This window comes from Liquorilactobacillus satsumensis (assembly GCF_964065465.1).
In the GTDB taxonomy this organism is placed as follows: Bacteria; Bacillota; Bacilli; order Lactobacillales; family Lactobacillaceae; genus Liquorilactobacillus; species Liquorilactobacillus satsumensis.
Genome location: NZ_OZ061606.1, coordinates 2191519 through 2249189, shown reverse-complemented (window position 1 = coordinate 2249189; position 57671 = coordinate 2191519). Strand labels below are relative to the sequence as shown.

The following is a 57671-nucleotide window of genomic DNA, read 5'->3' as shown; positions in this document are numbered from 1 at the left end:
TGGCTGCTCATCTGGGGGCGTAAGCCCTAAATTGTAGTATCTTTTTACCGTTCGTGGATCAACACCGTATCGCCGACCAATTTCAGCGAAGTTGGGCTTTATTTTGTTCATAATATATTGCTGGACACACTGCTCAACATCTAAACGCATTTCAGTTCCTCCAAATTTGAGATGCGTTTATTTTACCGTAAAAAAATGTTGGAAAACCGACATTTTCTAATCGGTATTTTCCAACATTTTACAACCGTTGCTGACAATAATTAACAATTCTTATTTTTATAGGGGGTTTGCTATGCAAAAAACATGTGCTCTTTGCAATGAAAAAATATCTCTATTTAGTCCTAAGATTTCCTTTAAAGATGGAGCTATCTGCAAAAAATGTTTTTCAAAAACTAGTTTAACTGGTTCTTACTCAGATCTTTTATGGGCACGAAGTAAGACTATTAATGGTTTTAAGAATCTTATGCAATCCGGAGAACAAATTGATACAAAAGCTGAAATAAAATCTAAAAAAGCTGCTGAAGATGCTAAACACAAAGAAGCTAAAGAGTTTGTTCGTAACCTCCCTGATAATACAAAAACAATCGGTGGTGTGGCAATCAACGCTGAACAGAGCAAAAAACGTGTTCGCAAACCTTTTGGTGCTTTGGTATGCCCACACTGCAAGTCAGCAAATATTCAAATATTGGAAAAAGAAACAAATACAAAGACCAAGCGCACTACTTCGATTGATTTGAACCCACTCCACCCTTTAACAGCTTTTGATCATCACGAAAAGAAAATAAAAAAGAAAAAATTATCTGGAAAAAAAGCCTTGCTTGCTGTGTCAACTGGTGGAACATCTGCAATGGTTCCAGGAGTTGGTCTAAGAACTAAAAACAAACAAACGCAATACCAATGTAGAGAATGCGGAAAAGTTTGGACAGGAAAATAATCATTTAAAATAAATATTTAGGTTACAAAACAGTCCAAAAACTGATGACTTTAAAAGCTGAAATCTAGGGGGAAACAAAAATGTCAAAGAAAATTACTGGGGAAGACGGAAAAACTTATAAGGTCAAAAAGCCATTCTACAAACGAGTATGGTTTTGGATTTTAGTTGTAATTGTAGTAGCTATAGGTGGACAGATGGAGAATGCAAAGAATTCATCAAGTAAATCTGCTTCAAGTGAAAAAACAAGCAGCTCAGCAAGTCCTTCTTCTAAAGGACCTTCAAGTTCAGTTGCAAAAGATACAAGTGGATTAACAGAAGCTAATTTCAATAAAATAACTCTCTCGGAATCAAACGGAACTTCTGTTGCAGATGTTCAAAAAATGTTTGGCAAAAAAGCTGATTCTACGGCAGAACAAACAATTCAAAATGTTAAATCTGAAATGTACACTTGGAGTAACGTTTCGGGTGCAAGTTTTGGGTCAAGTATAGTTGTTGGTTTTGCCAATGATCATGCAATCTCTAAAGCAGTCGAAGGTTTAAAAGTAAATCGAAACAATAAAATAACCCTAGCAGATTTTAATGGTATTTCAAATGGGGTTTCTAAAGAAGATGTACAAAGTAAGTTTGGAAAACCTAACGGAAACAGTATGACCAACATTGCTGGTCAGTCAAATGAAATATGGACTTATTCTTCTGGAATAAACGGCAATCTGGGTGCTAATTTTGAAATTACATTTACTAATAATGTTGTTTCGGGTAAAACTCAAACAAGTATGAAATAATAAAAAAACACATCCCCCACTCGCCTAAGCTAAGGATGTGCTATCAAATTACTATAGAGCTTTTACACCCTTTTGTAATTATAAAGGAAGTGATGTTTAACAACAAGTTCTCTCTAAAAATAAGTCACTTGTTGCCAGCAAACTTATAAAGGAGAGATCAAGATGGCTTCATATACAAAATATCAAACAAGTAAAGGTAAATTTTGGTGTTTCCAAGTGATAAATTAACGTTTAAGGACGTCTTCGACTTATGGTTTGAGAACTATCAGCTAACGACTAAAGAGTCCACTTGGACCACAACAAAGAGTAATTTTGATAACCACATTTTACCGTTGCTTGGTAACCGCAGAATAATAGATATCACACCGGCTGTTTATCAGCAAAATCGTTAATGCGTGGTTTACCAAACCACTGAAGAACTATAAGCGATTTTTAAATAAACGGAATGTGTAAAGGCGAAGCTCTCGCCCTTACCTGGCCTGATATCAACTTTCAGACTAAGCAACTGACACTACCTAAACAGCTCGTATTTGCATCGCAAAAGAATCAGATGCACAATCCAACAAACCAAGTGTGTGGGCCACTAGGATTACAAAGAGATACGATTTAAAACACACCCCTGTTCATGGGTTTAGACATACTTACGCCACACTAGCAATACAAGGTGGAATGCAGCCTAAAGAACTGCAGATTCAACTTGGCCACAGTGACATTTAAACTACTTTGGATATCTACACCGCGGTCACTGATCAGCAGAAGTCCAAAACGCCGGATAAGTTTACAGCCTTTGTCGCTTTTTAATTCTATGCAACATAAACACGTAAAACTATACTAAACTCTACGAAAATAGAAAAATAAAAAAGCCGGTAAATCAACGTTTTACGAAGATTTACCAACTTTTACGACTAACGAATTGGGCATACTGGACTCGAACCAGTACATTGCGGATTCAGAGTCCGCTGCCTTACCAATTTGGCGAATGCCCAAAAATAAAAAATCAACTATTTAATAGTAGTACCTTTTCAACAAGTTGTCAATGAAAAATTAACGCTATGACTTGTTGTAGGCGCTGTTTCATCTCTTTTCAAAATAAAAGTCCACCTACAAATACGATGGACATTCTCATGAAAAAGATGATATCACCCGTACGGGGATCGAACCCGTAACTCCGCCTTGAGAGGGCGACGTCTTAACCAATTTGACCAACGGGCAAGTACTCTTACTATTATACAGAGGTCCTGGTTATTGTCAAGATAAAATTAACGATTTAACTGCAGATAGACGCAAATTCCAAAAAGCAGCAAACAATAACCCACACACCCGATGATAACCAGATTGAGTAAAGGAATTATTACGAGGCTGCGTGCGCCTATGAAAAACAAGGTCGTAACACTCCATTTTAATAGTTTAATGTACATCGCTCTTAACTTAGGATCCATTTTCTCACCAGCTGTTATTTAGTTACGCTTGAAAGTAAAAGCAAGCTCTGGAATCGCTTTGAAGGTTCGTGCGTAAAACTGCAGTTTAAATACCTCAGGAGTGACCTCAAGCACAGCATACGTTCCACCTATGGAGCTGTATTCTCCGCGCTGAAAGCTGATGCTTCCTGGATTAAGAAACAGACATTTTTTCCGATACTCAGCGCCTAAAAGATGTGTATGTCCAAATAAGACAATTGTAGCCTGTTTGGACGCCGCCAAGAACCCTAAACGCTCCATGCCGTTATTCACACCATATAAATGACCATGTGTCAGCAAGACCCGCTCTGAGCCATATTCCGTCAGGATAAGTTCTTTGAATCGTGGATCATAGTCGCAATTTCCCATCACAACCTGAAAATCTGTGAAAAGCTCATCATCCGGCGCAAGTTCTGAATCTCCACAATGAAACATGCCGTCAACTTTCCCTTGATATTTAGCGCGTAGCTTTTCCAGAATCTCCCGGTCTCCGTGACTATCGCTGACAACTAGAAATCTAATCTTCTTGTTCTTCATTATCTTTTCCACCAATCATCAAATTTTGCATTCAATGCTGCAATTGCTCGTCCACGATGACTGATTTTATTTTTCTCAGCTGGTGTAAGCTGTGCAAAGGTTTTACCAAGCTGTGGCAAATAGAAAAGCGGATCATATCCAAAGCCGTCTTCTCCACGCGGAGCTGTCAGAATTGTGCCTGTAACCTCTCCTGCGACCTTTAATGGTTCCTTATTCACACTTGTGACTACGAGTGAAGAATGAAAGCGTGCTGTCCGCTTCTCTTGAGGCGTATCACGAAGTTCTCTAAGCAACTTAGCATTATTGGCAGCATCATCATGATCACCCGCATAACGTGCGGAATAAATCCCTGGTGCCCCATCAAGCTCATCCACCAGCAGTCCCGAATCATCAGCGAGGACTGTTTCATGCAGCACAGCTGTCAAGGTGCTCGCTTTAAGATACGCATTTTCAGCGAAAGTTTTTCCATTTTCTACAATATTTGGCTTTTCTGTCAAATCATTAAGTGTTTTGACCACAAAACCACGCGGTTCAAAAAAAGATCTAAATTCTCTGGCTTTTCCCTCATTTTTTGTCGCAATTATTATTTTCTGCATCTTTTTCATCCTTTCGCACTGCTGTTAGTTTTAATTATAGCTAGCAAGCCAACTCCTTAGCAACTTTCTTAAGTTTACAAATAACTGTTCGCTTTTTGCAAGTTCAAGGTATAATTAATGTTAGATTGAGGTGAAGGAGAGTCTTCATGGACGCAAATTTTTATCAACAACTAATACAAGACAAAGATACAACCCCTGCTTTTGGATATGAGGTTTTACGTGATGTTCTGCTTCCTGAACTAACAGAAAGCAACCCAACAATTCTCTACTGGGCAGGGAAACGGCTAGCGCGCGAAATCTTTCTTGCGGAAGCCGAAGATCTACCCCTCTTCTTTGAGAAAGCTGGTTGGGGTACGTTGAAGTTGGTTAGTACAAAAAGAGATCAGCAATTATTCGAACTCAGCGGAGCAGTTGTTAAGCTACGTCAGCAAAATGTCCCGCAAGCCGATTTTCTTCTAGAGGCTGGTTTCTTAGCGGAAACGCTGCAGAATCAGATTGGTTTTACAACAGAAGCAATTATAAAGAGCACCGATCAACGCAATGGCATTATTTCGTTTTTAGTCCAACGAGATTCAAAGGATCCTCTCGACCCAGCGATCTTACCCGAAAAAGAACCCTTAAAACTAACCACTGCAGTTGAAAAGTAATCAAATCAGCTTTACACATATAATTTAAATTAGGTTTCATTCAAAAATTGTGCAATTCATTTTTGGGTGAAACCTAATTTGTGCTTATGACATAAGTCAGGCTCTAAGTTTTTACCCAGTCCCATTTGAGTTACCCGCTTCTACTAAAAATAGCGGCCTTTTCCACCATGGAATCAGGTCGCTATTTTTAGTGATTAGATTATTTCAGCTATTTCTAGAAACATGGTATGCGCTTTGTCACACTAACTTTGGTAAAGATTATTCACAAATCGCTACTTTTGCTGCCAAGTTTTTGAATAGAAATAGTTATTAATTTTATATTTTGGAGTTGGCTGTGCTTTAGTTAAAAATGGATTGATATACTGATCAGCAGCTAGCCAGCCACGCCACCCAAGATGAATTGTATCTTGCATGAAATAAGCTTTACCGCCATCTTTAGTCAAATCAACTACATTATGAAAGCCCTGCGAGTTTAATTGATACTTAATTTTTTTCACAAATTGCCGCAACATCGGCATTGAAAGTCCAGTATATTCAGACCAACGCTTATTAACCGGTGGAATTATGAAAAGGACCTTCATATTTTGCTTGGCAAACTGATTCAGCACTAACTGAAAATCTGAAAATTCAACTGAACGCAAATAACTATAATTTGCCTGTTTACCAGCTAACTTCTTATAACTACGCTTTAACCGCTTATTCCAAAAAGTATTGTCGACACCAAAGCTATTATTAGTCGTATGTGTCCTGCCTAAATAATAAGCTGTTTCATCCAATTGCTTAAAGTTATAGGTTGCAGGTAAAATTTTCTCGCTCTTAATAACTGCACTTTCACGATTATTCAAAGTAATCGTTGAAAAGAGCTGGTCTTCACGATCAAGTGCATTCGCCTTCAAGCCCAGATAAATACGTTCAAATTTTGTCAGTGACTGCCCGGCAGCAATTCGAATTGTTGCATTATTTTCAATGCTAGAACGATCTCGCGATAATGCCAATAACCTTTCAGCCGCATATCTATCCATGCTGTTATTTTTGGCCTGCAACAACCATTTAACAATTGCAGGTTTAGGATAATAATAATTAAACATGTCGGGATTGATTCCGCCTTGCACAAACCACTGCGGTGAAATTATGAAAACTGCCTTTTTACCTTCCAGTTTATCATCAATTCCCTGCATCCCCCAGTAATGGACCAATGATTGTGTCCCCGGAGCACCCAGCAAGAAAGGACGATAACTTCTTTTATATTTTTGGGCAAGAACTGATGGATGCAGCGAATCCATCCGCGATAATTCAGATGAACCAAAGAATGGAACATAATTCTTGGAAAAAGCTGCCTTTTTGACTGCCATTCCCCGAAAAACTTTAGGCGATTGCGATAGTGCTGCCCGTTGAATGGTTCCTCGCGAAATATCTTGTACATTGACTGGTGTTAAAAAAAGTGCAACTAGCAGCACTGCAGCCAAAATCACCGGCCCAAAAATCAAGAATAGTTTCTTTGACATCTTCATGTTACATACTTTCTACTTTCGCAATAATTTTATTAGGTGTATCCCATTCGCTGCGCTCAAATTCAGAAACTGGAACTTCAACCCCACATTGGGACTGCAACTCTAACAAGAGTTGTACGGTTGCCATTGAATCTAGCAAGCCTTCATCAAATAAGTTGATATCCAAGTTATCTGCAAGATCTGAACTGCCTGTTAAATCCTCTAAAATTTCAATTACCTTTTCTTTCATGATTAAAACTCCCCTTATCTTAATATAATATTATGGAATAATAGTTTGTCCAAAAAACCTGAAAAAATCAAAAAGCTAAAGCAAACCACGTTAAATGTAATAAAAATTGCTAGTAGCTTCGTGAATCGATTACTTGGAAACTTGTCTTTGTGCTTCTTCTTATAACGTAGCCAGACATCACACAAAATTATCGCTAGAGCATGATACAGGCCATAAACAATGTAGTACCACGTCAAGCCATGCCAAAAACCCATGATCAGAAACAGCGTCAAGTAACCAACATTTGCAATTGCAATTCTATTTTTCATCAGCTTCTTCTTCATTATGAAGAAAACAAGACGCATATAGATGTAATCACGGAACCAAAATGAAAGCGTCATGTGCCAACGATTCCAGAATTCTTTGATATTCACCGCACTGAAAGGACGGTTAAAGTTCATTGGAGTCTCAATTCCCATCAAATAACTAATTCCCACAGCAAAAAGACTGTAGCCGGCAAAATCAAAGAAAAGATCCATCGAATAAACGTACATGTAAGCTACTAACCACCACGAGATTCCCCCGTAGGAAAGTGCCATTTTGCTGACATAAGGCAACATTAAGGTTCCAAAAACATAAGCTAGTAAAAATTTGTACAAAAAGCCTAAGAAAATGTACCACACTGCCTTATCAAGCAACTGCAAATATTTTTGCGGGTTAGGAACTCGTTCGTAATCTGCTTTAAATCTACGATAACGATCGATTGGCCCCGAAGAAATCGTTGGGAAAAAGAGCAAGAATTGTAGTGTCAACCAAGGATCAAACTCTTTAATCGCTCCATCACGGATCTCCATCACCATCTGGACAGCTTTAAAAGTCAAGTAACTAATTCCTAAAAAGCCGATCAAAGATGGATGTCCATAAACAGCTGGTGTCACTTTCACAATCACTAACGGAATGATTGCGAGGATAACAGCACTACAAAAAATCCAAGTCTGATTCTCTCTTTGCCGATAATGAAAATAAGCACCCACTAAAACAACTTCAAAAATAATATAGCCAATGAGCGCAATGCCTTCATGCCACTTAACTCCGCCAAAGGCCAAGAGTAAAAAGGCAAAAGATACGATTGTCTGATACCAATGAAGCTGTTTACCACGCAGCATCGCAATCATGATCGGTAATAATGCAATAACTAGGTAAACAAAATACATTGGATTTTCATAAGGTTGTAAATTAATCATTAATGATTGACCTCGCTAAAGAGGTGCTTCCGATCAACTTTTCCATTTGTTGTAAGCGGTAGTGAATCCACATAAACAAACCGCTGTGGAATCATGTATGGCATTGATAAAGTTGCTAATTGCTCTTTGATAGCTTTGGTTAATTCAAGGTTATTTTTGAATTCATTATGCTTAGCAACTACGAAAGCTACTAATTGAGAGACCTTGTGATCCATTCCGTATTTTGGAACACAAGCAGCCTGCTCTACTAACCCAACTTTGCCAAGATGATAGTCAACCTCTTCTAATTCAATTCTGAAGCCGTGGAGCTTAACTTGAAAGTCAAGACGCCCCTTATAAAGCAGTTGCCCGGCTTCATCAAACTCACCTAAATCACCCGTCCGATAAGCATTTTGCTCGTTAAACTTCACAAAAGCCTGCTTTGTTTTGGCAGGATTATTGAGATATCCCTGAGAAACACTTGGACCATAGATTAAAATTTCACCGGCTGTCCCGGCTGCAACTTCTTGCAAGTTTTCATCAACAACTACAACCTTAGTATCTGCTTTAGGTTTACCGATTGGCAAACGTTCATATTTAGCAAGCAAATCTGCCGTAATTTGAACTTGTGTAACAGCTACGGTTGTCTCTGTAGGTCCATACGTGTTATAAATTGCTGCATGCGGAAAACGCTGCAAAAGTTGTTGTGCAGTCTTATGAGTAAGTTCTTCACCACAAAACAGAAAATGCTGCAATTGCGGATAATGTTCCTCGTCGAAACTTTTTTCCAGCAAACAAATATCCATAAATGATGGTGTCGAAACCCAAACATTGAGCTTAAGCTGCGGCAAGACAGAAAAAAGCTGCCTAAAATCTTCTGTAACTTTCTTAGGAATCACGCTGAGTGTGCCTCCACGTGTCAATGCCGGATATAAATCCATGACAGAAAGGTCAAAGGAATACGGCGGTTGCGACAGAAAAGTACTTTCGTCTTTGATTCCAAAATCGCTTTCCATCCAGGCCAAAAAGCTTTCCAAATTCTGTGCACTAATTTGGACCCCCTTAGGAACACCGGTTGTTCCTGAGGTGAAGATAATATAAAAAACATCTGATCCCTTAACCTGATTTGCAGCAGAAAAACTTACTCTTTCAGAAAAAAGCTGCTTCAACTTTGCTGGGGTTACAACAGGTAAACCAGCAAGTTCAACCGGAAGCTCCTCAACTGCGATACATGCGACAGGCTGCGCAATACGATTAATGGTAACTAAGCGTTCACTTGGCGAATCGCTGTCGATCGGTATGTAAGCATGCCCTGTCTTAACGATTCCCAGAAAAACCGCGATCATTTCAAATTCTTGACCGCCATACACAATAATGGGTGCCTTGTCCGGCAAATCCATGTTAGTGATTGCTGCGGCAACGCTGTCTGAGTAATTTTTTAACTCAAGATACGTATTTTCTTTTCCAAGATAGTTATAAGCTACTCGCTGCGGGTCCCGTTGTGCCCAGCTATCTATTCTTTGAATTACATTCATTTAAGTTGTTCTCTCCCCGATTAAAACTCGTTATAGATAAAGTGCGGTCCATTGATACCACTGTAACTATACAAATAAACCAATATCAGCATGACCACAAAATAAAAAATAGTTTTCAAAACAAATTTGGTTACCTCACTATGTAACAAGCGTGAGCGCCATTGCCCCATCTCTTCACCCCCACGACAATCTAAAACTGAAAACAGCGATCTGCAACAAATGAATCTTTAACATTAAGCAATTAAAACAGTAAATGTAACTACACTAATGTTACACCACAGTAAACCAGTTTTCTGTAAAATTTTTCAAAGATTACTTAAGATTTCATTAAATTGATTCCTTTTGAAGCTATACAACTATTCTATTATAGCAAAAAAGAGGACCTGCAACAGCCCCCAATTAAATGTGTGCCATTTAGTGCTACTTGTCTTTAAATTCGCCTTCAATGATGTCATCATCGTCATTGCGACCGTTGCCGTCTGTTGCTTCCGGCATGACACTTGCCGCGATAAAGTAAACAATTATCCCAATGATCAGTTGTCCTGGGAAAAAGATTAAAATCGCACCAATGATCCGAACAATCGCTTTATCCCATTCAAAATACTCTGCAATTCCTCCGAAAACGCCTGAAACAACTTTATCTTTTGACTTTGTTAACTGCTTTTTTCTTTTCATGAAAATCCTTCCTTTCATTGATCCCTTACTTAACTTCATTATCACCGGAATCGGTGCGTAAAATCAACATATTTGAGTTATTTTGACCTTGTTGCAAGGTACCGCCCTCACTAGTCTTTGAAAAAAGTTGGTTGGTCCCAGCGTTGGTTTCCACACGGATACCCTTTACCTGTGTATCTGCTACTTCATTATCCCCATTCTTATTTTCAATAGTGTAAACCCCAGAAAATTTGTTATGGTTTGCTTCCAGATCACCACTGCTCAATGACAAATTACCTTTAATAAATTGTGAATCAGTGAAAGTCACGTCTCCATCAGTATTGTGGATAATAACATTAGTTAACTGTGAGTCTTTCAGCGTTAAATCACCATTCGTTTGCTGCAGCCTCCCGCTTCCAAATGAAACGTTCTTAAGCACTGCATCTCCATTATTCAAGTAAATCGCTGCCCTTTTAGCCTTAACATTTGCAAGATAAGCGTCTCCCGTGTCGGTAAATGCATTTAGCTGATCCACTGATTGCCCGGAAATTCTAAGATCTCCTGTTTTAGAATTAACGGTCACGTTCCGTAATTGTCTTCCATTAGGGACAGTAATCACAACTTTTTCGTTACGCGCTACTCCAAAATAAAAACCTGAAAAATCACTTGCCTTTGTTTGCCGAACATTTAAAACCCCATTTGTAACCTTCACCGTGGGGGTATTTTTGCTGTCAGCAGTATACATAACACTTGCCTCACTGCCACTTCTAACTTCAACATCCGCTGTGCGCGTTTCCACATAGATCTGTTTAAACTCAACATTTCGTTTAACTACTTTGCCGCTAAACTTAGTGCGGGCACTGACCGGCTGCCACCCCTGAAAAGCAATTATCTGAGCTCCGTGAAACAGATAACCAGCTGCCATCAAAAGCAGTCCCAAACCTAAAATTACCATACCAGAAAGCAATGTCTTTTTCATCCTAATTTGCCCTCCTTCTTTCGTTGAATTTACGATAAAGATAACGAGCAAAATTAGCAACTGCTTGGATTAGAACACGCCCAAACCAAAAGAGACATGGCACGATTAGCAATAAAAGACCTAAACAGGCCATCCCACAGCCTAAATAAAAAATGCCAACATTAAATTCCTGAAATAGTAACACTACTCCACTGTAAAGGAAAAAAGCTGTTAAAAGCAAAATCGCCAACAAAAGACCTGCTCCAACCATAAAAAAAGCTAAAATTAAGAAAATTACAGCTATCAGCACGCCGCCGCCAACACCCACTGCTCCTAATGCAAACGGTGCTGATAATAAGGCAAGTATTATCAACCAGATCATTCTTGAATTAGCGTGCGCTGATTTCACTTTGCTGCCAGTGGTATGCTCATCGTCCCTAATTGAATAATCGGCCATTATTTTACGTGCTAACTGACGAGGAGTCCCCAGCTTCTCTTCAATTGCGGCCCGCTGCTCTAACTGTGCATCACTAAGATATTCAGCATAAAATGCAACTGCATCTTTAACTTCTGCTACTGTTAAGCCTTGCAAGCATGCTTTCAATTCATCTAAATACCTGTCTCTATCCATAGTGTTTTCCCTTTGCCTCCCCCAACAGAATATTATCCAAACTCACTTTATAGTTAACCCACATTTTGCGAATCTGTTCCAAGTGCTGTGTCCCGGCAGGAGCAATCCGGTAATACCGCCGATTCCTCCCTTGAAAGGGTTGGTCATAGGTCGTCAGATAATTATTCTTTTGCAAACGTCTCAAAACAGGATACATAGTAGACTCTGAAATTTCAATTACCGCTTGCATATCTTGTGTTAGTGCGTACCCGTAGTAATCCTTTCTCTCCAGTAAAGCGAGCACCAGTCCGTCCAACAGATCTGCAGAAATTTTGATTTTCATTTTTTTGCCTCCATTGGCTTTTCCTTAAACAATATTATACGTTATATAGTATTATATTGCAATTAATTAACTGCAAAAACTGCTATCATCAACTCACCAATGCTTAAACAGCAAAGTTGGTGACAATCGTATGCCAATGAAAAAGTGCACACAAAAAGAGGATCAGGGCAACCCGCAAGTCTGCTCTGATCCTCTTTAATTAATATTACACTTAGCGTTTTCGCCAACTGTTGCTTACTTCGCAGTTGACTGTTGCAAAGATTCTTTTAAAGATACTGCTTTAATTTAGTTTCAATCTGTTCCTTAGGATGGTAGCCCACCAAAGTATCAACTACCTGCCCATCTTTTTTGATCAACAGTGTTGGAATACTCATAATTCCAAACTCACTTGCAACTTGTTTATTCTCGTCAACATCAACTTTGCTGAAAGAAACAGTATCGCCCATTTCCTCATCAAGTTGCTCAACTACAGGTGATTGCATCCGACATGGACCACACCAAGTTGCCCAAAAGTCTGTCAATGTCACTCCATTACTTGTTTCTGCTGCAAAAGTTGCATCTGTTAATTCTTTAACCACTATTAACGCCCCCTACTTTGCTTTTGTAAGTAAAGCATACCAGAATATTCAAAAAAATCAATCTTCTTGCTTACTTGAAGTATACCACTGTTGCCCCATTACCACCTGCACTCGGTGGAGCAAAGTTAAAACTTTTAACGCTGGAACTTTGTGCTAAATAATCAGTAATGCCCTTTCTAAGAGCACCCGTCCCCTTGCCATGAATAATTGTCACGCTAGGATAGCCAGCAAGAATTGCAGCATCCAAATAACGATCGACCTCTACTAACGCTTCTTCATACCGCTTGCCACGCAGATCAAGCGACGTTGAAACATGTGCTTGAGAACCAGATGACAGTGTAGTTCTAATCTTCTTATTCTTTTCAGGCGCGACCTTAATCTTTTCAAGATCAGTATCATTGACACGCATTTTTAGGATTCCAATCTGGACATCCCATTCATGCTCGGTTGCTTTGCGAATTAAGACACCACGCTGTCCATAGGATTTAACTAAAACATCGTCATTGGGACGAAGCTGTTGTTGTGCTTTGGCATGGCGTAAAACCCGATTTTGCTTTAAATTGGTAGGTTGCCGCAATTGATTCATTCGGGTTTTAGCGTCGATTAATTGATTTTCCTTAACTGATGAGCTAGCATGCAAGCGTAATTGGCGCAACTCTGCGATCAATTCGTCAGATTTGCGAGTTGCTTGCGCTACAATTTCATTTGCCTGTTGCCGTGCTTGCTCCAGTTGCGTATTTTTTTGCTGTAAGAAAGTCTCGTACTTTGCTTCAAGTTCTTGATGCAATTGTTGTGCTTTTGTCAATTCATGGTGCAAGCCCACGGTCTCTTCTTCCGCTTGGTGGCGCTTTTCAACTAAATCTTGAATCATATCATTCAGATCTTGATTTTGTCCTGCAGTTAATTGCCGCGCCTGTGCAATAATTTGAGGCTGTAGCCCCAAGCGCTGCGAAATCTCAAGTGCATTACTCCGCCCAGGAATTCCAATTAGCAACCGATAAGTCGGCCGTAAAGTTTCACTGTCAAATTCCATGCTTGCATTGATTGTCTGCGGACGCTCATAGCCGTATGCCTTAAGTTCTGGATAATGCGTTGTTGCAACCACATAACTGCTTTGAGCTCCAACGTAATCTAAAATTGCGATTGCAAGTGCAGCTCCTTCTTGCGGATCTGTTCCGGCCCCCAATTCGTCAAAGAGAACTAATGAATGTTCATCAATCCTGTCTAAAATCGAGACAATGTTTGTCATATGCGCAGAAAAAGTACTCAGACTCTGTTCAATCGACTGTTCATCACCAATATCAGCAAAGATTTCAGTAAAGATTCCAATCCGACTTTCTTCAAACGCTGGAATGAATAATCCCGACTGTCCCATCAACTGTACCAACCCAAGAGTCTTCAAGGTGATTGTCTTCCCACCTGTATTAGGCCCCGTCACCACAATTGCCTTGTAATCTCGTCCAAGCATAATATCATTTTTAACAGCCTGCTTTTGTAGCAGCAACGGATGCCATACATGTCTGAGATAAACATCATTTTCCGCAGATAACAGCGGCTCCGTAGCATTGAGTGTGCTCGCATACTTAGCTTTGGCGTTAACAAAATCAAAAACTCCCAGAATTCCTGCATTATCTTCAAGCTCTGGTGTATATGGTGCAACCAACTCAGACAATTCCTGCAAAATTCGGGCAATCTCATCTTTTTCACTCAATTGCTGCTGCTTTAATCGATTATTGAGTTCTACAATTTCCCGAGGTTCAATGAACAGTGTCTGCCCGGAAGCACTTTGATCGTGTACAACTCCTCCAAAACGAGTGCGGTACTCCTGCTTGACTGGAATCACATACCGATCATTTCTAATCGTGATAACTGCATCACTCAAATACTTAGCCGAATTGCCATGAATCAGTGTATTTAATTTAGCACGTAACTGATTTTCTGTCGTTGAGATCGCCCGTCGCAGACTCGCTAATAAAGTCGAAGCTTCGTCAGTTACATAACCATCTGCTTCAATCGCACTTAAAAGGCGCTTGTTGACTTCTGGCAAAACTTGCAAACGCGCAGCTACTTCATACAAAGATGCCAGCTTGAGCTCTTCATCATCTAATTTCATAAAGAAAAGACGGACTTCATTTGTAGCACGCAACACTCTGCCGATTGCCGCGAGCTCTTTACCATTGAGCGTTGCCCCAATGTCCAAGCGTTTTAAATACTGTTTAATTTCTAACAGCTTTGGAATTGGAATCTCTCCTTTAAGCCGCAAGATATCTGCACCATCTTTAGTCTGTGCAAGTAAGTTGGCAACATCCGCTCTTTGTGTTTGCGGTTCCATTTTGGTAACTTGCCGCTCCCCCATCGGAGTGGTTACGAATTGGCGCAAATTATTTTTTATCTTATCATACTCTAGAGTCAGCATTGATTTACTGTTCACTGCTCTACCTCCTAAAGGCTGTGTTCTTGTTCCAGTTTATCAAGGATTTGTTGTGATACAACCGGGGTTTTATTTAAAATTACTTGTGCCAATTGTGAATCTTGCACATTTGTTCTGATTGCAGCACTTGGCCATGCTTGTAAAACCAAGAGTCCTGCAAAGATCAGTAAATATACTAAGAACAAGCCCAAAACTCCCCCAGCCAAAGAATTTAATTGCTTAATAACCGGTATTCTGGTTACTAGATTTAAACTCCGAATCAGTCTTCTGATCAGCAAGCCCCCGATAATAATAATCAGCCAGTAAGCAAGCCCATAGTAAAAAGTACTACTCCCCGAGAGAGTTACACCCTTAGTTGCTTGCCATGATGCTCCATTTCCTTCAAAAAGCGCAACTAAGCGTTGAAGCCACTCCCCTACAAGGGCAGAATAATTTGCTGCAAGAATAAAGAGTACCACTAACCCGATCAAATCCAGTAAAGTTAGTACCAGACCCCTTCTTGCACCATTGAAATAAGCTGCGACTAACAATACAACAATAATTATTGAAATAAGCATCTCATTCACCTACTTTTCTTGTCATCAGCGGCTGTTTCGCTTTTCAAACGATCCAGTTCTTCTTGTTTATATATTTGGTCAGAAACTGCATTAATTGCCAATAAAACCGCCGCCCGTTCTTTGCTTAAACCTGGCATCAGTTGTTTGATTTCCTTAAACTGCTGTTCCACTAATTTAACAACGGTTTCCATATGCTGTGTTGAACTATCTCCGATAATAATGTAGTCTTCACCGGCAATATGAGCTTTAAAACGCCGTTTGCCTTCTGACATGCTGGAACCTCCCTAATTCAAAGTTACATAATATAATTCTAGCATAAAAACAAATCTCTTATTACTTCTGAATGAAATCTTACAAAAAAAGAAGTTTACGCTAAGTGCACTGACTGCCACTCAACCCTCAACCTAAAGCGAGGGGACTATGTCAAAACAAATGTTTTGTCACAGCCCCCTCGTTAGAAAACATTCATGTGCCTCTAAACAAGCTACCTATTGCAGATTTTCATCATTTAAAAACGTGTCTAGTACACTTTCGACCATGTCCCACTCTTCATCGCTTTCAATATCATGCAGTTCAGCATCATTGGCCTCACCATTTTCATCTGGGTCAAACGAAAAGGCAAGCACGTCGACTTGTTCCTCTGGCTGTGATCCCGCAGGAATTAAGAGAATATATGATTTACCGTAATCCTCGGATTCAAAGGTAAAAAGGATTTCATATAATGTTTCGTTGCCCTTGTCATCGACAAGTGTAATTAAATTATCTTCTTCACTCATTAAAACTACCTCATTTCTGCGCTAAAATCACTGTCATTTACAATAATGGTCCTTTTCGATCAAGATAATTCTGCAAGATTAACCCAGCTGCAACCTTATCAATAACTTTTTTGCGCTTTTTGCGCGATGTATCTGCCTGTTCTACAAGCATTCGTTCAGCTTCAACAGTTGTTAATCTCTCGTCTTGATAATCAACTGGCAGACCAAATTTTTCTGCCAAAAGCTGACCATAATTTTTAGAAGCCTCTACCCGCGGACCTGAAGTATTATTCATATTCTTAGGAAGCCCAACAACAAAGCCGGTGACTTCATACTGCGACACAAGTTCTGCAACGCGTTCAATTCCAAAAGAATGCTCTTCTTCATTTATCGGAATAATCTCAATTCCTTGTGCCGTCCACCCCAAAAGATCACTAACAGCGACTCCGACCGTTCGAGAACCAACATCCAACCCCATTAGTCGCGTCACTTTTTGTCCTCCTTATTAAGGTAAGAACGTACCAATTCCTCAACAATTTCGTCGCGTTCATGTTTGCGAATCAAGTTACGTGCATCATTTAACCGTGGAATATATGCTGGATCACCAGACATCAGGTAACCAACAATTTGGTTGATCGGGTTATAACCCTTTTCTTCTAAAGCCTGATAGACTGTTACCAAAGTCTCATGGACATCTTTTTGATTTCCATCTTCAAAATCAAAGTACATTGTTTTATCTAACGAACTCATTGCAAGCACCTCCGCATGCATAACAACTCCTGTCCTCATTCTACTAGAGAAAAAAGATTGTCACAATCAAAACACGGTCTTGTAATCATTCCGTAACACAATTGTCAAATCCGCTCTTAAATTTGCTTAATTTCCGCTTATAAAACCAAGTCTTAAATAAGGTGCCACAAATTGCAGGCAGACTGCAGTCCTAGGTGAAAATTATGCGAGGAACCAGTTCAAAAGCTCAATTTTGACCCAATCCCTCGCATAATTTATTTTAACATTTTCAACAAAATTTAATTGCGATCCACTTTAATGATCACTCCAATTAATCCAATTGCTGCATCCAAGTAACAGCAGCCGCAAGTGCAGCGGCAATTCCTTCAGGATTTTTACCACCAGCTTGAGCCAAATCTGGGCGGCCGCCACCACCACCGCCAACTTTAGGCGCAATTGCTTTAATCAACGCGCCAGCTTTAAGTCCAGCTTTCAGAGCCTGCGGTGAAACACCCACAATTAAATTAACTTTATCTTTTGAAACAGCTGTCGCAAGTACCAAAACATCTGATGCTGCTTTAGCCTTCCATTGATCGGCTAATTGACGTAACTGATCCATTCCCGCAACCTTGACCTGAGCTTTAATGAGCGTCCATTTGCCGATTTTTTCATTTTGCGCAAAAATAGCGGCCGCTTGTTGACTAGCAACCTTAGCTTCTAACGTCGAAACCTTTTGCTCAAGCTGCTTGATCTCTTGCTGCAACAATCCCACTCGATGCGGAACTTCTTTTAGTTGTGCAACCTTGAGCCCAGCTGCTGTTTCTTGCAAAAGCTGTGAATGTCCTTCCAAATACTCATAAGCCTCTTTGGAAGTGACTGCTTCAATGCGGCGAACACCAGCACCGACACCGGATTCGGAAACAATTTTAAAGAGCCCTAGATCACCTGTCTGATCAACATGGTTGCCTCCACAAAACTCGGTTGAATAATTACCGATTTTGACAACGCGCACACGCTCACCATATTTTTCTGTGAAAAGTGCAATTGCACCTAATTTTTTAGCTTCTTCAAGGGTTGTCTCAATCGTTTCAACTTTGAGGTTCTGCCAAATCTGTGCATTAACGATTTGTTCAACTTTTGCCAAGTCTGCAGCTGTCACCGAGCCTAAGTTTGTAAAATCAAACCGCAGATAAGTCGGTTCAACTAAAGAACCTGCCTGATGGGTATGACTTCCTAGAACATCACGCAAAGCTTGATCCAGTAGATGAGTTGCAGTATGGTTTTTACGGACCTTGTCATGAAATTCCCGTTCAACTGCCAGTGTATAAGTTTGATCAACCTTCAAGGGTTGCAAAACTTCAACGGTATGCATATTCTGTCCCTTAGGAGCATGCTGCACATCTATCACACGGGCAACAACTTCTCCTTGGGCACTTTTAATCACACCACGATCGGCTACTTGGCCCCCCATCTCAGCATAGAACGGAGTTTTATCAAAGATCAGCAAAGCTGTTCCAGCTTGAACCTCATTTACTAAGTGTTCATCACAAATAATTTCTTTCAGCACACTCTGAGTTGTCAAAGTTTGATAACCAACGTATTCACTCGGAGTTGTGATGTCTGTCAGCAAACCGCTTTGCACGCCCATTGATTTAGCATTGCCACGTGCTTTTCGTGCCCGTTCTTTTTGCTTTTGCATCTCTGCATCAAATTCGTTTTCAGCGACTGTTAAGCCTTGCTCCAGTGCATATTCCTTGGTTAACTCAACGGGGAATCCATAGGTATCATAGAGCTTAAACGCAACTTTCCCTGAAATTTCTTGCAGTTGTTCCTGCTTAGCATCAGCAATCATCTCATTTAACAATTGCAAACCGTCTTTGAGCGTCTCATTAAAGCGATCTTCTTCCATCTTAACAACTTTTGCAATATAATCGGCTTGCTGTAAGACTTCAGGGTAATACGATTCCATAATTTTCCCCACAAGTGGGACTAAACGATACAGAAAAGCTTGCTCTATCCCTAGCTTTTGTCCATGCATTACTGCTCTGCGAATTAAACGCCGAATAACGTAGCCACGTCCTTCATTGGAAGGCAACGCACCATCACCAATCGCAAAGGTGACCGCCCGAATATGATCAGCAATTACTTTAAAGGAAACATCCGTTGCCGCACTGTCGCCGTACTTAGCTTGACCACTGATTTTAGCAGTTTCATTAATTAATGGCAAGAAAAGATCTGTTTCAAAATTAGTGCGTGCATTTTGAAAAACAGAAACGACACGCTCCAAGCCCATCCCCGTATCAATGTTTTTATGTGGTAAAGGTGCATAAGTGCCATCTGGCTTATGGTTAAATTCCGAAAACACAATGTTCCAAATTTCAAGGTAACGTTCATTTTCACCGCCTGGATAACTTTCAGGATCATCCTCTGGCAGATTATTAAACTCTTGTCCACGATCATAAAAGATCTCAGAATCTGGTCCGCTTGGGCCTTCACCAATATCCCAGAAGTTATCGTCAACTTCATAAATATGATCCTGAGGTACTTGCGCCACTTCATGCCAAATGCGTTTTGCTTCTGTATCTTTGGGATAAACTGTTACATAAAGACGCGTTGGGTCCATCGCAAACCATTGAGGACTGGTCAGCAATTCCCATGCCCATGTGATTGCTTCTTCTTTGAAATAATCTCCGACTGAAAAGTTACCCAACATCTCAAAAAGTGTGTGATGGCGCGCAGTATGTCCGACATTCTCAATATCATTGGTTCTAATACTCTTTTGAGAACTTGTAATTCTAGGATTTTTTGGAACGACAGACCCATCAAAGAATTTCTTCATTGTCGCGACCCCAGAATTAATCCAAAGCAAAGTTGGATCATCATGTGGAACTAATGAGGCACTGGGCATGACCGTGTGTCCCTTACTCTTAAAAAAGTCTAAGTACATTTTTCTAATCTGAGCACTGCTTAGTTTTTCCATCGTAATTCCCTTCTTCTCCTCAGGCAACAAAAACACCGTTGCTAGTAAGGACGCTGAACGCGCGGTACCACCTTACTTGCAACGATGTTGTCGTTTACCTCTTTAATCTCAATAACGCTGAGTCACGTTTTTATAAAACAACAGGGAGCATCTCAAACTCCAAAATAAGTTCTTTCACCAACCGAACTTTCTCTTTTTATTCTGTGAGTCAAGATATATCCTATCTTTTAAATTCCTCTAAGATTATAGTCAAACTTTCAGTAAATGTCAATCGCACTACTTAGATCCACGCCGTTGTGCACGCTTTTCCTGTCTCTTTGCAATCTTACGCTCTTGTTGTTCCTTTGTTTTAATTGCACGTTTGATCTTATTGCGATAGCCCGGTTTCCTTTTTTTACGTTCTTTCTTGACTAAGCCAACTAGTCCCACATCCAGACGATCTTTCTTCAATCTTCTTTTCTGTCGTCGGTCACGATCATACGAATCAACCAATTCATCATTTTTTAGAGCCTTAGGTTTAAATTTCACACCCAACTGTTCAAGTTCTGTAATCTGGCGATCATCGTTTGGCTCATACAAAGTTATCGCAATGCCTTTCATCCCATTCCGGCCAGTTCGTCCGACACGGTGAATAAAGAATTCGGGATCTTCTGGCAGCTGATCATTAATGACATGTGAGATCCCTTCAATATCAATTCCCCGCGCAGCTAAATCAGTTGCCACCACAAATTGATACTCAAGATTCTGAACTTCGCGCATAATTCGTTTACGTTGACGTGGCAATATTCCACCATGGATCTTAGCAACCTTCAGCCCCTGAGAACGCAGATAATCAGTTAATTCATCAGCACGTGTTTTTGTATTTGTAAAAATCATTGCCAAATATGGCTGTCCCAACGTTAAAAGCTTTAGAATTAAGCCGTTGCGATCTTTTCCTTTGGTCGATAGTAACCAATTGTCAATTGTCGGACTGATCACCGTTTGACTCTTAATTTCTTCGATCACTGGTGCTTGCATGTATTTTCTTAAAAAAGGTTTCAATTTTTCTGGAATTGTCGCTGAAAAGACGAGCATCTGCAAGTCCTGTGGCAAAGCCGATGCAATTGCATCAACCTCTTTTAAAAATCCAAGATCCAAAGTCATATCAGCTTCATCAACGACTAGCGCATGCGCTTTATGAATATCCAGTGCTTGTTCATTCATTAAATCCAGCACTCGCCCTGGTGTCCCAATTACAATTTGCGGTTGTCTGTGTTGGAGTTTTTCAATTTGGCGTTTTTTATCAGTTCCACCAATATAATGCGCCAAACTAAGAGGTTCAGGACTCTGCTCTGTGATTTGACGAGCTGCATCATAGATCTGATAAGCCAGCTCTCGACTAGGTGTTGTAATTACAACCTGAACTTCGTGCAGCTGTGGATTGACTTCATTCAAAAGCGGGAGCAAAAAAGTATGTGTTTTACCACTACCTGTTTGGGATTGCCCCACCACACTCCTGCCTTCCATAATAACCGGAATCAATTTTTCTTGCACTTCTGTAGGTTGCTTAAAATTAATTTTTTTCAAGGCTTCATTAATAAATGGTTTGAAGCCGAATTTTTGAAACGTTTCAGTCATTTTTTTCTCCTGTATAAGCAGTTGCAATTGCATCCAGCTTCTTAATATACGCGGGAATCCCTTTTTCATCCTGCATAAAGGCCCCACTAGCAAGCGGATGTCCGCCGCCGCCATACTCTTTGGCTAATTCATTGATGACCGGTCCCTTTGAACGAATTCGCAAGCGGAAGGTCCCATCCTTTTGCTGAACAAAAATTGTCCAACATTTTACACCAATTACCTTACCAATTAAAGGAACAATTGGGGCAGTACTTGCATCCTTCAACTCAAATTTATGCATGAGTTCATTGCTTAAAACAATATAAGCCGCGCCGTTTTCAGTCAACTGCAGATTTTCATACACGTACGCTGCCAAACGGGCAACTGGAAGTGCGATACTGTCTAAGCGTCGATTGATGTGAGCAACATCAAAATGATGTTCAGTCAGTTGTGCCGCAACTCTGAAAGTATGCGGAGTAGTCGCATCATACATAAAACGGCCTGTATCTCCAACAATTCCAGCATAAAGCATCCGAGCAGCCTCATCCGGCAAAGTGAGTTGTTCAACTCCATTTACTAAATCCACAATCATCTCAGAGCAACTGGAAGCATGGTCATTTACCCAACAAATTTCACCATAAGGATCCTCATTAGGATGATGATCAATCTTAATCAGATATTTTCCGTTCAAATAACGTTGATCGTCCACGCGAGGTTGATTTGCAGTATCAGTAACAATTACAAGTGCATCCTTATAAACTTCATCTGCAATTTTTTCAGGCTCTGCAATCCAAGCCAATCCATGCACATTTTCTCCCACTTGGTAAACCTTTTTTTGCGGGAAATTCGCACGTAGAATCGTTGCCAATCCACATTGTGAACCATATGCGTCCGGATCAGGTCGTTGGTGACGGTGAATAATGATTGTCTCAAATTCCTGAATCTTTGCAAATATATCTTCCTGTATCGACATTCTAAATCTCCTTAAAGTTCGAACGTTTGTCCAATTTTGACGTTTAGTCCCACATTCTCAGCAAGTCCTTGAATAAATTTTTGCGGGTCCTGCTTAATTTGGGGAAAAGTATTGTAGTGGATCGGTAAAACACGCCGCGCCTTTACAAATGAAGCAGCTAATTGGGCGTCTGCAATCCCCATCGTGAAGTAATCACCGATCGGTAAAAACGCCAGATCAACCCCTTGACCTTGATTTATAAGCTGCATGTCGGAAAACAATGCTGTATCACCGGCATCATAAAGAACCCTACCTTCAATGTGCAGTTCAAAACCGGCTGCATTCCCTAAAGAAAGCGTTCCTGTGCTGGTTTGTGCCAATGTGGCTGTATGCCATGCCGGCACAAGTTTGAAGGCCAGGCCTGCTTCTTTGAAAGAGCCGCCAAAATTGATTCCAGCTGTAGGTACTCCTTGTTGCGCAAAGTACTTTGCAAGTTCAACGATTGCAATCACCTTTGCACCACTTTGTCTGGCAATCTCAAGCGTATCGCCAACATGATCATGATGTGCATGTGTCAACAAGATGTAATCAGGATGACAGTCGGTGATTTTTAAATCAGTCAGCGGGTTATCTTTAATAAAAGGATCAATTAGGATATTTTTCCCAGAATTTGTAATGATTTCAATAACGGAATGACCGTGCCAAGTTATTTTCATTTTTCCACCCCATTTTCATTTCAACTCTAAGTATACCGATAAAAGGTCTGAATTACAAAGCGCCTAGCTCCCCCATAACGGCAACTCAATATTTTCGTACTGAAGCGCAGTTAAATTGGTCATTGTAAGTCCTAAAAGACGAACATCAATCTCATCACCTTGCAATTCATCGAAAAGCTGTTGCCCATAAAAGGTAAGTGTCTTGCTGTCATTTTTAAAGAAAGAATCCGCCGTCATTCTTTTAGTGATGGTTTTAAAATCACTGGTGCGCAACTTCAATACCAATGACTTACCATGCAGTTGCCGCTTGTTAAGCCCTTGTTCCAGTTTGATACTCAAAAAAGAGAGTACCTCCTCGACTTCTTGGCTGCTTTTCAACGGCTGCGCAAAGGTGCGCTCGTTTCCAAGCGACTTGCGTTCACGCTGCCACTCCACGGGACGCTCATCGATGCCACGAGCCCGCCTGTAAAAAACCGCACCCATTTTTCCAAAATGTGCAATTAGATCTCTTTCATTTTGACGTAAAAGGTCTGCTCCTGTATAAATCTTTAATGAGTGCATTTTAAGAGCCGTCTTTTTGCCTACCCCACGGAATTTTTCAATCGGCAGCGGCGCTAAAAAGGCAGCCACATCTTCTTGCCGGACTAAAGTAACCCCTACTGGTTTATGAAAATCAGAGGCCATCTTTGCCAGGAATTTATTATAAGAAATCCCTGTTGAACAGGTTAAATGTGTCTTGTCAAAAATCTCTTGTTGCAACCTTTTTGCAAGTAACAGCGCTGAAAAACTCTCTTTTTTATTGTGCGTCACATCCAAGTAAGCTTCATCAAAAGCAATCGGTTCGATTTTATCAGTATATTCATGAAAAATCGCATGAATTTGAGCAGAAACCCGGCGATACTTTTCAAAGTTAGGCCGTACAAAGACCGCTGTTGGACAAAGTTGCAGTGCTTTTTGGGCACTCATTGCCGAGTGAACTCCAAAACTGCGCGCTTTATAGTTTGCAGTTGCCACGACTCCTTTGCCGCCATTATGGCGTGGATCTTTTGCAATCACGAGCGGTCGTGTACGCCAATTAGGATGATCACGCATCTCAATTGAGGCGTAAAACGCATCCATATCCACATGAATTATTTTGCGCGCTTTCTTCACACCGCTGCTCCTCTCACTTTTTCTGAACACTTGTTCGCTTTATAATATAACATAATTAAGCAGAACTCTCCAGTCAAAAAAGAGTGTGACAACTAGTGTTCAGACTTTGTGAGCTAGGTATTAGCTCACGTAACAGCCGGGGCTTTGGCTGTAAGTTAGCAAGAGCTAGCTGCAAAAGTTTGCTAGTTGGAACACGTCAAAAAAGAGTGTGACAACTAGTGTTCAGACTTTGTGAGCTAGGTATTAGCCAGACTTTGGCTGTAAGTTAGCAAGAGCGAGCTCAATCCCGCAAAAAAACAGCGACTCCTCCAAGATGGTATAGAGTCCCTGCTAGTGTGTGTTTCTCATCAGAAAATATTTTTAAAAAGCATATTTCAACCACTTAGTTTAGTGTTCCTGACCAGTATAAAACCATTTATGTCCATCACGTGCTAATAACTTGTCGGCTGCTACCGGTCCCATTGAACCACATGGATACTCTTCCAGCGCATAATCATGCTGATCCCAAGCAGTTCGAATCGCGTCAACAAATTTCCAAGAGTATGCCACCTCTTCCCAATGAGTAAAGTTAGTTGCATCCCCTGCAAGTGCATCTGCAAAAAGCTTTTCATAAGCCTCAGGAAAAACCTGTTTCCCATTGGAAGTTGGGAAAAAGTCAAGATGGCTCTTTTTAAGTGTAAATCCTTGTCCCACCTGTTTAACATTAATCTGCAAAAAAATTTTTCCCTCAGGTTCAATATTAATTGTTAACACATTTTGTCCTAACGGTTGCGGTGCAAAAATGTTTGTCGGCATCGTTTTGAATGCAATGTCGATTCGTGATCTTTTTTGGCTAAGTCGTTTACCGGTTCTAACATATATTGGAACACCTGAAAAGTTTTCATTATCTACAAATAATTTTCCAGCAACAAAAGTCTCGGTTGCAGAGTCACTTGCGATTTTTTCCTCTTCCCGATATCCCCGCTGCCCATTAGCTGCAGTATATTGTGCGCGAATAAAATTTGCTTGCACTTGCGCAGGTGTATATTTCTTCAGTGATTTTAATGCATAAATCTTCTCGCGCCGAATGTCCTCTTCAGAATAAGAAGCTGGCATGTTCATCGTCAGCAAAGCGACAATCTGTAAAATATGATTTTGCACCATATCGCGCAAAGCTCCCGCCGTTTCGTAATAACCAGCACGTTCTTCAACGCCAAGTGCCTCACTAAGTGTAATCTGAATATTGTCAATGTAGCGATTATTCCAAAGTGCACGGAAAAGATTATTCCCAAAACGAACAGCCAGAATGTTTTGGACCATCTCTTTGCCCAAATAGTGGTCAATTCTGAAGACATCCTTTTCAGGAAAATAACGTCCGATCGCATCATTAAGTTCTGTTGCACTCGCAAAGTCTCGTCCAAACGGTTTTTCAACAATAACTCGATTATAGCCCTCTGTTGTCACAATCTTTTGCGATTTGAGGTGCTCTGCAATTGTGCCAAAGAAACGCGGAGACATTGCTAAATAGAACATGCGATTGCCACCAATTTCATATTTTCGATCCAACTTATCAGCTAAATTTCGCAAAGTAATGTAATGCTCAGTATCGTTCACATTATGTGATTGATAATAAAAATGACTTGCAAATTGCGTAGCATCTTCCGCAAGAGCATCTTCACTGTTGATCGCATCAGTTACAACCTTTTGAAAGTACTCATCAGTCCAAGGACGCCGTGCAGTCCCAATCACTGCAAAGTTTTCATTCAAAAAACCTTTGCGATATAAATTAAATAGTGAGGGATACAGTTTTCGTTTTGCAAGGTCCCCTGTTCCTCCAAAAATAATAAAGAGCGCTCTTTGTTCTGTTCCCATAATAGTTAGCACCACTTTCGTTTAGACTCATATTTCCAACAATAAGTGTACTTGCAAAGCTGACTTTAAACAAGTGTTCTGCCACTTTTTTTAAAGTTATACGTAAAGGGTTGTGCCCATCCTAACCGCTGGCACAACCCCTTTTGCATTCAATACTACAACAATTATCTTGATAATTTCTCTTCACTTACAGAAAATAATAATAATAACTAGTAGACTAACGTTGTTTAAATTAAATGTACACCCTTATCAACATAGATCGTATCGCCCACAACCCCGGTCGAAAGATCGCTGACTAAGAAGGCTGCTGCGCCACCGATTTCTTTAGTTGTCACAGACTTCCCATCAACTGTCCGTTCTTCAGAAATCCGTAATAAATCGCCATGGTCCTTCACACCAGTAACAGCCAATGTTTTAACTGCACCAGCAGAAATCGCATTAACACGCACTCCATATTTTGCCATATCACGCGCTAAATAACGTACATTAGCTTCCAAGGCAGCCTTAGCAACCCCCATGACGTTATAATTTGGAATCGCCCGTTCTGAACCGAAGTAAGTTAATGTGACGATACTTGCTGGGTTATTTAGCAACTTAACCGCATATTTAGAGACTGCGATCAGCGAATAAGCTGAAATATCTTGGGCAAGCGCATATCCGGCACGACTGGAATTCATAATATCGCCAGCAAGTTCGTCCTTATTGGCAAATGCGATTGCATGCACAATTCCATCAATTTTGCCAAATTTATCAAGGATGGTGTCGAAAGCTTGCGCAATGCTTTCGTCTTTAGCAACATCACATTCCACCAGTCTTTCTTCGTCAGAAACCAAACGCAAAAGGCTCTTCTTCAGTCGCTCGTTCTGATATGTAAATATCAATTCGGCACCGTTATCAAGCATTGCTTGGGCACATCCCCACGCAATACTTCTTTTATTTGCAGCCCCCATAATTAATATTTTTTTGCCACTTAATAATTTTTCCACCTTTTTGACCTCCATTAGAATTTAAAAACGTTGAAAACGCTGCTGCCTTTTCTCAACTAGTGCACTTGCAGATAACTTTTGGTACTTTTCAAGCTCTTGTTGCAAAACCTTCTTTACTGCTCTAAACAAGCGCTTATGCGAACGCGATTCAGGAATAATACCGTCAATCACCTTTTGCTGCAACAATTTTTCAGGTGTTAACTGCATTACTTCTGCAGCTTCGTCCGCACGTGAACTGTCCTTCCACAGAATTGCTGCAAATCCCTCTGGAGAAAGGACTGAATACATGCTATTCTCAAACATCCAGACAGAATCACCACATGCGAGGGCTAAAGCACCCCCACTGCCACCTTCACCATAAATAACTGCAATGACCGGAACCTTAACACTGCTAATTTCTAGTAAATTACGTGCGATTGCTTCACCTTGACCATTTTCTTCTGCAGATTGGCCTGGATATGCACCCGCAGTGTTAATGAAAGTTACCACCGGACGTTTAAATTTTTCTGCTTGTTTGATTAAGCGCAATGACTTACGATATCCAGCAGGTTCAGGGCAACCAAAATGAGTCCGCAACCGTTCCTGTGCACTTTTACCCTTATTGGTAAGTATTACCGTGACAGGTTTGCCTTCGAAATGAGCGACGCCACCTATAATTGCGGCATCATCAGCAGATAAACGATCACCATGCAATTCTAAGAAGTCATCAAAAACACCTGCAAGCAGCTCTTGTGCGGAAACTTTTTCTTCTCCACGAGCATTCGCAACGATTTGTGCGGCTGTTTTTTTCTTTTCCAGAAAACTAGCCATTTACACCATTCCCTTCATTGTGAAGCTTTAACAACCATGCAAGTTTTTCTTTCATTTCTTTGCGTGGAATAATCGCATCAATAAACCCGTGATCTAAAACTGTTTCTGCATCTTGTAATTCATTTGGAACCTTCTGATGTGTTGTCTGTTCAATCACGCGTTTACCAGCAAAGCCAACCAAAGCACGTGGTTCCGCAAGAATCAGATCACCTTGCATTGCAAAACTGGCAGTTACTCCGCCAGTTGTTGGATCTGTCAGGACCGTAATATATAACAGCCCTGCTTGCGAATGTTCCTGCACAGCCTGCGAAATTTTGGCCATCTGCATCAGCGAGAAAATTCCTTCCTGCATCCGTGCCCCACCAGAAGCTGTAAAGATTACAACTGGAAGATTCTTGCGTGTCGCTCGTTTAAACAGACGCGTAATCTTTTCACCCGTGACGGTTCCCATTGACCCCATTATAAAATCTGGGTCCATAATTCCAAGGGCAAAGGTTTGCTCTGCAATTTGTGCAGTCCCTGTTAGTACAGAATCATTTAATCCTGTGTTTTGACGTGCTTTATCCAGTTTTTGCGCATAATTTGGAAACTTAAGCGGATCACTGGTTTTCAACTCTGCATCTTCTTCATCAAACTTATCAACTAACCATGCCAAACGCTCACGCGCTGTGATCCGAAACCCATATTCACAATTTGGACAAACTTGGTAAAGTCCCAAATCTTTGTGGTAGAAGGATTGATGACATTTAGGACATGCTAACCAGATTCCTGAAGGAACCCTTTCATTAGCCTTTTTATCAGCTTTAATATGCTTATGACCTAATGTCTTCAGTTCATTAAATAATTGCATGCACTAATCCTCCTTCTTCCACTTCGGTAAGAAGCTCTTCTCCAAATAATCTGTCGTAAAGGTTTCTTTGATAAACTTATCATCCTGCAGTAATGCCAGATGAAAAGACTGATTCGTTTTAATGCCGTTAATAATCATCTCGTTCAAAAGACGTTTGATCTTTTCAACTGCTTCCGTGCGGTCATTTCCAAGCGCAATCACCTTGGCAATCATCGAATCATAAAAAGGTGAAATCGTAACTCCTGCATAAAGTGCAGAATCAATCCGCATGCCTAGATTTCCAACTGGAAAATATAAGTATTTTACTTTTCCCACAGAAGGCGCAAAATTGTTTGCGGGGTCTTCTGCATTAATCCGGCATTCAATCGCATGTCCATGGCATTCAATCTCAGCTTGTTTAAAGGGAAGCTCTTCACCGGCTGCAACCTTCACTTGAGCTTTAACTAAATCAATTCCAGTCACCATCTCGGTAACGGTGTGTTCAACTTGGATTCGCGTGTTCATTTCCATGAAATAGAAATGATGCTCTTCGTCCATCAAAAATTCTAAAGTACCCGTGTTGACATAATTAATTGCATTGGCAGCTTTAACTGCAATTTCACCTAGAAATTGACGCTGCTTTTCATCAATCAATTCACACGGACTCTCTTCAATCACTTTTTGCTTACTGCGTTGCAGCGAACAGTCACGCTCAGGAAAATAAACCGCATTTCCTTGATGATCACGAAAAATCTGAACCTCGATATGCTTCACATTTTCCATGATTTTTTCCACATACATGCGTGAATCACCAAATGAAACTTGAGCTTCTTGTTGTGCTTCTGCAAACGCCTTGCGCAGCTGTGTTTCATCGTCAACACGCCGAATTCCCTTGCCGCCGCCACCAGCAGCAGCCTTTAAAAGGATCGGATAACCAACTTTTTCACCGATTTTTTCTGCAGCATCAGCGTCAGACACAAAGCCATCGCTCCCTGGAATTACTGGCACTCCACTCACACGCATCTGCTCCCGTGCATTAGCTTTGTTTCCCATCAAATCAATTGTTTCAGATCTGGGACCAATAAAAGTTATGCCACAAGCTTCACACATTTCAACAAACCGACTATTTTCAGACAAAAAACCAAAGCCTGGATGAATTGCCTCAGCTCCCGTTCCAACCGCGGCACTCAAAATATTTTTCATATTAAGATACGAATCCTGCGGTCTTGCTTTTCCCACACAGACCGCTTCATCGGCCAATTGAACATGCAGGCTCTCACGGTCAACGTCGGAATAAACCGCAACGGATTTGATCCCCAACTCTTTTAAGGACCGAATAATACGAACTGCAATTTCGCCACGGTTTGCAACCAAGACTTTCTTAAACATCAAATCACCCTACCTTAACCAATCATGAAGGTCAGTTCAACTGAGCAGACTTTTTGTCCATCTACCGTAGCAAGGCCTCGGCCTAGACCAACATTGTTCCTGATCTTTTCTAACTCAACTTTTAAAATCATTGTATCTCCTGGGCGAACAACTTTTCTGAACTTGGCATTCTTAATGCCTCCAAAGTAAGCTGTCTTTCCCTTAAATTCAGGTAGCGACAATAAAGCAACCGCTCCGGTTTGTGCCAGGGCCTCAATAATTAAAACACCTGGAAGAACCGGATTGTTAGGAAAATGACCATTGAAGACTTCCTCATGCGCTGTCACATTCCGTCTAGCAACTGCTGATTCACCAGGAACCAAGTCATCAACACGATCAATCAAGAGCATCGGATAACGGTGCGGAATGATTTTTTTAATCTCAGTTATATCTAACTTCATCTTAATCCTCCTCAACACGGAACAAAGGTTGATCAAACTCTACCAATTCCTCGTTGTTAACCAACACTTCTTTAATAACTCCATCAACATCACTCTTGATCTCTGTCATCATCTTCATGGCTTCAATAATGCAGACAACATCACCTTTGTGTACATGCGTACCCACTTCAACATATGCCGGTTCTGTTGGTTTAGGCTGCAAATAGACGCTTCCTACCATTGGTGACTTGATTGTTGTCCCCTCTGTTTTCGGCTGTGAAGTCTGCGCATCCTCTTGTTCGCTGACAGTACTGCCGCTCTCATTGCTAGAACCTTGGGGTTGCCCAGCTGTACCTTTGAATTGTTGCAGCAGTTCGGCGGTGATTTCGTTTTTACTCAATCGCAGATGAAACCCATCAGTTTCAATCTCCATTTCCCGTGTAGGGGAAGCGTTAAACTCTGAGATCAATTTTTGTATTTCAGTAAGGTCCATGTTTCTATTCACTCCATTTTCTAAATGCTAAAACAGCGTTATGACCACCAAAACCTAATGAATTACTGATTGCATATTCAAGGTCTGGAGCTGGTTCAGCATTTTCTGTGACCACATTTACGTGGCACTCAGGATCTTGCTTCTTTAATCCGACATTGGCAGGCAATTCACCCTTTTCAAGCGCCGCAATTGTAATCACAGCTTCAATTGCACCTGCAGCCCCTAGCAAATGTCCTGTCATACTCTTTGTACTGCTAACCTTCACTTGGCTATCCTCGCCAAAGACACGATTAATTGCAATTGATTCACCTGTATCATTTGCATGAGTAGCAGTTCCGTGAGCATTAATATACCCAATCTGTTCAGGTGTGACGTCAGCTTCAGCAATTGCTTGTTGCATTGCACGAGCAGCACCTTCACCTGTAGGGTCTGGTGATGTCATATGGAAAGCATCACAAGTACTCCCGTAACCGACAATCTCGCCATAGATTTTTGCTCCACGTTTTTGCGCATGTTCAAGTTCTTCTAAAACCAAGGTGGCAGCACCTTCGCCCATTACAAATCCAGAACGATCAACATCGAATGGTAATGAGGCACGTGCTGGGTCGGTTTCTTTGGATAAAGCTGTCAAAGCAGCAAAGCCCGCAATGCCAATCTCATTTACAGAAGCCTCTGCACCGCCAGTCAGCATCACTTGCGCCCGGCCTTCACGAATCTGACGAAAAGCTTCGCCGATTGCATTTGTACCAGAAGAACATGCAGTTACGATTGCAGTACAGATTCCTTTGGCTTTGAACCGCAATGCGATATTACCGGCTGCCATGTTAGCAATTGAAGTTGGGACAAACATCGGTGAAACCCGTTGTGGCCCCTTGTCCTTCATTTTGATAACTTGTTCCTGAATTGTTGTTAAACCACCAATTCCAGAACCGTAAATGACACCCATATCGTAAGAGTCAGTGTTTGTTTCATCAATTCCGGCCTGTTCAACAGCTGCAATTGCACTATCTACAGCATACTGTGAAAAAAGATCCATTCTTTTAGCTGCTTTTTTCCCAACACGCAATTTTGGATCAAAATCTTTTACTTCACCAGCAACTGTGATCCCAGTCTCGGATGCATCAAATTTACTAATAGTGTCAAATCCAATTTTCCCGGAAAAAATGTTTTTTAGGAAAGTTGCAACGTCATTACCAACTGGTGTAACGGCACCCATTCCCGTAACTACAACTCTATTCATCGCTAATACCTCCTAGATTGTCATCCCACCATCAACAGTGATTACTTGACCTGTAACATAATCATTTTGTGCCAAGAAAACTGCAGCCTGTGCAACTTCAGCAGCTTCGCCAAAACGGCCTAATGGAATGTCTTGCAAAACCTTTTCTTTGACCTTTTCATCCAATACAGCAGTCATTTGACTCTTAATCATTCCAGGGGCAATTGCATTGCATCTTACGTTCCGCAAGGCACCTTCACGCGCAATTGTCTTGGTTAATCCGATCAAACCTGCTTTACTGGCAGCATAGTTTGCCTGACCAATATTACCGTGCAGCCCAACCACACTGGCCATATTTAAGATGACGCCACTTCTTTTTTTATACATTTTTTTCAAAATCTTTTGTGATAAATTGAAAGCCCCAATCAAATTAGTTTCGAGAACACGACGAAAATCGTCTTCTTTCATTCCAATCATCAATTTGTCATCCGTAATTCCAGCGTTGTTAACTAATACATCAAGTTTTTCATTATCTTGGAAAATTTCTTTTTGCATCCGAACAACATCTTCACTTTGAGAAACATCGCCCAAGACAACACTGCACTCCGCGCCTAATCCTTTGATCTGTGCAATGAGTTCAGCTGGAACTTGCTTACGGGCATTCAGAATGACCTTGCTTCCTTCACGCGCAAAAGCAAGTGCGATCTGTGCACCGATCCCTCGTGAACTTCCAGTTATAAAAACTGTTTTTCCCTTTAATTCCATGTGTTTAACCTCGGTTTGCGTCTTTAAATTTTTGATAACTCTCTAGACTATCAATGTGATAGCAATTCAAATTACGATCAATCTGTTTGGCAAATTTGCAAAGTGTTTTTCCTGGTCCAAGCTCGACGACAGTCTCGACTCCGCTATGCTTAACCATGAATTGCAGACAATCGCCAAAGTGCGTTGGTGAAATAACTTGCTGTGCTAAAATTTGTTTCAAAGTTTTTTTCTCAAATGGTTGCACAGTTGTGTTACTGATCACTGGAACACTTGTTTCCTGAACCGCAACATCAGCGAGCCTTCTTTCCATCAAAAAGCTAGTCTTTTGAAAAAGCGGGGTATGGAACGCCCCGCTGACTTTTAATGGAATGACCCTTTTAATTTTATTTTCTTCAAAAAGTGACAGGGCACGCTCAACCGCAGCTGCATGACCACCAATCACGAGCTGTTTAGGTGTATTGTAATTAGCAACGCTAACAACTTCATCAGCGTGACTTGCTTCATCGCATAACTTCGCCACTAAAACTGGATCAGCTTTAATCACCGCTGCCATCTCACCTTTAGTCTCATCAGCGTCATTTTGCATAAAACGAGCGCGATCTTTTAAAACTGCAATTCCATCCTCAGGTGAGAATGCTTTTGCAGCAATTAAAGCGGCGTACTCTCCCAAACTAAGTCCAAGCATCCCAGCAACATCAAGCATTGGAAAATCTCTCGTTAACATTCGATTAATTCCTAAACTCATTGCAACAATTGCGGGCTGCACATACTCAGTCTGAGAAAGCTGTCCTGCTTCATTCTGATAAATCTTTAGCAAGTCGAGGTCCAAAACTTCACTAAAATGATCAATCGTTGTGCGGTATTCCTGATCATGCTGGTAAAGATCCAAGCCCATAGAACTGAACTGAGCGCCTTGACCGCTAAATAAAAAGCCAATCTTCATAATTAAAAGTCCCCATTAACTATTTAGCATCGATTTCCTTTTTAACATAATCGACAACGTCTTTGATAGTTTTAACATTTTCGTCAGCTTCCAACTTGATATCTAAGTCATCTTCCAATTCGTTCATGATTTCAAAAACATCAAGGCTGTCGGCTTCAAGATCGTTCTTAATGTCAGATTCCATCTTAACGTCAGCTGCATCTACATCCAATTGTTCAACTACGATACCTTTTACTTTTTCGAAAATTTCTTGTTCTGTCATGTTAAAAAACACTCCTCAATAATTTTTTTGTATTTTAATATTTTATAACTTGAGTTCCAACTGTCAAGCCCCCACCAAAACCGCTCAAAGCAATTTTAGCACCACGCTTGATTTTTCCTTGTGTAACCAATTCATCTAATAACAATGGCACACTGGCAGCAGAAGTATTACCATATTCCGCAATATTCAATGGAAACTTAGTCAGCGGCTGAGCTAGTTTTTTTGCAATTTGCGTGACAATTCGCGAATTTGCCTGGTGCAACACAAAGTAATCAATGTCATCCAAAGTAAGTGCCGCTTTGCTGACTGCTTCCTCAATCGATTCAGGAACTCGATGGGTGGCAAACGTATAGACATCTCTTCCGGACATGGAAAATGCCCTGATATGATGCTCCTTCAGATTAGGAAAGGTACTGATTGCCTCAGTTTTACCGGCTTCCAGTTTGTCTCCAAATTCTCCGAAAGTATGCAAGCTTGCACCTAGAAAATCCGAGTCACCAGAGGTCTTGCTTTCGAGCAATGCCCCAGCTGCTCCATCACCGAAAAGTACTGCACTCGTGCGATCACTCCAGTCGATCACCTTCGAAAGAACTTCTCCACCAATCAGCATGACACGTTTCGTACTTCCTTGTTGTAAAAACTTTTCCGCAACTTTTAACCCATAAATAAAACCCGAGCAAGCAGCACTAATGTCAAACGCCAGTGCATTTTTGGCCTGCAGTTTCCCCTGTACAAGTGCTGCAGTAGCAGGGGTATAGCTGTCTGGAGACATTGTTGCAACTAACAAAAGATCGAGTGATTCTGGTGCCCACCCACTTTTTTCAAGCAGCTCTTGCGCAACATGCAGACACAAATCTGAAGTATTTTCTCCCAGACTAATGTGACGCTGTTTAATTCCAGTTCTAGTGCTAATCCACCCGTCTGAGGTTTCCATTATTTGGCTAAGTTCGTCGTTAGTGACAATTTTTTGCGGTACGTAACTTGCAGTTTCAACAATTTTTATCTTTTTCAAGTTCTATGTGCTCCTTGATCCTAAGAATGTTCGCGCAGGAAATTTTCTAAATTCCGAAGTGCCTTTTCAATCGTCTTAATTTCCTGAGGCTCAACATCCTTCAAAAAACTCTTGATCATCATCCTATGAAAAGCATCATGCGCCCGATACATCAACCTGCCCTTTTTTGTCAGGCACAACCGAATCACACGGCGGTCGTCACTGCTTCTAATTCTGCGAACATACTTTTTTTTAACTAAACGATCGATTGTTGACGTTAACGTTCCTGGTGTCAGGTGCAATTCACGCGCAACATGGGAAGCTGTTTTATTTTCATACATTGTAATTGCGTTGATGGCGTGCATATCCTTAATTGAAAGATCCTTGAACTTGCTTTTACGCAGTTCATTTTCCTCAATCCAAAGGATGTCACTATAAATCCTTACCAGAGAGTCATTGATTGTTTTTACTCTTTCTTTCATCTGTGTAATATGCTCATCCTTTTTTATGGTGCAATGTGAATTCATCAATTATCAAAATACTTGAGCAAAAAAAAACAATCTCAATTTAAAATTTAGATCTTCTCATTTCTCTCAGCAACAACAAACATTAATTCCGCAAGACAAGCATTTTCACCATTAACCACGGCCTTAGTCTCAACGATTCCCATATTTTCCCTTTTCTTCGTTAACTTGATGTGTAGCTTCAAAACATCGCCCGGGCGGACAACACGCCGAAACTTAGCTTTATGAATCGCACCCAAATAAGCGGTTTTCCCCTCAAATTCAGGTGATTTTAAAATAAGGATCGAAGCGGCCTGGGCAAGTGTTTCAATAATCAAGACCCCCGGCATCACTGGATTCCCAGGAAAATGTCCTTTAAAGAACGATTCATTAATTGTCACATTTTTAGTTGCAATGATGCTTTCACCTGCTACCAGCTCATCTACATAGTCAATGTAGATGATTGGAAACCGGTTAGGAATCAAGTCCATAATTTCTTGTGCATCCATAATTGCCACATTCTTCACCTCACTTAAAATTTATTTCGAATATCAAAATATTCGATGTTTGAATAATATTACACTCCAGCAAAAAAGTCAAATTATACCTTTTCTAAAGAAAGGTAATAAAATTTACGTATAAAAATACACTTTACTGCCTTTCTGAACCGGCTGCTTCTGCTCAGCTAAATTTTCACAATAAACTCCGCAACTTCCTATTAATTCTACGAACACATGCTGAGCGCAATTTTTGTAGAAAGTTGTTTTTGAATAGTTGGGAAAAAATTGATTTACGAAAGCTCGCAGACAGAATGGCAGTCACAATTACAATTTTTTCATTTAAAAATAATCAACTTTTAATTCTAAAACGCATGAAAATAGGGTGTGCAAAGTTTTAAATTTTGACACACCCTACTCAGTTAGCAGTCCGCTTCCTGAAATTCGGATGCTGGAAACGCACTACTCTTTATTATTTTCTTCCTTTTTTTCTGTCTCAGAGTCTGTTGTCTCCGTTGGCTGCTTTTGTTCCGGAGTCTTTTCGACTGCAGAAGGTGCACTTTTGACAGCACTCTCAGCGGGGATAACCTGACCAATTGCAGATTGATCAAAAGTTAGATAAATTCCATCACAATCAAGGGTTACCGTATGCTCAGCAGGATTTATGCTATCAATTACACCATGCAGACGACCAATTGTAACGACAGCATCCCCCTTTTTCAAATTACTCATCATTTCCCGACGTTTTTGCTGCTGCTTCTTTTGCGGACGTATCATCATGAAATACATCAAAACGATAAATGCCGCAAACATGAGGATCGTTGAAACTGAACCGTTCATTATCAATTCACTCCTATTTGTTTTACTAACTTTAACTTTAGCAAAGTTGACGGCCACTTACCAGCCATGTAGCCAAAAAAATTAAAAATTCCGGGCATTTTTTTTGTTAAATCCATATTCTTCAAAGAAAGCTTCTCGAAATTCCAGTAAATGATCATCTTTAATCGCCTGCCGCACGTTCTGCATTAAATGCAAAAGAAAATAAAGGTTGTGATAACTTGCAAGGCGCAATCCAAAAGTCTCATCTGCCTTGAATAAGTGTCGCAGATACGCACGCGTGAAGTTCCGACAAGTATAACAGTTGCAGCGATCATCAAGCGGGCTAAAGTCACGGGCATAAGTCGCATTTTTAATCACAATTCTGCCATGAGAAGTCATACAGGTTCCATTACGCGCAATTCTTGTTGGCAAGACACAATCAAACATGTCTACCCCACGAATAACACCATCGATTAAGGCATCTGCAGACCCCACTCCCATTAAATAACGTGGCTTGTTTTCAGGCAACAGAGGGGTTGTAAAATCTAAGACATGGTTCATCTCTGTCTTACTCTCACCTACTGATAGACCACCAATTGAATAACCAGGAAAATCCATTGCAACCAATTGTTGGGCACTTAGTTGCCGCAGGTCTTGGTGGCCCCCACCTTGAACGATGCCAAACAATCCTTGTCTTTCAGGATTAAGATGGGCTTTTAACCCTCTTTCTGCCCAACGGCTGGTTCTTTCCACCGATTTTTTAATGTAGTCATAACTTTCAAAAAAAGGCGGACATTCGTCAAAGCTCATCATAATATCAGCACCCAGGGAATTTTGAATATGGATCGCTTTTTCCGGTGAAAGGAAAAGTTTTTCACCACTCAAATGACTCCTGAAATGTACGCCCTTTTCAGTAATATCCCTGATTTTAGCCAGCGAGAAAACCTGGAAACCACCTGAATCTGTTAAAATTCCCTTGTTCCAGTTCATAAAGCGGTGCAGCCCACCTGCTTGTTCAACAATTTCCTCTCCTGGACGCAACCAAAGGTGATAAGTATTGGAAAGTACAATATTAGCTCCCATCTCTTCGAGTTCCTCTGGGGCAAGTGACTTCACCGTTGCTTGAGTCCCCACAGGCATAAACATTGGGGTCGGAAACGTGCCATGGGGCGTAATGATTTCACCCAAACGCGCACCTGTATGTTTCTCTTTTTTGAGCAATCGGTATTTAATGGCTGGTTCGGTCATTTAAAATTCTCCATTTCTATTTCCTGCTTATTTAATAAACATTGCGTCTCCAAAACTGAAGAAGCGATACTTTTCTGCCACAGCATGCTGGTAAGCATTTAAAATATTTTCTCTTCCTGTAAAAGAAGCAACCAACATGACTAAAGTTGATTTTGGAAGATGAAAATTTGTGATAAAGGCTTGGACAACCTTCCATTCATAGCCCGGTTTGATAAAAATATCAGTCCAGCCACTGTCTTCTTGAATTTCCCCATTGAACTTCGTACCAATTGTTTCTAGCGTCCTGATGGTTGTTGTTCCTGTAGCAACAATTTTGCCGCCTTCAGCGCGAACCTGATTCAAAACTGCAGCTGCTTCACGTGAGAGACGATAAAATTCGCTATGCATCTTGTGATCTTCGATGTTCTCCACACTGACAGGTCTGAAAGTTCCTAACCCAACATGCAAAGTCAGATAAACAAGGTGAACACCTTTGTCCGCAATCTTTTGCAACAGTTCCTTTGTAAAATGCAACCCAGCAGTCGGTGCTGCAGCCGAGCCAATTTCACGTGAATAAACAGTCTGGTACATTTCTGGATCGTCTAATTTTTCCTTAATATAAGGTGGAAGTGGCATCTCACCAAGTTGATCAAGAATCTCCATGAAAATTCCGGTATATTCGAATTTAATCATTCGACCACCATGTTCAAGTTCTTTAGTAATCACCGCACTAAGCTGCCCATCACCAAACACAATTCGAGTGCCAACCTTCGCTCTGCGTGCCGGTTTGACAAGTGTTTCCCAGTTGTCTCCATCTGTGTTGTTTAATAATAAGACTTCGAGATGGCCTCCTGTTTCCGGCTTTATTCCATAAATTCGCGCCGGCATCACACGCGAGTCATTCATGACAAGTGCATCGCCGGGATTTAATTGATCGATCACGTGATAGAAAACATCGTCGCGATATTTGCCAGTCTGACTATCTAACACAAGCATCCGCGAATGATCACGTTCTGTTAATGGTGTTTGTGCAATAAGTTCCTCGGGTAAATCATAATCGAAATCTTCTGTTGTTAAATGCATCTTTGACAAGTTTGTCACCCTTTTTAAACTAATTTTTATTTTGAACAAATTGAATTCCTAAATGCTCATATGCAGCTTTGGTTGCTACCCGCCCCCGCGGTGTACGCTTGATGAACCCAATTTGTAGCAAGTAAGGTTCAATCATTTCAGTAATTGTTTCAACATCTTCGCCACAATTTGCTGCGAGTGCATTGACTCCTACAGGACCGCCATCATAGTAATTGATCATTGTCTGCAATAACTTGCGGTCAGTTTCATCTAAGCCGCATTTATCAACACGCAACATGTCAAGTGATGAAACCACAATTTGGTCGTCAACCGCTTTTTTTTGTGCAACTTCAGCAAAATCCCGGACTCTGCGTAAAAGCCGATTAGCTACTCGAGGAGTTCCGCGCGATCTTAATGCAATTTTAGCAGCTCCTTCAGGTGTAATTACAGTCTTAAAGATTCCCGCAGAGCGGACCACAATTTTTTCGAGTTCGTTTTGCGTATAATAACTCATATGTGCTACAATCCCAAAGCGATCACGCAAAGGTGCCGAGAGTAACCCTGCTCGCGTGGTCGCACCAATAAGGGTAAATGGAGGCAATGTAAAATGCACGGGATGAGCGGTTGGACCTTGACCAATGACAATATCCACAAAGAAATCTTCCATTGCGGAATAAAGAACTTCTTCAACTACCTTAGGCAAACGATGAATTTCATCAATAAAAAGAACATCCCCAGCCTCAAGTTCATTCAATAAAGCTACTAAATCTCCAGGTCTTTCAATCGCGGGACCACTAGTTGTCTTAATTTTAACTTGCATTTCATTTGCAATCACCATCGCCAAAGTTGTCTTGCCTAAGCCTGGTGGCCCATACAAAAGAACATGGTCAAGCGCTTCTTGTCTTTTTTGAGCCGCAGCAATATAGACCGTCAGTTCTCTTTTCAAGGTCTCTTGTCCAATATATTGTGCAAGTGTATGTGGCCGCAGCGAAGAGTCACGCTCATCTTCTTCGCTTTCTACTAATCCGGCAGACACAAGCCGTTCGTGTTCAGCCATTGCCTGGCCTCCCTTCTTAATTAAAATTTAGTTGTGCATCAGCAACTTCAAAGCTGCCCGCAAATATTCATCAGTTGACGCTTTATCAGTCTGTGCAAGCTGTTTTGAAACACGTTTAATCTCTGCTTTAGTATACCCCAGAGCTCCCAGTGCTGCGAGTGCTTCATCTAAATAATGCTTTTGAGGTTCCAAGCCAATTCCTAATTCAGTTTGTCCCGGTAAAGCCTCTGTCTTGTCTAATTCGCTCATCTTTCCTTTAAGATCCAATACAATTTGTTGAGCCGTCTTTTTACCTACTCCAGGAAATTTGGTAAGGTAATTAACATTTTCATGATTGATGGCATTCACAAGCCCGCTATGATCCTCATTTGCTAAAATTGCAAGGGCACTTTTGGGACCGATCCCCGAGACATTCAGCAGCTTCAAAAAAAGGCTCTTTTCAGCTAAATCCCAGAAACCATATAACAAAATTGCATTTTCTCTAACTGCCTGGTAGACATAAACGCGTTTGTTAATTTTAAGATCAACTTGATAACGGAACGGATTAGCAACATACACTTGATAGCCGATCCCTCCGACTTCGACAACGATGTAATAAGGTGTAACCGTACTGATAATCCCTGTCAGATATTCATACATTAATAATATTTTCCTTCCAAGTTACGACTTTCTCATTGCTCACGAAGACTGTGGTGCGAGTCTTGGATCCGTTTGAACATTTTTTCCATATCTGCATTTGAGAAGTGGACAAGTACTGGGCGCCCATGTGGACAATTGAACGGATTCTCACAGCGTGCCAACTGTTGTAACAGCGCACGTGCTTGACGTTCGTCTAAGTGATGATTTGCTTTGATTGCACGTTTGCAGCTCATCATAATCGCAGTTTTTTCCCGGTATTGTGCCACGCTTAGATTACCATCCTTTAGCAAATAATCAATCATCTCTTTAAGAATTGCTTCTTCTTGTCCGGCTTTGAACCAAGTTGGATGATGCCGCACAATATAGCTGTTGCGCCCAAATTCTTCTAGATAGATACCGACCTTTCTAAGCTTGTCTAAATTTTGATTAATCATCAAGACTTCACTAGTTGAATAATCGAGCACTAGTGGAACTAACAAATCTTGTTGTGCATCTTCAACTTCGCCAATTTTTTTCCGGTAAAATTCATAGTTGCACCGCTCCTGAGCAGCATGCTGATCAATAATATATAACCCATCTTCAGCTTCAGCAAAAAGATATGTTCCATGCATCTGCCCAAGATAGCTGAGCATAGGGAACCGTTTCTTGGGTGGTTGAACTGGCACCGTTTCTTGGTCACTGTCAGCGGCTGCAGTTGAATCCATTTTAGGGAAATATTTTTTATCCCAAGCACGTAATTTTGTCTCAAGGTCTGCCCGCTGCTGCACAACAAACAGTCCTGGTTGTTGCTCCTCAGCTTGTGGTTTTTTCTCTTCAGCCGCTACATTTTTTTTAAATGTACGAGAATACTGCTTTTCATTTTGTGGAAAATTAGCTGACTGTTTTTTGTGTGCCTGGTAGTTTTGGGAAGATTCATTAAGATCAATCTCAAGTTGGTCAAGTTCAAGCTTGGATTTTTCACGCCGTCCCACATTTTCAAGCGCATTCGGAATTAAATTTTCCTGTGCAATTCGCGTATAGATCGTTTTTCTTAATAATTGTGCTAGTTGATCTTCCTTACTAATTCTAACTTGCTGCTTGGTAGGGTGCACATTCACATCAACTAACAACGGATCGAGCTTAAGATTAATCACCGCAAAAGGGTAGCGGCCGACCATCAACTTTGAACCGTATCCTTTAATAACAGCATTACTAAGCTGATAATTGCGGATATAACGGCCATTCAACAGCAAACTAATATAAGTTTTGGAAGCCCGTGTCAATGCTGGTAAAGAGACGTAACCGCTGACTTCAAAATCCAGATCTGCTCCGCTAATTGGAATCATTTCACGCGCAACCTTGACACCATAAATCGCACTAAAAGTTTGTTGCAATTTTCCATTACCAGCTGTCTCCAGCAACAAACGACCATTGCTTTGAAAAGAAAAAGCAACTTCCGTGTGACTTAAAGCTAACCGGTTAACAATATCACTGATTGCCGCAAGTTCTGTCTGCATACTCTTCAAATACTTCAAGCGGGCTGGTGTATTAAAAAAAAGATCCGAAACCACAATCTGTGTTCCTTGGGCGCGTGCCCCTATTTTTTTTGAGACCAGCTGACCGCCCTTGATATGAATGATCGTACTAGGTGGTGTCGCAGTTGCAGTTTCTAACAAAACGTCTGCAACTGACGCGATACTCGGAAGCGCTTCGCCCCTGAAACCAAGCGTTTTAATCTTAAAAAGATCTTTTTTTGTAGTAATTTTACTGGTGGAATGTCGTTTAAAGGCTAATTCAACATCCTCTGGAGCAATTCCATCCCCATTATCAGTAACTTGAATTCGCTTAAGGCCACTTTCTTCGACAAGAATATCAATTTGAGTACTGTGTGCATCAAGCGCATTTTCAATCAGTTCTTTGACAACCGAAGCAGGGCGCTCAACAACTTCCCCGGCTGCGATTTGGTCAGCTAAGATTGCAGCTAGTTCATGGATTTTTCCCATTCAAGACGCCCCCTCTTCATTCTTTATTTATTTTTTTTTAATTCTTTTTGCCACTTGTAAAGTGTATTAAGTGCTTCTAGCGGCGTTAGTGAAATTAAATCAGTTCCTAATAGCTCATGCAGAACTTTTTTTTGCAATGGCTGTGTCTTTTCCGGCTTTTCTTCAGGAACAAAAAGTGAAAGTTGCTTATCTTGCACAGCATTTTGAGCTGGTGCAGTAGCTGCTGGTGCAGTCACAGGTGACTGATTTTCTCCAGCTGCAGTCTCAAGTTCAATTAAGATTTGATTCGCTCTGGTTAAAAGTTCATGTGGCATTCCTGCTAACTTTGCGACATGAATCCCATATGATTTGTCAGCCGCTCCTGGTTGCATTTTATGCAGGAAAATCAAATCACCATTTTTTTCGACAGCTCCAACATGAATATTTTCCAGTTCAGTCAACGTCTGCGACAACTCCGTTAATTCATGGTAGTGTGTTGAAAAAAGTGTTTTGGCATGCACATTTTTGTGCACGTACTCAATAATTGCTTGTGCAAGTGCCATTCCATCATACGTCGCGGTTCCACGCCCAATTTCATCAAATAAAATCAATGAATTTCGCGTTGCATGACTAATAGCTTCGTTTGCTTCTTTCATCTCAACCATAAAAGTCGACTGCCCTGCGATTAAATCGTCAGCCGCTCCAATACGCGTAAAGATCTGGTCAAAAAGCGGTAGCTCTGCTTTGGCAGCCGGCACAAAACAGCCAACTTGTGCCATCACAACAGTCAGTGCGACTTGGCGCATGTAGGTACTTTTCCCGGACATATTCGGCCCGGTAATCAGGAGAATGTTCAAATCCTGTGGCATGATCACATCATTAGGTACATAGCTTTGCTTTCCCATCACTTCTTGAACGACCGGATGCCAGCCAGCAGTTATCTGCAGCCGATGTTCACCAGCTGTAAATTCGGGTCTAACAAAATGCTGCTCTTCACTGACAGTTGCAAAACCTTGCAGTACATCAAGTTCTGCCAACCCGTGTGCTAATTTTTGCAAACGCTTGATTTGCTTTTTTATTTGTTCACGAACTGCTACGAAAAGTTGATACTCGAGTTCGGTAGCTTTGCCTTCTGCCCCCAGAATCAAGGTTTCTTTTTCCTTTAATTCCGGTGTAATAAAGCGCTCTGCATTCGTTAATGTTTGCTTTCGTTGATAACGTTGTTCAGGTAATTTGGCTAAGTTTGCTTTGGAAACCTCGATATAGTAACCAAAGACACGATTGAAGCCGATCTTCAAATTCGAAATCCCAGTTGCCTGGCGTTCTTTGGCTTCTAAAGTAGCTAACCATTTTTTACCATTTTTCAAAGCATCTTGATATCCATCAAGCTCCTTGTTATATCCAGATCTAATTAATCCACCATCTTTGACGGATATGGGGGGTTCATCGACAAGAGCGCGTTTGATTAACTCAACTACTTCTTCTACTGGATCAAGCCGCGCCAAAATATCTGTAAAAGTCCCATCGTCAATTTTTTCAAGCACATAGCGAATCTTCGGGACCTGCTCCAGCGATTGTCTTAATTGGAGCAAGTCACGTCCATTTACATTTCCAAACGCAACCCGACCAGCTAGGCGCTCTAAATCATAAACGTTGGTCAGTTCATCTTGAAGTGTGCTGCGTTCAAAATAATTATCCAGCAAACTAGCAACTTTTTGCTGTCTCAACGTAATCTCTTTTTGTGCAAGCAATGGTCGATCAAGCCACTGTTTGAGTGCCCGTCCACCCATAGCAGTCTTTGTCTTATCTAAGACCCACAGCAGCGTCCCTTGCTTTTTTCCAGTCCGACTGTTCTCCACAATTTCCAAATTAGTTTTTGAATAGTGATCCATCTTCAAAAAATGCGAAGGTTCATACCTGACTGCTTGCTGTAAATGGCCCAAACTTCTTTTTTGTGTCACGCTTAAATATGTGACTAGCTGTCTGACTACTCTTAATTCAAGCTTGCTGGTAAGTCCTTGCGTCGTATAACTAGCTTCTGCATTTTTCGTCAACTCGTCTTGGTGCGAAACTAAAATTTTTAGCGGTGCTATCTCTTTAAGCGTCGCAGCCGTCACACTTTGGTCAATTACAATTTCTTTCGTCCGTAAACTAATCAATTCGTTTAATAACTGAGCAGTCGATTGTAACGTGGCAACTTTCAATTCTCCCGTGGACAAATCAGTATAGGCAAACCCAAATTGCTGTTTTTCTTCATGCAGAGCCGTCAGATAATTGTTCTCTTTTGCTTCGCTGGCAGAACTATCAATCATCGTTCCTGGCGTAATCAACTGAATTACAGCACGTTTAACCATTCCCTGAGCTAATTTTGGATCTTCCATCTGCTCACAAATAGCAACTTTATAACCTTGATCAACCAAAATATCAATATAGTTCTGGGCTGCGTGGTGGGGTACTCCGCACATCGGAATTTTATCCGCAGCGTTTCTATTACGTGTTGTCAGTGTCAGCTCCAATAATTGGGAACCCTTAATTGCATCTTCATAAAACATCTCATAAAAGTCACCCAAACGATAGAACAAAAAAGCATCCGGATACTGATTTTTAATTGCAAGATACTGTTCCATCATTGGTGTATTTTTTGTCTTCTGTGGCATTTGTTTCTCTCCTTTGTCACTCATCAAATGGATGATCCGCATTAATTTGAAGCGGCGTAATTTTGCGTGCTTTTCCCGTGTCAGCTGCAATATCAATTACACAGCAGGAGAGTGTTTTACGACCGCCTTCATCAACTTCAAAGCGGGTTGGCATTTGATTTAAAAATCGTGAAATTACGTTTTTGCGCCGCATCCCTAAAATGCCATCGTATGGTCCTGTCATTCCAACATCTGCTAAAAAGGCTGTCCCTTGTGGTAAAATGCGCGCATCATTAGTTTGGACATGCGTATGCGTCCCGACAACAGCAGAAATCTGCCCGTCAAAATACCAAGAAAAAGCCTCCTTTTCACTCGTAGTTTCGGCATGAAAATCGACAAAAATGCAACTCGTTTTCTTTTTTAACGCTGCAATCAACTCAGCGGCCACTGCAAAGGGATCATCAGATGGGTTCATAAAAACACGGCCTTGGAGATTGATCACCGCTAATTTTTGCTGGTTAATCTGGATAATTGTATGTCCAATTCCGGGTACTTTACCCGCAGGAAAGTTGGCTGGACGCAGCATTTTTTTAGCAGACCCGATAAATGTCTCGATTTCTGGATTATCCCAAACATGATTTCCCATTGTAATTACATCTGCGCCAGCGGCAAGAATTCTTTTATACACTTGCTCATTAATTCCACGTCCTTTTGTGGCATTTTCAGCATTTACAATCGTTGCTTGTGGATGAAACCTTTGTTTAAGTTTGGGTAGATATTCATCAACCATTTCCTGACCAGCATTTCCCATTACATCACCAATGAACAATATCCGCATGTTTTTCCCCTTTTCTAATAACTACTCATCTAATTTTAGCATTTTAATGCTTAGTTGCGAAATGTCAACCAAACTTTTTTAATAAAGAATTGCTGTCATCAATTTTGCTGTTGCAAAACAAAAGCTGGGAGGCTGTGACAAAACCTTAGTTTTGTCACAGCCTCCTCGCCTGATCAGCTGCACAGCAGCCTTTATTAAGTTATGCTATTTTCGTTAATCCATGAACCTATTTAGCATATTCAATCGCTCTTACTTCGCGAATAACCGTGACCTTTATGTGCCCAGGATATTCCAATTCGTCTTCAATCTTGTTCTTAATATCGTGTGCCAAAACACTTGACTCTAAATCATTTACTTCGTTTGGTTTTACAATTACACGTAGTTCACGTCCGGCTTGAATTGCATAACTCTTCTTGACGCCTTCGAACTCATTGGTAATCTTCTCAAGTTTTTCCAAACGATGAATATAGTTTTCAAGTGATTCGCTTCTAGCACCCGGTCTTGCAGCCGAGATCGCATCAGATGCTGCAACAAGCACAGCAATCGTATACTCTGCTTCCACGTCCCCATGATGCGATGCAATTGTATTGACGACTACCTTACTTTCGTGATACTTTTTCGCCAGCTCAACTCCAATTTGAACGTGTGAACCATCAACCTCGTGGTCAATCGCTTTTCCAATATCATGCAACAATCCCGCACGTTTGGCTAAATTGACATCTTCATCAAGTTCAGCCGCTAAGACACCAGCGATTTTAGCAACTTCAATTGAGTGATCCAAAACATTTTGACCGTAACTTGTTCTGAACTTCAAACGACCAACCGTTTTGATTAGATCTGGATGCATTGAATGTAAACCAAGATCAAAGATTGCTTCCTCACCAGTTTCCCTAATCTTAGCATCCATCTCCTTAGTAGACTTCTCAACCATTTCTTCGATCCGTGCCGGATGAATCCGACCATCCTGAATTAATTTTTCTAAAGACATTTTTGCAATTTCACGTCTAACAGGATCAAACCCACTTAATACAACTGCTTCCGGTGTATCATCAATGATCAGATCAATTCCGGTTAACGTCTCAAGGGTCCTGATGTTACGCCCTTCTCGTCCAATGATTCGTCCCTTCATCTCATCATTTGGCAATGAGACAACTGAGACAGTCGTTTCAGAGACAGTATCAGCTGCACTGCGCTGAATTGCTTGTGCAATTAAACTCTTGGCAGTCCGATCTGCATTGGCTTTAGCCTCAGCTTCACTATCTTTGATCATTAATGCACGTTCGTGGCTTAGTGAATCCTTTGTCTCAGAGATGATCACATTTCTGGCCTGATCACGTGTGAGAGCTGCGATTCTTTCGAGTTCAGTCTCCTGTTCTTGAATCAAGCTTTCAACCTTATTTTTTTGTTTCTCCAGTTCTTTTTTCTGGTTGTCGAGATGATTCTCTTTTTGAACCAATCCCTGTTCGCGTTTTTCAAGTGCAGAATCCTTGTGATCGAGAATCTCTTCTCTTTGCAGCAACCTATTTTCTTGTTTCTGCACCTCTGAACGACGCTCTTTTAATTCTCCTTCAATCTCGCCTCTGTAACGATGACTTTCATCCTTAGCTTCTAAAATAGCTTCTTTTTTTTGTGCTTCTGCTTCTTTCTTAGCATTTTTCAAGATACCTTGTGCCGTTTGTGTAGCGACATCCAAAGTTTTTTCATAGCTTTTTTTATGAAAAACGATACCTAAAGCAAACCCAATACCCAAAGTTATAATAGCGATGGCGAGGATAATAATTATTAAACCCAAATTTTCACCTCCACATCGTCAAAAAATGATTAAAAACTGAAAATAACCATTGCTTTAAAGATGTTATTTAATTTTTCCACACAAGAACATTTTACTTTCAGATACCCTGTAATGTCAACATAAACCAGCTTGTTACTGAACTGTTCTTCAAAAAAAGCGCTTGAACATGTTACTTACATTACATGTCAGCGCTAGTTATTTTATTTGTATCCTAAAAGACTACATTCTATCGGGTGCATGCACTCCAAGAAGATTCAAAGATTCTTTCAAAACCGTGGCAACACTTTTGACCAAAGCAAGCCTTGCTCCCAGTTGAACATCATCTTGTAAAACTTTAGTGTGTGCATAATATTTGTTAAAAGCCTTTGCCAAATGGAGAGCATACTTCGCAATGACTGACGGCTCATATTCATTAACCGCACGTTTAACCATCGCGGGGAAAGCCGCAATTTCTGACAAGACTTCCCAAGAATCTGGATCATTCAGGCTGTAAGTACCAGCAAGCGCAACTTTATCTCCAGCTGCGGCAGCCTTGCGTAAAATACTCATTGCGCGCGCATGTGAATATTGGACATAGGGACCGGTTTCACCTTCAAAACGCACAACCTCTTCTAGATTAAAGTCAAAATTATTCATCCGCTCATTTTTTAAGTCATGGAAAATAACCGCTCCAACCCCAACTTCTTCGGCCACCTGCTCCTTGTTCTCCAAATTAGGGTTCTTAGCTTCAATCTGCTGCCGGGCAAGCTCAACTGCATCATCAAGAACTTCTTCCAGCAAGATAACTCTCCCAGCTCTGGTAGAAAGCTTCTTGCCTCCTTGAGTAATTAAGCCAAACGGAATGTGATGAATCTCATCTGCCCAAGGTTCACCCATTTCCTTAAGCACTGCCTTCAACTGTTTGAAATGATTGGTCTGCTCATTACCAACCACATAAAGAGATTGTACAAAATTATATGTTCGTTTGCGATAAAGTGCAGCTGCAAGATCACGCGTGATATACAGAGTTGCTCCGTCAGTTTTACGAATTAAGGCTGGATTTAAATCATATTTTTCCAAATCAACAATCTGTGCTCCACGACTTTCTTGTAAAAGCTGCTTTTCTTCTAGGATTGTAACAATTTCATCCATCTTATCGTTATAGAAAGCTTCTCCATTGAAAGAATCAAATTCTACACCTAATTTTTTGTAAATCTTCATGAAGGATTTAAGCGACTCAGAACGGAACCATTTCCACAACCGCATTGCTTCTTCATCACCGTCTTCAAGTTTCTTGAACCAAGCGCGCGCCTCATCATCAAGCTCCGGATGAGCAACATCTTCTTTATGGAAGCGGACATAGTATTCCAGCAGCTTATTAATCGGATCTGCTTTAACTTCGGCTTCGCTCCCCCATAATTTGTAAGCTTCAATTAATTTACCAAATTGTGTGCCCCAGTCCCCTAAATGATTAATTTTAATTGGACGGTAATTAGCTTTACGCAACAGCTTAGCTAAGGAGTTACCAATTACTGTTGAGCGTAAATGTCCCATTGAGATCGGTTTTGCAATATTCGGTGAGGACATGTCAATTGGAACATTCCCTGCTGCTCCCAAGTCTTGATTTCCATAGGCCTGCCCTTGCTGCAGAACAGTCTGTAAAATTGTTTGACTAAATTCACTTTTGTTCAAAAAGAAATTAACATATGGACCAACCGCTTGAACTTTTTCAAAATGTGCTTGTGAAATCTGAGCAGCAATCTCGGCTGCAATTTGTTGAGGAGCCTTCCGAAAAATTTTTGCAAGTGAAAATGCAGGAAACGCAAAATCACCTAATGCCAAACTTTTCGGTTTTTCCAAAGCTTGTTGGAGTTCTGCTGCTGAAAGTTTGTCTCCAAGAACATCCTTTAATGCTTTCACAACTAATTCTTCTGATCTCATAAATATCCTCCTTTTGGGTATAAAAAAACTCCTACATTCTAAAAATGTAAGAGACGAGAAATCCCGCGGTACCACTCTAATTGATTAGTAATCCACTCAATATTAAATTCTGTCCTAAGAAGTGCGTTTCAGAAAATCTTCAAGACCTGGCTCTCATCATCCCAGATTCGCTGTCCAATCCAATCATCTTACTAGTTTCTATCATCGGAGATAAACGTTCTTTCATTGAACGTTTACTGTAAAGCGGGTGACGAGAATCGAACTCGCGACATCAGCTTGGGAAGCTGGAATTTTACCACTAAACTACACCCGCACAACAGATAGTAGTATAGCATAAAATTCCAGCAGTGTCAGCATTATTTTGCAGATACTTTTTTCATATCTTTTAATCTAACAATCACCCTGTTATGAAAATCGCCCACTGCGACCTCATCAGCAGCATCATGTTCTAAAATTGCAACCATCGCGGAATTTTCGTAGACCTTTTCGACTGTCCCGACAAAATCGTGGCTTAGAGCACCGAATTTTTTACACTTAACTTTTTCGCCGATCTTAAAATTACTTTCCATTCAATCACCTTCTTATCACAAATTCTAAAGAATAATATCAAATATATTGATTAGACGCAACTTTTTCACTCTCAGGTAGCGTTTCTTTTGCATCCAGCGTTTTAGTGGCCAAATCTTCTTTTTGGCGTAACATTCTCATTGCTTTAAAGTATGAAAAAATTAATACGCTGCAAGACCCTAACCAAGCGAGTGGATTAGCGAAGCATGCACCTACATAGCCCACTGAAGATGCTAAAAAAAGTGCTGCCAGACAACGCATCAATAGTTCAACCGTTCCAGCAATCGTTGGAATAACACTTTGTCCCAATCCTTGAAGCGTGTATCTGAGCACAAAGAGTGTTGCCAACAATAAATAAAGAGTACAGTTGGCGTTAAAATAGACCTGCGCCAGATTCAAAACTTCAACTTCTGAGCTTCCCACAAACAGGACAACGAGATCTCGCCCAAAAAGCAGCACAAGTGCACCAGCAACAATGCTGAACAAACCAGACACAACTAAACATTGCTTAACGCCCTTGATAATTCTTTCATACTTACCCGCACCATAATTTTGGGCAGTAAAGGTCGCCATTGCAACTCCAAAAGACATCATCGGTTGAATGGCAACCTGATCAATTTTTTCAGCTGCAGTTGTAGCCGCAACCGCAGTTGTCCCTAAGCCATTCAATGCCGCCTGAATCATAATTGCGCCAATTGCAATGATTGAAGTTTGAAATGCCATCGGAAGTCCCACATAAAGATGTCGTTTAAGTTCTTTAGGGGTGACCGCTTTGAAGTCTTTTCTCCGCACCTGCAGCAATGGAATCCGTTTAATAATATAGACGATACATAGAAAAACAGAAAAAACCTGCGCTAATACAGTAGCGTAACCGGCACCCTCGACTCCCATGTTTAAAACAAGAATAAAGAATAACTCCAGTACGATATTAACCATCGCCGCAATAATCAAGAAATACAGCGGTGTTCTGCTGTCCCCGAGTGCACGAATGACATTTGCCAACAAGTTGAAAGCCATTGACGAAAAGATGCCCGCAAAGATGATCGAAATAAACAGTTGAGCATCCTGCTCAATTTCCTTAGGCGTCTGCATTAAGACTAAAATGTCTTTAATATAAAAGAGGCTCAGAAAAGTCAGAATAAGCGTAACAATCACACTGATAATAATACTAGCTGCAAAACTTTCTCTGACCTTTTTATAGTCACCGGCACCAAAATATTGGGCAGTAATGATTGACAAGCCGGCTGTCAGCCCCTGCGCAAAACCAATAATTAAAAATTGAATACTTCCAGTCGACCCGACCGCCGCTAACTCCTTAACTCCCAAGGTCTGCCCAACAATTAAAGTATCAGAGATACTATAAAATTGCTGAAACAAATTACCTATCAAAAGTGGAATTGTAAACATTAAAATCAGCTTGATTGGGTTACCCTTGGTTAGTTCTCTCACTTTTCTCCCTCCAGACCATAAAAAGAAACACCTACAAAATGACAATTCAACATACTAACACACTCTGACCTACAAATGAACCCCCTCTTAGCAAAAACTCTAAAAAAAAGTTGCAAGCTGTTTAGCATCTTCAGCGCCGTAGCGTTCAAGCAAATAATCTTGAATCGCTTTTACAAAGGCGCGGGTCGAAGGCGTTTGTTTGGCTTCAGCATGTGAAACCAAACAAACAGTTCGATAAAAATGCTCTTGGAAGGGATACCGATTAACATTTCCTGAAAGTTTTTGAAGGGCTAATTCCGGGAGAATTCCCATCCCTAAGCCACTTTCTACCATCGCTATAATCGAAGCATCGTCAATACTATAATGGATCGAATTAACCGAAACATCATAAGTATCGAGTGCTTTTTTGGTATCACGATCGTAATCAATCTGCTGCAAGATAAAATTCTTTCCCTGAAGATCACTGCGCGTCACGATTTTATCACCCCGCGGGGTAAAGCTTTGCGGTGTAATACAGAAAATTGGATCCTTATGCAACGGAATGACTTCTAATTTTTCTTTAATCGGTAAAGCACTAAAGCCCAAATCAAGTGTGCCTACGCGGACTTGTTCTGCAACAGCATTAAAATTTCCTTGGGTCACTGATAATTCAATCTTCGGATAGTCCTTTTTAAACCCGCGAATAATATCTGGTAACCAATTGATGCAGACGCTGCTAAAAGCCCCAATCCGGATTCGACCTTCATTTAACCCATTAATCCGTGCGGCTTCTTCTTTCAATTTGGCTTCTGTATTTAAAATTTCCTGAATTACTGGGAGCACCTTTTTTCCATCGGAAGTCAACTTGACTCCCGTTCGATTCCGTACAAAAAGCGAAAATCCTAGTTCTTTTTCCAAGCCTGCAACCGAATGACTAATTGCAGATGGGGTGACATTTAATTGAGTAGCTGCAGCAAAAAAAGTCTTTCGCTTAGCCACTTCACTGAAGACTTCATATGAAAAATTGGTCAAAATAACTACTCCTCTGCTTTTTGATGAATTGATTTCATTTTAAAATTAAAAACTTGAATTTTATTTAATTCAAAAACAAAGGTACACTGTTTTCAACATAAAAGCAAGCTTTTTTTCAATTAAAGTTAAGCAAAGCCAAAAATAAACCAAGTTCAGGCATAAATCAGCAGCTGACTCCAGGATTTAAAGATTTGCATTTCACCTTAGAATTGACCAAATTGCTTAACTTCGGCAGTGCTTCTGATCCTAAGCCACAAGCAATGTGTTCATTTTGATCTCAAAAAAGCACTGTTTAACCTTAACAGTTTCTTCAAGGAACTTATGTTAACACAAGCTTTTCATCAAAACACAGATTTGCACTCCATATCTGCACATTGTCAGTTCTTGATCACAAGTATTCTGCCACTAGCGCCTCAATTCCAAAACTATTGCATAAGAGAGGGGCTGTGACAAAATTTAAATTTTGTCACAACCCCTCTTTATTCCGGATAAAGGTGTTCCATAAGTCAAAATTTTCCGGCTAACTTCGAATTACTCATCGCAAAGTACTCGCTATGTTCGTAATTTCGAGTTAACACTCAAATTTTCCCGACTTATGTCACACTCTCTACTCCTAATGTATTAAACTGCCTCTAATTTATTTTAAAACACTACGCGACTGCATTTTACTTAACGCAAGGCTTTTGCGCCAATATCTTTCCGGTAGAAACACCCAGGCAATGCTAAACGTTCAATGTAAGCATATACTTGCTGCTGGGCTGCTGGTAAAGTTGCAGCACTGGCGATCACACTGAACAAGCGTCCACCATTGCCCATCAACTCGCCCTCTTTTTCAACGACATTAGCATAGTCAATCATTATCCCAGGCTCTTCAGTAAGAGCTGGTAAAAGTTGCCCATGTTGCGGATTTTGCGGATAGCCTTGCGCCGCAATCACCACTCCAAGGCAGGCATTTTGTTTAAATTCAAGCTCTTTTAAGACGCGTTCATTTAAGCAATCATCAATGAATGTCGCAAAGTCAGTCTTTAGTCTTGGTAAAACAACCTGTGTTTCAGGATCTCCTAAACGCACGTTATACTCAATGACTTTAGGTCCCTTCGTTGTCAGAATTAGGCCGATATATAAGACACCTACATAATCAAAATGTTGCGTCCGTAGCCCTTGGACTGACGGTTCCACGACTTCCGTTATCATGCGCTGATAATCAGCCTGTGCTAGTTGCGGTACTGGACTGTATGCACCCATGCCACCTGTATTCGGTCCTTTGTCGTGCTCATATGCGCGTTTATGATCCTGAGCCAGAGGTAAAATTTGATAACCTTTTTTATTAACGACTACAAAAAGCGAGTATTCCTGGCCCTCTAAAAATTCCTCAAAAACAAGCTGCTGCTCACCATTAGCAAAAAGGTGCGTGATTGTAGCAACTGCATCTGCGTGCTCTTGACAAATCGTGACGCCTTTTCCAGCCGCTAACCCATCAGCTTTAATTACTAGTGGAAAATTCCAGTCTGACAAAGCTGCAAGTGCTGCATGTTGTTCCCTGAAAGTCTGATACCGTGCTGTCGGAATTTGATGTGCAGTCATAAACCGTAAGGCAAAATCTTTTGAGCCTTCAAGCTGAGCCGCAGCAGCAGCAGGACCAAAAACCTTTAAACCTGCTTGCTTAAAAGAGTCCGTAATTCCAGCAACAAGAGCATCTTCTGGTCCAACAAAGGTCCAATCAACTGCTTTGTCCTGCACAAATTTTTTTAAGCCCGTAAAGTCTAATTCGGATAGCGGAACAGTTTTGACGCCTGTCTTTTGCATTCCCGCGTTCCCTGGAGCACAATAAACGGTATCAACTCGAGGGCTATCCAAAAATGCTCGACAAATAGCATGTTCGCGTGCACCTGCTCCAATCACAAGAATTTTCAACTTATTGTCCAATTCTATTCCTCCATCTTAATGTCTGAAGTGGCGAATTCCTGTAGTTACCATCACAATTCCGAATTTATCAGCCATCGCAATTGAATCTTTATCACGAATGCTACCACCAGGTTGAACAATGGCTTTTATGCCGTGCTCTGCAGCATATTGGACACAATCATCCATTGGGAAAAAGGCATCACTCGCTAGGACGGCTTTATCATTAATTGCTTCAGCCGCCTTTTCAACCGCAATCTTGGTTGAATCAATCCGATTGGGCTGTCCGGCACCGATTCCTAAAGTTCGTTGCGCATTTGCAACGACAATTGCGTTGCTCTTTGTATGTTTAACCGCCTTCCACGCAAATAAAAGACTATCAAGCTGCTCTTTTGTCGGTTGTGCTTGCGTCACAACCTTCCAATCGGCTGGATTTTCCTGTAAAACATCCTGTTCTTGTACTAGTAAACCGCCTAAGACAGAAACAACCTCTTTTTGGGGCTTTTCATTTTTACTTGAGAAATCTAGTTGCAATAAACGCAGGTTCTTTTTCTTTTCTAAAATTGCTAGTGCCTCTTCTTCAAAAGCAGGTGCAATAATAATTTCAAGGAACAATTGATGCATCTTTTCGGCGGTTGCAACATCTACCTTGCGATTCAAAACGATGACCCCACCAAAAATTGAAATAGGATCAGCTTGATATGCCAAATCCCAAGCTGTTTCTAACCGCTCTGCACGACCAATGCCGCAAGGGTTCATATGTTTCAACGCTACCACAGTAGGTTCCTCAAACTCACGGGCAATTCGCAAGGCAGCATCTGCATCTTTGATGTTATTATATGACAACTGCTTGCCATGAAGCTGTTTTGCACTGCTCAATGCATACTTTTGTGCAAGTGCATCCCGATAGAACCACGCCTTTTGATGGCTGTTTTCTCCATAACGCATTGTGTCTTCCAAATTATAAGTAAGTGTCAGTTCTTCAGGAGCTTCAACGCCTGCTTGATCTGACAAAAATTGAGCAATCAAAGCATCATACGCAGCTGTATGTCTGAAAGCTTTGGCAGCTAATTTTGCACGTGTTTCAAGCGTTGTTGTACCCTTTTTTGCAATTTGTGCGCCAATTTCAGCGTAATCTGCCGGATCAATTACAACCGTGACATCACGATAATTTTTAGAAGCGCTTCGCAACATGCTGGGACCACCAATATCAATATTCTCAATTGCATCTGCAAATTCAACATCAGGTTTTTCAATTGTCTGCTTAAAAGGATAAAGATTAACACAGACTAGATCAATCGGTGTAATTTGCATCTTTTTCATTGTCTCTACATGTGCGGGAACTTCTCTTCTTCCGAGTAAGGCCCCGTGGATCAAAGGATTTAATGTTTTCACACGACCGTCTAGGATTTCAGGAAACCCGGTGACATCCTCAACTGCCAGCGTCTCAATACCTGCTTCATCAAGAAATTTCTGCGTGCCTCCTGTTGAGATAATCTCAAAATCATGTGCTACCAGTTCCTTTACAAAAGGTACGAGTCCTTTTTTATCCGAAACACTAACCAAAGCTCTCTTCATTGCTTGCTTGCTCCTCTTCTATTGTAGTGCTAGTAATATTTTTTTGACAACCGCAGGATAGAGTTGGTGTTCCTCTGCGTGAATTCTTTTTTCTAATTCTGCAACAGTATCATTCTTCAAAATCGGCACCCTGCGCTGTGCAATAATCGGACCAGAATCAAGACCTGCATCAACATAATGCACGGTGACACCTGTTTCTGCCCTTTTATCAGCAAAAGCACGTTCAATCGAGTGCAGTCCCGGATATTCTGGAAGATACGCCGGATGAAGATTAACAATTCTGCCTTCAAAATGTTGCAGAATTTCATTTCCAATCACACGTAGATATCCTGCCAGAATAATAAAATCAATTTTTCGTGAACGCAGGACTTCTAAAATTCTGTGCTCATATTGTACTTTATCGCCACACTCTTTAACTGTAAAGGTCTCAATGGGAACTTTGTGTTGTTGAGCACGCTGCACAACATGGGCATCAGGATGGTCACAAAAAAGCAGTGCCAATTCACCTGGTAACTCTTTTTGTGCAAACATTTGTGCAAAAATTTCAAAGTTTGATCCATTTCCCGATGCAAAAATCGCAATTTTCATTTTTAAGCCTCACTTGAATCTTATTTTTCCTTCATCCGCTGGCCGCTTCCCTAAAGTCCCAATTTCATAGAACTTTTCATTGCTTTGTTCAAAGGCTGCACGAACTGCCGCTGCCTTGTCAGGCGCAACAGCTAGCACCATGCCAATCCCCATGTTGAAAGTCTCCAAGCAATCCTGGTCAGTCAATTTACCTAATTTAGCTAAATATTTAAAAATTG

Annotated in this window: 59 protein-coding genes, 3 tRNA genes and 1 pseudogene (2 of these 63 only partly in view); 5 read left to right on the top strand and 58 right to left on the bottom strand. The window is 40.9% G+C overall.

Going from position 1 to position 57671, the window contains the following annotated elements; genetic code table 11:
• Positions 1–150: pseudogene (gene istA / locus AB3Y88_RS10540) on the bottom strand (IS21 family transposase) (it extends 1064 nt beyond the left edge of the window).
• 142 nt (positions 151–292) lie between these two features.
• On the opposite strand from istA, the gene AB3Y88_RS10535 reads away from it, so the two are divergent.
• The 4 genes from AB3Y88_RS10535 to AB3Y88_RS10520 all read left to right on the top strand — a co-directional run bounded on the left by AB3Y88_RS10535 (position 293) and on the right by AB3Y88_RS10520 (position 2433).
• Entirely contained in the window at positions 293–934 is a 642-nt protein-coding gene (locus AB3Y88_RS10535; RefSeq protein ID WP_228888523.1) for a DUF4428 domain-containing protein, read from the top strand.
• Positions 935–1014: 80 nt separating this feature from the next.
• Complete coding sequence (locus tag AB3Y88_RS10530) at positions 1015–1716, top strand: DUF3862 domain-containing protein (RefSeq protein ID WP_228888521.1); 702 nt, start codon at positions 1015–1017, stop codon at positions 1714–1716.
• Positions 1717–1922: 206 nt separating this feature from the next.
• Positions 1923–2108: a hypothetical protein gene (locus AB3Y88_RS10525; protein ID WP_228888530.1), complete on the top strand. Its 186-nt coding sequence runs from the start codon at positions 1923–1925 to the stop codon at positions 2106–2108.
• Positions 2109–2289: 181 nt separating this feature from the next.
• Positions 2290–2433 (top strand): tyrosine-type recombinase/integrase, encoded by a 144-nt coding sequence (locus AB3Y88_RS10520; protein WP_228888519.1) that lies wholly within the window; start codon positions 2290–2292, stop codon positions 2431–2433.
• Positions 2434–2629: 196 nt separating this feature from the next.
• Here the strand turns inward: AB3Y88_RS10520 and AB3Y88_RS10515 are convergent.
• The 4 genes from AB3Y88_RS10515 to AB3Y88_RS10500 all read right to left on the bottom strand — a co-directional run bounded on the left by AB3Y88_RS10515 (position 2630) and on the right by AB3Y88_RS10500 (position 4306).
• Positions 2630–2702, bottom strand: a tRNA-Gln gene (locus tag AB3Y88_RS10515).
• 153 nt (positions 2703–2855) lie between these two features.
• Positions 2856–2928, bottom strand: a tRNA-Glu gene (locus AB3Y88_RS10510).
• 245 nt (positions 2929–3173) lie between these two features.
• Entirely contained in the window at positions 3174–3710 is a 537-nt protein-coding gene (locus AB3Y88_RS10505) for a metallophosphoesterase (RefSeq protein WP_367293432.1), read from the bottom strand.
• A complete protein-coding gene (locus tag AB3Y88_RS10500; RefSeq protein WP_056961247.1) occupies positions 3710–4306 on the bottom strand; it encodes an XTP/dITP diphosphatase in 597 nt (198 codons plus the stop codon). Before AB3Y88_RS10500 ends, AB3Y88_RS10505 begins: the two co-directional genes overlap by 1 nt.
• A gap of 146 nt (positions 4307–4452) precedes the next feature.
• Between AB3Y88_RS10500 and AB3Y88_RS10495 the strand changes: the two genes are divergently transcribed.
• On the top strand, positions 4453–4953 hold the full coding sequence (locus AB3Y88_RS10495) for a YslB family protein (RefSeq protein WP_228888513.1): 501 nt from the start codon (positions 4453–4455) through the stop codon (positions 4951–4953).
• A 272-nt stretch (positions 4954–5225) separates the two neighbouring features.
• On the opposite strand, the gene dltD is transcribed toward AB3Y88_RS10495, so the two are convergent.
• From dltD to purM, 53 genes are all read right to left on the bottom strand, one after another.
• Positions 5226–6464, bottom strand: a complete 1239-nt coding sequence (gene dltD, locus AB3Y88_RS10490) for a D-alanyl-lipoteichoic acid biosynthesis protein DltD (RefSeq protein ID WP_056961249.1) — start codon at positions 6462–6464, stop codon at positions 5226–5228.
• Position 6465: 1 nt separating this feature from the next.
• Positions 6466–6693, bottom strand: coding sequence for a D-alanine--poly(phosphoribitol) ligase subunit DltC (gene dltC, locus AB3Y88_RS10485; protein WP_056961250.1), 228 nt, complete (start codon positions 6691–6693; stop codon positions 6466–6468).
• 14 nt (positions 6694–6707) lie between these two features.
• Entirely contained in the window at positions 6708–7916 is a 1209-nt protein-coding gene (gene dltB / locus AB3Y88_RS10480; RefSeq protein ID WP_056961252.1) for a D-alanyl-lipoteichoic acid biosynthesis protein DltB, read from the bottom strand.
• Positions 7916–9430 carry a D-alanine--poly(phosphoribitol) ligase subunit DltA gene (gene dltA / locus AB3Y88_RS10475; RefSeq protein WP_056961253.1) on the bottom strand — a complete coding sequence of 505 codons (1515 nt, stop codon included), beginning with the start codon at positions 9428–9430 and terminating at the stop codon, positions 7916–7918. The genes dltB and dltA overlap by 1 nt, the downstream gene beginning before the upstream one ends.
• Before the next feature lie 20 nt (positions 9431–9450).
• Positions 9451–9600 carry a teichoic acid D-Ala incorporation-associated protein DltX gene (locus tag AB3Y88_RS10470; protein WP_082610504.1) on the bottom strand — a complete coding sequence of 50 codons (150 nt, stop codon included), beginning with the start codon at positions 9598–9600 and terminating at the stop codon, positions 9451–9453.
• 250 nt (positions 9601–9850) lie between these two features.
• Positions 9851–10105, bottom strand: coding sequence for a PspC domain-containing protein (locus tag AB3Y88_RS10465; RefSeq protein ID WP_054755959.1), 255 nt, complete (start codon positions 10103–10105; stop codon positions 9851–9853).
• Positions 10106–10130: 25 nt separating this feature from the next.
• Positions 10131–11063: a DUF4097 family beta strand repeat-containing protein gene (locus tag AB3Y88_RS10460; protein ID WP_228888508.1), complete on the bottom strand. Its 933-nt coding sequence runs from the start codon at positions 11061–11063 to the stop codon at positions 10131–10133.
• A gap of 1 nt (position 11064) precedes the next feature.
• Entirely contained in the window at positions 11065–11673 is a 609-nt protein-coding gene (locus tag AB3Y88_RS10455; RefSeq protein WP_228888505.1) for a DUF1700 domain-containing protein, read from the bottom strand.
• Complete coding sequence (locus AB3Y88_RS10450; protein WP_056961258.1) at positions 11666–11995, bottom strand: PadR family transcriptional regulator; 330 nt, start codon at positions 11993–11995, stop codon at positions 11666–11668. Before AB3Y88_RS10450 ends, AB3Y88_RS10455 begins: the two co-directional genes overlap by 8 nt.
• Positions 11996–12261: 266 nt before the next feature.
• Positions 12262–12573 (bottom strand): thioredoxin, encoded by a 312-nt coding sequence (gene trxA / locus AB3Y88_RS10445; RefSeq protein WP_228888503.1) that lies wholly within the window; start codon positions 12571–12573, stop codon positions 12262–12264.
• 70 nt (positions 12574–12643) lie between these two features.
• On the bottom strand, positions 12644–15004 hold the full coding sequence (locus AB3Y88_RS10440) for an endonuclease MutS2 (protein WP_228888500.1): 2361 nt from the start codon (positions 15002–15004) through the stop codon (positions 12644–12646).
• An 11-nt stretch (positions 15005–15015) separates the two neighbouring features.
• Positions 15016–15561 carry a CvpA family protein gene (locus AB3Y88_RS10435; RefSeq protein WP_056961262.1) on the bottom strand — a complete coding sequence of 182 codons (546 nt, stop codon included), beginning with the start codon at positions 15559–15561 and terminating at the stop codon, positions 15016–15018.
• Positions 15562–15566: 5 nt separating this feature from the next.
• Positions 15567–15833 carry a cell division protein ZapA gene (zapA, locus tag AB3Y88_RS10430; RefSeq protein ID WP_054755949.1) on the bottom strand — a complete coding sequence of 89 codons (267 nt, stop codon included), beginning with the start codon at positions 15831–15833 and terminating at the stop codon, positions 15567–15569.
• Between the two features lie 216 nt (positions 15834–16049).
• The gene (locus AB3Y88_RS10425; RefSeq protein WP_054755947.1) at positions 16050–16337 is read right to left on the bottom strand and encodes a DUF1292 domain-containing protein; all 288 of its coding nucleotides are present in this window, start codon (positions 16335–16337) and stop codon (positions 16050–16052) included.
• A gap of 37 nt (positions 16338–16374) precedes the next feature.
• A complete protein-coding gene (gene ruvX / locus AB3Y88_RS10420; RefSeq protein ID WP_054755945.1) occupies positions 16375–16806 on the bottom strand; it encodes a Holliday junction resolvase RuvX in 432 nt (143 codons plus the stop codon).
• The gene (locus AB3Y88_RS10415; RefSeq protein WP_056961364.1) at positions 16803–17066 is read right to left on the bottom strand and encodes an IreB family regulatory phosphoprotein; all 264 of its coding nucleotides are present in this window, start codon (positions 17064–17066) and stop codon (positions 16803–16805) included. Before AB3Y88_RS10415 ends, ruvX begins: the two co-directional genes overlap by 4 nt.
• A gap of 310 nt (positions 17067–17376) precedes the next feature.
• Positions 17377–20025 carry an alanine--tRNA ligase gene (gene alaS, locus AB3Y88_RS10410; protein ID WP_228888496.1) on the bottom strand — a complete coding sequence of 883 codons (2649 nt, stop codon included), beginning with the start codon at positions 20023–20025 and terminating at the stop codon, positions 17377–17379.
• Between the two features lie 276 nt (positions 20026–20301).
• Entirely contained in the window at positions 20302–21642 is a 1341-nt protein-coding gene (locus tag AB3Y88_RS10405) for a DEAD/DEAH box helicase (RefSeq protein ID WP_056961265.1), read from the bottom strand.
• On the bottom strand, positions 21635–22594 hold the full coding sequence (locus tag AB3Y88_RS10400; protein WP_056961267.1) for a bifunctional oligoribonuclease/PAP phosphatase NrnA: 960 nt from the start codon (positions 22592–22594) through the stop codon (positions 21635–21637). Before AB3Y88_RS10400 ends, AB3Y88_RS10405 begins: the two co-directional genes overlap by 8 nt.
• Positions 22595–22605: 11 nt before the next feature.
• On the bottom strand, positions 22606–23289 hold the full coding sequence (locus AB3Y88_RS10395) for a metal-dependent hydrolase (RefSeq protein WP_228888494.1): 684 nt from the start codon (positions 23287–23289) through the stop codon (positions 22606–22608).
• A 63-nt stretch (positions 23290–23352) separates the two neighbouring features.
• Positions 23353–24441: a DNA polymerase IV gene (gene dinB / locus AB3Y88_RS10390; RefSeq protein ID WP_056961271.1), complete on the bottom strand. Its 1089-nt coding sequence runs from the start codon at positions 24439–24441 to the stop codon at positions 23353–23355.
• Between the two features lie 387 nt (positions 24442–24828).
• On the bottom strand, positions 24829–26292 hold the full coding sequence (gene zwf, locus AB3Y88_RS10385) for a glucose-6-phosphate dehydrogenase (RefSeq protein WP_056961273.1): 1464 nt from the start codon (positions 26290–26292) through the stop codon (positions 24829–24831).
• Positions 26293–26519: 227 nt separating this feature from the next.
• Positions 26520–27278 (bottom strand): enoyl-ACP reductase FabI, encoded by a 759-nt coding sequence (gene fabI, locus AB3Y88_RS10380; RefSeq protein ID WP_156653531.1) that lies wholly within the window; start codon positions 27276–27278, stop codon positions 26520–26522.
• A gap of 21 nt (positions 27279–27299) precedes the next feature.
• Positions 27300–28088 (bottom strand): carboxyltransferase subunit alpha, encoded by a 789-nt coding sequence (accA, locus tag AB3Y88_RS10375; RefSeq protein ID WP_056961277.1) that lies wholly within the window; start codon positions 28086–28088, stop codon positions 27300–27302.
• A complete protein-coding gene (gene accD / locus AB3Y88_RS10370) occupies positions 28081–28938 on the bottom strand; it encodes an acetyl-CoA carboxylase, carboxyltransferase subunit beta (protein ID WP_056961280.1) in 858 nt (285 codons plus the stop codon). Before accD ends, accA begins: the two co-directional genes overlap by 8 nt.
• Positions 28939–28941: 3 nt before the next feature.
• On the bottom strand, positions 28942–30306 hold the full coding sequence (gene accC, locus AB3Y88_RS10365) for an acetyl-CoA carboxylase biotin carboxylase subunit (RefSeq protein ID WP_056961282.1): 1365 nt from the start codon (positions 30304–30306) through the stop codon (positions 28942–28944).
• A gap of 14 nt (positions 30307–30320) precedes the next feature.
• Positions 30321–30746: a 3-hydroxyacyl-ACP dehydratase FabZ gene (gene fabZ / locus AB3Y88_RS10360; RefSeq protein ID WP_056961284.1), complete on the bottom strand. Its 426-nt coding sequence runs from the start codon at positions 30744–30746 to the stop codon at positions 30321–30323.
• Between the two features lies 1 nt (position 30747).
• The gene (accB, locus tag AB3Y88_RS10355) at positions 30748–31218 is read right to left on the bottom strand and encodes an acetyl-CoA carboxylase biotin carboxyl carrier protein (RefSeq protein WP_056961286.1); all 471 of its coding nucleotides are present in this window, start codon (positions 31216–31218) and stop codon (positions 30748–30750) included.
• Between the two features lie 4 nt (positions 31219–31222).
• Positions 31223–32458: a beta-ketoacyl-ACP synthase II gene (gene fabF / locus AB3Y88_RS10350; protein WP_056961288.1), complete on the bottom strand. Its 1236-nt coding sequence runs from the start codon at positions 32456–32458 to the stop codon at positions 31223–31225.
• 12 nt (positions 32459–32470) lie between these two features.
• On the bottom strand, positions 32471–33202 hold the full coding sequence (gene fabG, locus AB3Y88_RS10345; protein ID WP_056961290.1) for a 3-oxoacyl-[acyl-carrier-protein] reductase: 732 nt from the start codon (positions 33200–33202) through the stop codon (positions 32471–32473).
• Between the two features lie 4 nt (positions 33203–33206).
• Positions 33207–34145, bottom strand: a complete 939-nt coding sequence (locus tag AB3Y88_RS10340; protein WP_056961291.1) for an ACP S-malonyltransferase — start codon at positions 34143–34145, stop codon at positions 33207–33209.
• Positions 34146–34164: 19 nt separating this feature from the next.
• On the bottom strand, positions 34165–34407 hold the full coding sequence (locus AB3Y88_RS10335) for an acyl carrier protein (RefSeq protein WP_054755933.1): 243 nt from the start codon (positions 34405–34407) through the stop codon (positions 34165–34167).
• 34 nt (positions 34408–34441) lie between these two features.
• Positions 34442–35419 carry a beta-ketoacyl-ACP synthase III gene (locus AB3Y88_RS10330; protein ID WP_228888493.1) on the bottom strand — a complete coding sequence of 326 codons (978 nt, stop codon included), beginning with the start codon at positions 35417–35419 and terminating at the stop codon, positions 34442–34444.
• 20 nt (positions 35420–35439) lie between these two features.
• Positions 35440–35880, bottom strand: coding sequence for a MarR family winged helix-turn-helix transcriptional regulator (locus AB3Y88_RS10325; protein ID WP_054755929.1), 441 nt, complete (start codon positions 35878–35880; stop codon positions 35440–35442).
• 92 nt (positions 35881–35972) lie between these two features.
• The gene (gene fabZ, locus AB3Y88_RS10320; RefSeq protein WP_056961295.1) at positions 35973–36419 is read right to left on the bottom strand and encodes a 3-hydroxyacyl-ACP dehydratase FabZ; all 447 of its coding nucleotides are present in this window, start codon (positions 36417–36419) and stop codon (positions 35973–35975) included.
• A gap of 441 nt (positions 36420–36860) precedes the next feature.
• A complete protein-coding gene (yajC, locus tag AB3Y88_RS10315) occupies positions 36861–37238 on the bottom strand; it encodes a preprotein translocase subunit YajC (RefSeq protein ID WP_056961297.1) in 378 nt (125 codons plus the stop codon).
• An 81-nt stretch (positions 37239–37319) separates the two neighbouring features.
• The gene (gene tgt / locus AB3Y88_RS10310; RefSeq protein ID WP_228888491.1) at positions 37320–38465 is read right to left on the bottom strand and encodes a tRNA guanosine(34) transglycosylase Tgt; all 1146 of its coding nucleotides are present in this window, start codon (positions 38463–38465) and stop codon (positions 37320–37322) included.
• 27 nt (positions 38466–38492) lie between these two features.
• Positions 38493–39527 carry a tRNA preQ1(34) S-adenosylmethionine ribosyltransferase-isomerase QueA gene (gene queA / locus AB3Y88_RS10305; RefSeq protein ID WP_056961366.1) on the bottom strand — a complete coding sequence of 345 codons (1035 nt, stop codon included), beginning with the start codon at positions 39525–39527 and terminating at the stop codon, positions 38493–38495.
• A gap of 28 nt (positions 39528–39555) precedes the next feature.
• Positions 39556–40572 carry a Holliday junction branch migration DNA helicase RuvB gene (gene ruvB / locus AB3Y88_RS10300; protein WP_056961301.1) on the bottom strand — a complete coding sequence of 339 codons (1017 nt, stop codon included), beginning with the start codon at positions 40570–40572 and terminating at the stop codon, positions 39556–39558.
• Between the two features lie 27 nt (positions 40573–40599).
• Positions 40600–41211, bottom strand: a complete 612-nt coding sequence (gene ruvA, locus AB3Y88_RS10295; RefSeq protein ID WP_228888489.1) for a Holliday junction branch migration protein RuvA — start codon at positions 41209–41211, stop codon at positions 40600–40602.
• A 32-nt stretch (positions 41212–41243) separates the two neighbouring features.
• Entirely contained in the window at positions 41244–43193 is a 1950-nt protein-coding gene (mutL, locus tag AB3Y88_RS10290; protein ID WP_228888488.1) for a DNA mismatch repair endonuclease MutL, read from the bottom strand.
• Positions 43194–43216: 23 nt separating this feature from the next.
• A complete protein-coding gene (mutS, locus tag AB3Y88_RS10285) occupies positions 43217–45829 on the bottom strand; it encodes a DNA mismatch repair protein MutS (RefSeq protein ID WP_228888485.1) in 2613 nt (870 codons plus the stop codon).
• 16 nt (positions 45830–45845) lie between these two features.
• Positions 45846–46646 carry a TIGR00282 family metallophosphoesterase gene (locus tag AB3Y88_RS10280; RefSeq protein WP_054755925.1) on the bottom strand — a complete coding sequence of 267 codons (801 nt, stop codon included), beginning with the start codon at positions 46644–46646 and terminating at the stop codon, positions 45846–45848.
• 226 nt (positions 46647–46872) lie between these two features.
• A complete protein-coding gene (rny, locus tag AB3Y88_RS10275; protein ID WP_056961309.1) occupies positions 46873–48438 on the bottom strand; it encodes a ribonuclease Y in 1566 nt (521 codons plus the stop codon).
• A gap of 219 nt (positions 48439–48657) precedes the next feature.
• Entirely contained in the window at positions 48658–50358 is a 1701-nt protein-coding gene (gene argS / locus AB3Y88_RS10270) for an arginine--tRNA ligase (protein WP_228888481.1), read from the bottom strand.
• 242 nt (positions 50359–50600) lie between these two features.
• Positions 50601–50671, bottom strand: a tRNA-Gly gene (locus AB3Y88_RS10265).
• Positions 50672–50714: 43 nt separating this feature from the next.
• Entirely contained in the window at positions 50715–50927 is a 213-nt protein-coding gene (locus tag AB3Y88_RS10260) for a DUF2187 domain-containing protein (RefSeq protein ID WP_261909507.1), read from the bottom strand.
• A gap of 37 nt (positions 50928–50964) precedes the next feature.
• On the bottom strand, positions 50965–52374 hold the full coding sequence (locus AB3Y88_RS10255) for an MATE family efflux transporter (RefSeq protein WP_228888476.1): 1410 nt from the start codon (positions 52372–52374) through the stop codon (positions 50965–50967).
• Positions 52375–52473: 99 nt separating this feature from the next.
• Entirely contained in the window at positions 52474–53385 is a 912-nt protein-coding gene (locus AB3Y88_RS10250; protein ID WP_056961315.1) for a LysR family transcriptional regulator, read from the bottom strand.
• Between the two features lie 669 nt (positions 53386–54054).
• Positions 54055–55311 carry a phosphoribosylamine--glycine ligase gene (purD, locus tag AB3Y88_RS10245; protein WP_228888472.1) on the bottom strand — a complete coding sequence of 419 codons (1257 nt, stop codon included), beginning with the start codon at positions 55309–55311 and terminating at the stop codon, positions 54055–54057.
• 15 nt (positions 55312–55326) lie between these two features.
• The gene (gene purH, locus AB3Y88_RS10240; RefSeq protein ID WP_228888471.1) at positions 55327–56865 is read right to left on the bottom strand and encodes a bifunctional phosphoribosylaminoimidazolecarboxamide formyltransferase/IMP cyclohydrolase; all 1539 of its coding nucleotides are present in this window, start codon (positions 56863–56865) and stop codon (positions 55327–55329) included.
• A gap of 18 nt (positions 56866–56883) precedes the next feature.
• Complete coding sequence (gene purN / locus AB3Y88_RS10235; protein ID WP_054755919.1) at positions 56884–57453, bottom strand: phosphoribosylglycinamide formyltransferase; 570 nt, start codon at positions 57451–57453, stop codon at positions 56884–56886.
• Between the two features lie 9 nt (positions 57454–57462).
• On the bottom strand, positions 57463–57671 hold the 3' portion of the coding sequence (gene purM, locus AB3Y88_RS10230; protein ID WP_056961320.1) for a phosphoribosylformylglycinamidine cyclo-ligase. It continues 832 nt past the right edge of the window; only the last 209 of its 1041 coding nucleotides appear in the window; its start codon lies beyond the right edge, outside the window; the stop codon is at positions 57463–57465.

What these genes read in the sequence shown, in the direction of transcription:
- AB3Y88_RS10535 (WP_228888523.1), top strand. Translation starts at nt 293, where the DNA reads ATGCAAAAAACATGTGCTCTTTGCAATGAAAAAATATCTCTATTTAGT.
- AB3Y88_RS10530 (WP_228888521.1), top strand. Translation starts at nt 1,015, where the DNA reads ATGTCAAAGAAAATTACTGGGGAAGACGGAAAAACTTATAAGGTCAAA.
- AB3Y88_RS10505 (WP_367293432.1), bottom strand. Translation starts at nt 3,710, where the DNA reads ATGAAGAACAAGAAGATTAGATTTCTAGTTGTCAGCGATAGTCACGGA.
- AB3Y88_RS10500 (WP_056961247.1), bottom strand. Translation starts at nt 4,306, where the DNA reads ATGCAGAAAATAATAATTGCGACAAAAAATGAGGGAAAAGCCAGAGAA.
- AB3Y88_RS10495 (WP_228888513.1), top strand. Translation starts at nt 4,453, where the DNA reads ATGGACGCAAATTTTTATCAACAACTAATACAAGACAAAGATACAACC.
- dltD (WP_056961249.1), bottom strand. Translation starts at nt 6,464, where the DNA reads ATGAAGATGTCAAAGAAACTATTCTTGATTTTTGGGCCGGTGATTTTG.
- dltC (WP_056961250.1), bottom strand. Translation starts at nt 6,693, where the DNA reads ATGAAAGAAAAGGTAATTGAAATTTTAGAGGATTTAACAGGCAGTTCA.
- dltB (WP_056961252.1), bottom strand. Translation starts at nt 7,916, where the DNA reads ATGATTAATTTACAACCTTATGAAAATCCAATGTATTTTGTTTACCTA.
- dltA (WP_056961253.1), bottom strand. Translation starts at nt 9,430, where the DNA reads ATGAATGTAATTCAAAGAATAGATAGCTGGGCACAACGGGACCCGCAG.
- AB3Y88_RS10470 (WP_082610504.1), bottom strand. Translation starts at nt 9,600, where the DNA reads ATGGGGCAATGGCGCTCACGCTTGTTACATAGTGAGGTAACCAAATTT.
- AB3Y88_RS10465 (WP_054755959.1), bottom strand. Translation starts at nt 10,105, where the DNA reads ATGAAAAGAAAAAAGCAGTTAACAAAGTCAAAAGATAAAGTTGTTTCA.
- AB3Y88_RS10460 (WP_228888508.1), bottom strand. Translation starts at nt 11,063, where the DNA reads ATGAAAAAGACATTGCTTTCTGGTATGGTAATTTTAGGTTTGGGACTG.
- AB3Y88_RS10455 (WP_228888505.1), bottom strand. Translation starts at nt 11,673, where the DNA reads ATGGATAGAGACAGGTATTTAGATGAATTGAAAGCATGCTTGCAAGGC.
- AB3Y88_RS10450 (WP_056961258.1), bottom strand. Translation starts at nt 11,995, where the DNA reads ATGAAAATCAAAATTTCTGCAGATCTGTTGGACGGACTGGTGCTCGCT.
- AB3Y88_RS10435 (WP_056961262.1), bottom strand. Translation starts at nt 15,561, where the DNA reads ATGCTTATTTCAATAATTATTGTTGTATTGTTAGTCGCAGCTTATTTC.
- zapA (WP_054755949.1), bottom strand. Translation starts at nt 15,833, where the DNA reads ATGTCAGAAGGCAAACGGCGTTTTAAAGCTCATATTGCCGGTGAAGAC.
- AB3Y88_RS10425 (WP_054755947.1), bottom strand. Translation starts at nt 16,337, where the DNA reads ATGAGTGAAGAAGATAATTTAATTACACTTGTCGATGACAAGGGCAAC.
- AB3Y88_RS10415 (WP_056961364.1), bottom strand. Translation starts at nt 17,066, where the DNA reads ATGAGTTCGTTAGATAAAACAATGTACTTTGATTTTGAAGATGGAAAT.
- alaS (WP_228888496.1), bottom strand. Translation starts at nt 20,025, where the DNA reads ATGGAAAAACTAAGCAGTGCTCAGATTAGAAAAATGTACTTAGACTTT.
- AB3Y88_RS10405 (WP_056961265.1), bottom strand. Translation starts at nt 21,642, where the DNA reads ATGACTGAAACGTTTCAAAAATTCGGCTTCAAACCATTTATTAATGAA.
- AB3Y88_RS10400 (WP_056961267.1), bottom strand. Translation starts at nt 22,594, where the DNA reads ATGTCGATACAGGAAGATATATTTGCAAAGATTCAGGAATTTGAGACA.
- AB3Y88_RS10395 (WP_228888494.1), bottom strand. Translation starts at nt 23,289, where the DNA reads ATGAAAATAACTTGGCACGGTCATTCCGTTATTGAAATCATTACAAAT.
- zwf (WP_056961273.1), bottom strand. Translation starts at nt 26,292, where the DNA reads ATGGGAACAGAACAAAGAGCGCTCTTTATTATTTTTGGAGGAACAGGG.
- accA (WP_056961277.1), bottom strand. Translation starts at nt 28,088, where the DNA reads ATGGCTAGTTTTCTGGAAAAGAAAAAAACAGCCGCACAAATCGTTGCG.
- accD (WP_056961280.1), bottom strand. Translation starts at nt 28,938, where the DNA reads ATGCAATTATTTAATGAACTGAAGACATTAGGTCATAAGCATATTAAA.
- accC (WP_056961282.1), bottom strand. Translation starts at nt 30,306, where the DNA reads ATGTTTAAGAAAGTCTTGGTTGCAAACCGTGGCGAAATTGCAGTTCGT.
- fabZ (WP_056961284.1), bottom strand. Translation starts at nt 30,746, where the DNA reads ATGAAGTTAGATATAACTGAGATTAAAAAAATCATTCCGCACCGTTAT.
- accB (WP_056961286.1), bottom strand. Translation starts at nt 31,218, where the DNA reads ATGGACCTTACTGAAATACAAAAATTGATCTCAGAGTTTAACGCTTCC.
- fabF (WP_056961288.1), bottom strand. Translation starts at nt 32,458, where the DNA reads ATGAATAGAGTTGTAGTTACGGGAATGGGTGCCGTTACACCAGTTGGT.
- fabG (WP_056961290.1), bottom strand. Translation starts at nt 33,202, where the DNA reads ATGGAATTAAAGGGAAAAACAGTTTTTATAACTGGAAGTTCACGAGGG.
- AB3Y88_RS10340 (WP_056961291.1), bottom strand. Translation starts at nt 34,145, where the DNA reads ATGAAGATTGGCTTTTTATTTAGCGGTCAAGGCGCTCAGTTCAGTTCT.
- AB3Y88_RS10335 (WP_054755933.1), bottom strand. Translation starts at nt 34,407, where the DNA reads ATGACAGAACAAGAAATTTTCGAAAAAGTAAAAGGTATCGTAGTTGAA.
- AB3Y88_RS10325 (WP_054755929.1), bottom strand. Translation starts at nt 35,880, where the DNA reads ATGAAAGAAAGAGTAAAAACAATCAATGACTCTCTGGTAAGGATTTAT.
- yajC (WP_056961297.1), bottom strand. Translation starts at nt 37,238, where the DNA reads ATGAACGGTTCAGTTTCAACGATCCTCATGTTTGCGGCATTTATCGTT.
- tgt (WP_228888491.1), bottom strand. Translation starts at nt 38,465, where the DNA reads ATGACCGAACCAGCCATTAAATACCGATTGCTCAAAAAAGAGAAACAT.
- queA (WP_056961366.1), bottom strand. Translation starts at nt 39,527, where the DNA reads ATGCATTTAACAACAGAAGATTTCGATTATGATTTACCCGAGGAACTT.
- ruvB (WP_056961301.1), bottom strand. Translation starts at nt 40,572, where the DNA reads ATGGCTGAACACGAACGGCTTGTGTCTGCCGGATTAGTAGAAAGCGAA.
- ruvA (WP_228888489.1), bottom strand. Translation starts at nt 41,211, where the DNA reads ATGTATGAATATCTGACAGGGATTATCAGTACGGTTACACCTTATTAC.
- mutL (WP_228888488.1), bottom strand. Translation starts at nt 43,193, where the DNA reads ATGGGAAAAATCCATGAACTAGCTGCAATCTTAGCTGACCAAATCGCA.
- mutS (WP_228888485.1), bottom strand. Translation starts at nt 45,829, where the DNA reads ATGCCACAGAAGACAAAAAATACACCAATGATGGAACAGTATCTTGCA.
- AB3Y88_RS10280 (WP_054755925.1), bottom strand. Translation starts at nt 46,646, where the DNA reads ATGCGGATATTGTTCATTGGTGATGTAATGGGAAATGCTGGTCAGGAA.
- argS (WP_228888481.1), bottom strand. Translation starts at nt 50,358, where the DNA reads ATGAGATCAGAAGAATTAGTTGTGAAAGCATTAAAGGATGTTCTTGGA.
- AB3Y88_RS10260 (WP_261909507.1), bottom strand. Translation starts at nt 50,927, where the DNA reads ATGGAAAGTAATTTTAAGATCGGCGAAAAAGTTAAGTGTAAAAAATTC.
- purH (WP_228888471.1), bottom strand. Translation starts at nt 56,865, where the DNA reads ATGAAGAGAGCTTTGGTTAGTGTTTCGGATAAAAAAGGACTCGTACCT.
- purN (WP_054755919.1), bottom strand. Translation starts at nt 57,453, where the DNA reads ATGAAAATTGCGATTTTTGCATCGGGAAATGGATCAAACTTTGAAATT.